44 protein-coding genes are annotated in these 48,076 nt (G+C 58.4%); 33 read left to right on the top strand and 11 right to left on the bottom strand.

Annotated elements, in window-relative coordinates:
• Positions 1-398: 398 nt before the first annotated feature.
• From tauA to tauD, 4 genes are read left to right on the top strand one after another with little or no spacing between them, the layout of a single operon-like run.
• The gene (tauA, locus tag L6R44_RS22310; RefSeq protein WP_237425449.1) at positions 399-1,361 is read left to right on the top strand and encodes a taurine ABC transporter substrate-binding protein; all 963 of its coding nucleotides are present in this window, start codon (positions 399-401) and stop codon (positions 1,359-1,361) included.
• A 10-nt stretch (positions 1,362-1,371) separates the two neighbouring features.
• Positions 1,372-2,139, top strand: coding sequence for a taurine ABC transporter ATP-binding subunit (gene tauB / locus L6R44_RS22315; protein ID WP_237425450.1), 768 nt, complete (start codon positions 1,372-1,374; stop codon positions 2,137-2,139).
• Positions 2,136-2,963 carry a taurine ABC transporter permease TauC gene (gene tauC, locus L6R44_RS22320; protein WP_237425451.1) on the top strand — a complete coding sequence of 276 codons (828 nt, stop codon included), beginning with the start codon at positions 2,136-2,138 and terminating at the stop codon, positions 2,961-2,963. Before tauB ends, tauC begins: the two co-directional genes overlap by 4 nt.
• Positions 2,960-3,811: a taurine dioxygenase gene (tauD, locus tag L6R44_RS22325; protein WP_237425452.1), complete on the top strand. Its 852-nt coding sequence runs from the start codon at positions 2,960-2,962 to the stop codon at positions 3,809-3,811. The genes tauC and tauD overlap by 4 nt, the downstream gene beginning before the upstream one ends.
• 55 nt (positions 3,812-3,866) lie before the next feature.
• On the opposite strand, the gene L6R44_RS22330 is transcribed toward tauD, so the two are convergent.
• From L6R44_RS22330 to ampH, 3 genes are all read right to left on the bottom strand, one after another.
• On the bottom strand, positions 3,867-5,582 hold the full coding sequence (locus L6R44_RS22330) for a lysophospholipid acyltransferase family protein (protein ID WP_237425453.1): 1,716 nt from the start codon (positions 5,580-5,582) through the stop codon (positions 3,867-3,869).
• A gap of 72 nt (positions 5,583-5,654) precedes the next feature.
• Positions 5,655-6,629 carry a porphobilinogen synthase gene (gene hemB / locus L6R44_RS22335; protein ID WP_021241687.1) on the bottom strand — a complete coding sequence of 325 codons (975 nt, stop codon included), beginning with the start codon at positions 6,627-6,629 and terminating at the stop codon, positions 5,655-5,657.
• A gap of 162 nt (positions 6,630-6,791) precedes the next feature.
• Positions 6,792-7,952 carry a D-alanyl-D-alanine-carboxypeptidase/endopeptidase AmpH gene (gene ampH / locus L6R44_RS22340; RefSeq protein WP_237425454.1) on the bottom strand — a complete coding sequence of 387 codons (1,161 nt, stop codon included), beginning with the start codon at positions 7,950-7,952 and terminating at the stop codon, positions 6,792-6,794.
• A gap of 382 nt (positions 7,953-8,334) precedes the next feature.
• Between ampH and sbmA the strand changes: the two genes are divergently transcribed.
• Both sbmA and L6R44_RS22350 read left to right on the top strand, forming a co-directional pair.
• Positions 8,335-9,555, top strand: a complete 1,221-nt coding sequence (gene sbmA / locus L6R44_RS22345; RefSeq protein WP_237425455.1) for a peptide antibiotic transporter SbmA — start codon at positions 8,335-8,337, stop codon at positions 9,553-9,555.
• A 14-nt stretch (positions 9,556-9,569) separates the two neighbouring features.
• A complete protein-coding gene (locus L6R44_RS22350; RefSeq protein WP_237425456.1) occupies positions 9,570-10,667 on the top strand; it encodes a DUF1615 domain-containing protein in 1,098 nt (365 codons plus the stop codon).
• Here L6R44_RS22350 and L6R44_RS22355 read toward each other — a convergent pair.
• The gene (locus L6R44_RS22355) at positions 10,664-10,963 is read right to left on the bottom strand and encodes a DUF2755 family protein (protein ID WP_032638402.1); all 300 of its coding nucleotides are present in this window, start codon (positions 10,961-10,963) and stop codon (positions 10,664-10,666) included. The genes L6R44_RS22350 and L6R44_RS22355 overlap by 4 nt on opposite strands.
• 248 nt (positions 10,964-11,211) lie before the next feature.
• Between L6R44_RS22355 and L6R44_RS22360 the strand changes: the two genes are divergently transcribed.
• The gene (locus tag L6R44_RS22360) at positions 11,212-11,448 is read left to right on the top strand and encodes a DUF2754 domain-containing protein (RefSeq protein ID WP_032638404.1); all 237 of its coding nucleotides are present in this window, start codon (positions 11,212-11,214) and stop codon (positions 11,446-11,448) included.
• Here L6R44_RS22360 and ddlA read toward each other — a convergent pair.
• Positions 11,445-12,545: a D-alanine--D-alanine ligase gene (ddlA, locus tag L6R44_RS22365; protein WP_237425457.1), complete on the bottom strand. Its 1,101-nt coding sequence runs from the start codon at positions 12,543-12,545 to the stop codon at positions 11,445-11,447. The two genes, L6R44_RS22360 and ddlA, sit on opposite strands and share 4 nt — an antisense overlap.
• Positions 12,546-12,648: 103 nt before the next feature.
• On the opposite strand from ddlA, the gene L6R44_RS22370 reads away from it, so the two are divergent.
• The 6 genes from L6R44_RS22370 to adrA all read left to right on the top strand — a co-directional run bounded on the left by L6R44_RS22370 (position 12,649) and on the right by adrA (position 18,317).
• Entirely contained in the window at positions 12,649-13,332 is a 684-nt protein-coding gene (locus L6R44_RS22370; RefSeq protein WP_237425458.1) for an extensin-like domain-containing protein, read from the top strand.
• A 168-nt stretch (positions 13,333-13,500) separates the two neighbouring features.
• Positions 13,501-14,715, top strand: coding sequence for a multidrug efflux MFS transporter (locus L6R44_RS22375; protein WP_237425459.1), 1,215 nt, complete (start codon positions 13,501-13,503; stop codon positions 14,713-14,715).
• A gap of 210 nt (positions 14,716-14,925) precedes the next feature.
• Complete coding sequence (gene iraP, locus L6R44_RS22380) at positions 14,926-15,186, top strand: anti-adapter protein IraP (protein ID WP_032638411.1); 261 nt, start codon at positions 14,926-14,928, stop codon at positions 15,184-15,186.
• Between the two features lie 99 nt (positions 15,187-15,285).
• The gene (gene phoA / locus L6R44_RS22385; protein ID WP_032638413.1) at positions 15,286-16,701 is read left to right on the top strand and encodes an alkaline phosphatase; all 1,416 of its coding nucleotides are present in this window, start codon (positions 15,286-15,288) and stop codon (positions 16,699-16,701) included.
• Between the two features lie 89 nt (positions 16,702-16,790).
• Positions 16,791-17,111: a phosphate starvation-inducible protein PsiF gene (psiF, locus tag L6R44_RS22390; protein WP_032638416.1), complete on the top strand. Its 321-nt coding sequence runs from the start codon at positions 16,791-16,793 to the stop codon at positions 17,109-17,111.
• 102 nt (positions 17,112-17,213) lie between these two features.
• The gene (gene adrA, locus L6R44_RS22395; protein ID WP_237425460.1) at positions 17,214-18,317 is read left to right on the top strand and encodes a diguanylate cyclase AdrA; all 1,104 of its coding nucleotides are present in this window, start codon (positions 17,214-17,216) and stop codon (positions 18,315-18,317) included.
• A gap of 14 nt (positions 18,318-18,331) precedes the next feature.
• Here the strand turns inward: adrA and proC are convergent, their stop codons facing one another.
• Positions 18,332-19,141 (bottom strand): pyrroline-5-carboxylate reductase, encoded by an 810-nt coding sequence (gene proC, locus L6R44_RS22400; protein WP_032638420.1) that lies wholly within the window; start codon positions 19,139-19,141, stop codon positions 18,332-18,334.
• A gap of 97 nt (positions 19,142-19,238) precedes the next feature.
• Between proC and L6R44_RS22405 the strand changes: the two genes are divergently transcribed.
• The 5 genes from L6R44_RS22405 to ppnP all read left to right on the top strand — a co-directional run bounded on the left by L6R44_RS22405 (position 19,239) and on the right by ppnP (position 21,876).
• Complete coding sequence (locus L6R44_RS22405) at positions 19,239-19,697, top strand: YaiI/YqxD family protein (RefSeq protein WP_010428006.1); 459 nt, start codon at positions 19,239-19,241, stop codon at positions 19,695-19,697.
• Between the two features lie 144 nt (positions 19,698-19,841).
• Positions 19,842-20,366 carry a shikimate kinase AroL gene (gene aroL / locus L6R44_RS22410; protein ID WP_045328297.1) on the top strand — a complete coding sequence of 175 codons (525 nt, stop codon included), beginning with the start codon at positions 19,842-19,844 and terminating at the stop codon, positions 20,364-20,366.
• Between the two features lie 44 nt (positions 20,367-20,410).
• On the top strand, positions 20,411-20,602 hold the full coding sequence (gene yaiA / locus L6R44_RS22415) for a protein YaiA (protein ID WP_032638425.1): 192 nt from the start codon (positions 20,411-20,413) through the stop codon (positions 20,600-20,602).
• Positions 20,603-20,839: 237 nt separating this feature from the next.
• Complete coding sequence (locus tag L6R44_RS22420; RefSeq protein WP_237425461.1) at positions 20,840-21,517, top strand: AroM family protein; 678 nt, start codon at positions 20,840-20,842, stop codon at positions 21,515-21,517.
• Between the two features lie 71 nt (positions 21,518-21,588).
• On the top strand, positions 21,589-21,876 hold the full coding sequence (ppnP, locus tag L6R44_RS22425; protein ID WP_025756214.1) for a pyrimidine/purine nucleoside phosphorylase: 288 nt from the start codon (positions 21,589-21,591) through the stop codon (positions 21,874-21,876).
• 48 nt (positions 21,877-21,924) lie between these two features.
• Here the strand turns inward: ppnP and rdgC are convergent, their stop codons facing one another.
• Positions 21,925-22,839 carry a recombination-associated protein RdgC gene (gene rdgC, locus L6R44_RS22430; protein WP_237425462.1) on the bottom strand — a complete coding sequence of 305 codons (915 nt, stop codon included), beginning with the start codon at positions 22,837-22,839 and terminating at the stop codon, positions 21,925-21,927.
• 123 nt (positions 22,840-22,962) lie between these two features.
• Here rdgC and mak point away from each other — a divergent pair, with 123 nt between their 5' ends.
• Positions 22,963-23,868, top strand: coding sequence for a fructokinase (gene mak, locus L6R44_RS22435; RefSeq protein ID WP_237425463.1), 906 nt, complete (start codon positions 22,963-22,965; stop codon positions 23,866-23,868).
• A 155-nt stretch (positions 23,869-24,023) separates the two neighbouring features.
• Here the strand turns inward: mak and sbcC are convergent, their stop codons facing one another.
• A complete protein-coding gene (sbcC, locus tag L6R44_RS22440) occupies positions 24,024-27,155 on the bottom strand; it encodes an exonuclease subunit SbcC (protein ID WP_237425464.1) in 3,132 nt (1,043 codons plus the stop codon).
• Positions 27,152-28,357 (bottom strand): exonuclease subunit SbcD, encoded by a 1,206-nt coding sequence (gene sbcD / locus L6R44_RS22445; protein WP_237425465.1) that lies wholly within the window; start codon positions 28,355-28,357, stop codon positions 27,152-27,154. The genes sbcC and sbcD overlap by 4 nt, the downstream gene beginning before the upstream one ends.
• A gap of 187 nt (positions 28,358-28,544) precedes the next feature.
• Here sbcD and phoB point away from each other — a divergent pair, with 187 nt between their 5' ends.
• The 7 genes from phoB to L6R44_RS22480 all read left to right on the top strand — a co-directional run bounded on the left by phoB (position 28,545) and on the right by L6R44_RS22480 (position 39,800).
• Positions 28,545-29,234: a phosphate response regulator transcription factor PhoB gene (gene phoB / locus L6R44_RS22450; RefSeq protein ID WP_008503265.1), complete on the top strand. Its 690-nt coding sequence runs from the start codon at positions 28,545-28,547 to the stop codon at positions 29,232-29,234.
• Between the two features lie 21 nt (positions 29,235-29,255).
• Positions 29,256-30,551, top strand: a complete 1,296-nt coding sequence (gene phoR, locus L6R44_RS22455; protein WP_237425466.1) for a phosphate regulon sensor histidine kinase PhoR — start codon at positions 29,256-29,258, stop codon at positions 30,549-30,551.
• A 409-nt stretch (positions 30,552-30,960) separates the two neighbouring features.
• Entirely contained in the window at positions 30,961-32,280 is a 1,320-nt protein-coding gene (gene brnQ / locus L6R44_RS22460; RefSeq protein WP_198886355.1) for a branched-chain amino acid transporter carrier protein BrnQ, read from the top strand.
• An 81-nt stretch (positions 32,281-32,361) separates the two neighbouring features.
• The gene (gene proY / locus L6R44_RS22465; RefSeq protein ID WP_045328313.1) at positions 32,362-33,735 is read left to right on the top strand and encodes a proline-specific permease ProY; all 1,374 of its coding nucleotides are present in this window, start codon (positions 32,362-32,364) and stop codon (positions 33,733-33,735) included.
• Positions 33,736-33,898: 163 nt separating this feature from the next.
• Entirely contained in the window at positions 33,899-35,716 is a 1,818-nt protein-coding gene (gene malZ, locus L6R44_RS22470) for a maltodextrin glucosidase (protein WP_237425467.1), read from the top strand.
• Between the two features lie 86 nt (positions 35,717-35,802).
• Complete coding sequence (locus tag L6R44_RS22475; protein WP_237425468.1) at positions 35,803-38,418, top strand: DUF2339 domain-containing protein; 2,616 nt, start codon at positions 35,803-35,805, stop codon at positions 38,416-38,418.
• On the top strand, positions 38,415-39,800 hold the full coding sequence (locus L6R44_RS22480; protein WP_237425469.1) for a DUF3999 domain-containing protein: 1,386 nt from the start codon (positions 38,415-38,417) through the stop codon (positions 39,798-39,800). The genes L6R44_RS22475 and L6R44_RS22480 overlap by 4 nt, the downstream gene beginning before the upstream one ends.
• Before the next feature lie 43 nt (positions 39,801-39,843).
• Here L6R44_RS22480 and L6R44_RS22485 read toward each other — a convergent pair whose 3' ends face one another.
• Positions 39,844-40,446, bottom strand: coding sequence for a peroxiredoxin (locus L6R44_RS22485; RefSeq protein ID WP_013095829.1), 603 nt, complete (start codon positions 40,444-40,446; stop codon positions 39,844-39,846).
• A 127-nt stretch (positions 40,447-40,573) separates the two neighbouring features.
• Positions 40,574-41,155, bottom strand: coding sequence for an ACP phosphodiesterase (gene acpH, locus L6R44_RS22490; RefSeq protein WP_045269309.1), 582 nt, complete (start codon positions 41,153-41,155; stop codon positions 40,574-40,576).
• Positions 41,156-41,247: 92 nt separating this feature from the next.
• On the opposite strand from acpH, the gene queA reads away from it, so the two are divergent.
• The 7 genes from queA (at position 41,248) to L6R44_RS22525 (ending at position 47,914) form a co-directional block, all read left to right on the top strand.
• The gene (gene queA, locus L6R44_RS22495) at positions 41,248-42,318 is read left to right on the top strand and encodes a tRNA preQ1(34) S-adenosylmethionine ribosyltransferase-isomerase QueA (RefSeq protein ID WP_032638450.1); all 1,071 of its coding nucleotides are present in this window, start codon (positions 41,248-41,250) and stop codon (positions 42,316-42,318) included.
• A 53-nt stretch (positions 42,319-42,371) separates the two neighbouring features.
• The gene (gene tgt, locus L6R44_RS22500; protein ID WP_003859110.1) at positions 42,372-43,499 is read left to right on the top strand and encodes a tRNA guanosine(34) transglycosylase Tgt; all 1,128 of its coding nucleotides are present in this window, start codon (positions 42,372-42,374) and stop codon (positions 43,497-43,499) included.
• Between the two features lie 22 nt (positions 43,500-43,521).
• On the top strand, positions 43,522-43,854 hold the full coding sequence (gene yajC, locus L6R44_RS22505; RefSeq protein ID WP_003859109.1) for a preprotein translocase subunit YajC: 333 nt from the start codon (positions 43,522-43,524) through the stop codon (positions 43,852-43,854).
• Positions 43,855-43,881: 27 nt separating this feature from the next.
• Complete coding sequence (gene secD / locus L6R44_RS22510) at positions 43,882-45,729, top strand: protein translocase subunit SecD (RefSeq protein WP_072001190.1); 1,848 nt, start codon at positions 43,882-43,884, stop codon at positions 45,727-45,729.
• 10 nt (positions 45,730-45,739) lie between these two features.
• Positions 45,740-46,711, top strand: a complete 972-nt coding sequence (gene secF, locus L6R44_RS22515; RefSeq protein WP_024906803.1) for a protein translocase subunit SecF — start codon at positions 45,740-45,742, stop codon at positions 46,709-46,711.
• A gap of 142 nt (positions 46,712-46,853) precedes the next feature.
• On the top strand, positions 46,854-47,237 hold the full coding sequence (locus tag L6R44_RS22520) for a VOC family protein (protein WP_237425470.1): 384 nt from the start codon (positions 46,854-46,856) through the stop codon (positions 47,235-47,237).
• Complete coding sequence (locus tag L6R44_RS22525) at positions 47,234-47,914, top strand: helix-turn-helix transcriptional regulator (RefSeq protein ID WP_237425471.1); 681 nt, start codon at positions 47,234-47,236, stop codon at positions 47,912-47,914. The genes L6R44_RS22520 and L6R44_RS22525 overlap by 4 nt, the downstream gene beginning before the upstream one ends.
• The last annotated feature ends 162 nt before the right edge of the window (positions 47,915-48,076 follow it).

The following is a 48,076-nucleotide window of genomic DNA, read 5'->3' on the forward strand; positions in this document are numbered from 1 at the left end:
ATCACCATGGGTAAAGGATGTTAAAAAGTGTTCACCATGTCCCCGAACACCTGTCTACCATGTCCCCGGACCGTACAGAGGGAGAGGGCTGGGGTGAGGGGGAGCATACGGCTGAAGTGGTCATTTCGTTCACTTTATGTTCCTTGCTACTCTGTAAGGACATGGCCGGGCTCCCGGCGGTTAATCGCCGCTTCCTGAAGTCACATGCATCGCCTCAGGTATAAAATTACTGGGGATTCCTCACCCCACGGGGAGAGGGAAAATGAACCGCACAAAACCGACTATCCTTTCCCGCTTTTTATCTAAAAACGAATCGTTATGAGCGATGCGTTTTTATTCCTTTATCAAAATTCCCGCGTTGGAAATACTGCCCTCATAACAACAGGGGAGCAGGCACTATGGCTATTTCATCGCGAATCACACTTCTCGGCGCGCTGGCGCTGTGGGCATTTCAGGCGCAGGCGGTGGACGTCACCGTCGCGTATCAAACCTCCGCAGAACCGGCGAAAGTCGCGCAGGCGGATAACACCTTTGCCAAAGCGAGCGGCGCGAACGTCGACTGGCGCAAGTTCGACAGCGGCGCGTCCGTCGTGCGCGCGTTAGCCTCCGGCGACGTGCAGATCGGCAATATCGGATCCAGCCCGCTGGCGGTTGCGGCCAGCCAGCAGGTGCCGATTGAGGTTTTCCTGCTCGCCTCGCAGCTCGGGAACTCTGAAGCGCTGGTGGTGAAGAAAAACATCACTAAACCGGAAGATCTTATCGGCAAGCGCATCGCCGTGCCGTTTATCTCCACCACCCACTACAGCCTGCTGGCGGCGCTTAAGCACTGGGGCATCAAGCCGGGCCAGGTACAAATTATCAACCTGCAGCCGCCGGCAATTATCGCGGCCTGGCAGCGCGGCGATATTGACGGGGCTTACGTCTGGGCACCGGCGGTGAACGAGCTGGAAAAAGACGGCACCGTGCTGACCGATTCCGAAAAGGTGGGCCAGTGGGGCGCGCCAACGCTCGACGTGTGGGTGGTGCGCAAAGACTTTGCCGAGAAGCATCCTGAGGTGGTGAAAGCCTTCGCGAAAAGCGCGATTGACGCCCAGCAGCCGTACATCAGTAACCCGGATGAGTGGCTCAAGCAGCCCGCCAACCTGGAAAAACTCTCCCGCCTGAGCGGCGTGCCGGAAGCGGACGTGCCGGGGCTGGTGAAAGGCAACACCTATCTGACCCCCGCGCAGCAGGTGCAGCAGCTGACCGGGCCGGTAAACAAAGCGATTGTCGATACCGCCACCTTCCTGAAAGAGCAGGGCAAAGTGCCCGCGGTGGCGGCGGATTACAGCCAGTACGTGACCGATCGTTTTGTGAAATAAGGAGCTCGCCATGCTGAATATTACGAACCTGTACGCCGATTACGGCGGGAAACCGGCGCTGGAGGACGTCAACCTGACGCTGGACAGCGGCGAACTGCTGGTGGTGCTCGGCCCGTCCGGATGCGGAAAAACCACGCTGCTGAATCTGATCGCCGGGTTTGTTCCTTATCAGCATGGCACCATTCAGCTGGAAGGCAAAAAGGTGGAAGGTCCGGGCGCCGAGCGCGGCGTGGTTTTTCAGAACGAAGGGTTGCTTCCCTGGCGTAACGTGCAGGAGAACGTGGCGTTTGGGCTACAGCTTGCGGGCATCGGTCGCGATCAGCGGCTGGAAACGGCGCGTCAGATGCTGAAAAAAGTGGGCCTCGAAGGGGCGGAAAAACGCTTTATCTGGCAGCTTTCCGGCGGCCAGCGGCAGCGCGTCGGGATTGCCCGCGCGCTGGCCGCCAATCCGCAGCTGTTGCTGCTGGACGAGCCGTTCGGGGCGCTGGATGCCTTCACCCGCGAGCAGATGCAAACCCTGCTGCTGCGCCTGTGGCATGAGACGGGCAAGCAGGTGCTGCTGATTACCCACGATATCGAAGAGGCGGTGTTTATGGCCACCGAGCTGGTGCTGCTCTCGCCGGGGCCGGGCCGCGTGCTGGAGCGCTTGCCGCTGGATTTCGCCCGCCGCTACGTCGCGGGGGAAGCGGTGCGCAGCATCAAGTCCGATCCGCGGTTTATCGAACAGCGTGAATACGTCTTAAGCCGCGTGTTTGAACAGCGGGAGGCCTTCTCATGAGCATCGTCTTCAGTGAAAAAACGCGCCGCACGCGTCTGGCGCCGCGCTGGCCGTTCTCGCGCCAAATCACCCTGAGCGTTGGTACGCTGCTGGTGCTGCTCGCGGTGTGGTGGGCGGTTGCTGCCCAGCAGTGGATCAGCCCGCTGTTTCTGCCGCCGCCGGGGCAGGTGCTGAGCAAACTCATCACCATCGCCGGGCCGCAGGGCTTTATGGACGCCACGCTCTGGCAGCATCTCGGCGCAAGCCTGACGCGTATCCTGGTGGCGCTGCTGGCGGCGGTGATTATCGGCATTCCCGTGGGGATTGCGATGGGGCTGAGCCCGACGGTGCGCGGCATTCTCGACCCGCTGATTGAGCTTTACCGCCCGGTGCCGCCGCTGGCCTATCTGCCGCTGATGGTGATCTGGTTCGGCATCGGTGAAACGTCAAAAATCCTGCTGATCTATCTGGCGATTTTCGCCCCGGTTGCCATGTCGGCGCTGGCGGGCGTAAAGAGCGCTCAGCAGGTGCGGATCCGCGCGGCGCAGTCGCTGGGGGCAAGCCGGACGCAGGTGCTGCTGTTCGTGATTTTACCGGGCGCGCTGCCGGAGATTTTAACCGGGCTGCGCATCGGCCTCGGCGTGGGCTGGTCCACGCTGGTGGCGGCAGAGCTGATTGCGGCCACGCGCGGCCTCGGGTTTATGGTGCAGTCGGCGGGAGAGTTCCTGGCGACTGACGTGGTGCTGGCAGGGATCGCGGCGATCGCCGCGATTGCCTTTGGATTAGAGCTGGGGCTGCGCGCGTTACAGCGCCGCCTGACGCCCTGGCATGGAGAAATACAATGAGTGAACGTCTGACTATTACCCCGCTGGGGCCGCACATTGGCGCGCAGGTGTCGGGCCTGGACGTGGCCCGTCCGCTGAGCGATAACCAGTTCGAGCAGCTGTACCACGCGGTGCTGCGCCATCAGGTGGTGTTCCTGCGCGAGCAGGCGATCGCCCCGCAGCAGCAACGCGCGCTGGCCCTGCGCTTTGGCGATCTGCATATTCATCCGGTCTATCCGCACGCGGAAGGGGTAGAGGAGATTATCGTTCTGGACACCCACAACGATAACCCGCCGGATAACGATAACTGGCATACCGACGTGACCTTTATCGAGACGCCGCCCGCCGGGGCCATTCTGGCGGCGAAGCTGCTGCCGGAAACCGGCGGCGATACGCTGTGGGCCAGCGGGATTGCGGCATACGAGGCGCTTTCCGCGCCGTTCCGGACGCTGCTGAGCGGGCTACGGGCGGAGCATGACTTCAAAAAATCGTTCCAGGAATACAAGTACCGTAAGAGTGAAGAGGAACACCAGCGCTGGCAGGAGGCGGTCGCGCAGCATCCGCCGCTGCTGCACCCGGTGGTGCGGACCCATCCGGTCACGGGCAAGCAGGCGCTGTTCGTGAACGAAGGGTTTACCACGCGCATTGTGGACGTGACGGAAAAAGAGAGCGAGGCGCTGTTACGCTTCCTGTTTGCGCACATTACCAAACCGGAGTTCCAGGTGCGCTGGCGCTGGCAGGAGAACGATCTCGCGATCTGGGATAACCGCGTGACGCAGCACTATGCCAACGCGGACTATCTGCCGCAGCGCCGGATTATGCAGCGGGCGACGATTTTGGGGGATAAGCCGTTTTACCGTGCGCCTTGATCCCCTCACCCTAACCCTCTCCCCAAAGGGGCGAGGGGACTGCCCGGTGCGGTTTTCACTGGGGTGAGGGTATTAAATGTGCCTCTATATACCGCTGATAGCGGTTCGCCTTCAGGTAACACAAATCCACCAGCACCAGCCCGTCAACGCAGTTGTTGAACGCCGGGTCGCTGCCAAAATCGATAAACTGCACGCCGCCGGGTTCACATAGCTCCGAATACTGCTTGTAGAGCGGCGGAATGCCGCAGCCCAGGTTGCCGAGCAGGGATTTGAGCTTCGTCAGATCGTCCACGTAATCCACGCCGCCGAACTGCGCGAGCACGTCCGGCAGCGAGGCGGGATAGGGCTGGCGTGACGCGGCGAGCGGGTGGGTCGCGGGGAACCACAGGCGGTAAAAGGCGACCAGCAGATCCCGCGCCGCAGGCGGTAAGCCGCCGGAAATGGACACCGGGCCAAACAGGTAGCGATAGTGCGGATAACGCGCCAGATAGGCCCCAATGCCTGACCAGAGATAATCCAGACCCCGACGCCCCCAGTAGCGCGGCTGAATAAAGCTGCGCCCCAGCTCAATGCCGTGCTCCAGCACGTCCTGCATTTTGTCGTCGTAGTGGAACAGGCTGTAGCTGTATAACCCGTCCAGCCCGCAACGCTCAACCTGCTTTGCGGTGGGCATAAAGCGATACGCCCCGACGATCTCCAGATCCTCATCATCCCACAGGATCAGGTGCAGATAATCGTCATCGTAACGGTCGGTGTCCCGGCGCTTGCCGCTCCCTTCTTCGACTGCGCGAAACGCAATTTCGCGCAGGCGGCCCAGCTCGCGCAGCAGCGGAGCCTCTTCCTGACCGTTGCGCTGCCACAGGTAGATGATTTTACCGTCGCTGGTGTTGCCCAGGCATTCGGCCTGCGCCAGCGCGCGTTTCAGGGTGGCCCGGTCTTCCGGGCGGGCAATAGCGCACTGGGTTTTAAAGACGCCAGGCACTCCCTTGCCAAGACGCATCACGTGCTGACGGCACTGCTCGGCCATCTCACGCGACGAAAGGGTGGCGCTGTGCCAGTGATGCCAGGCGATCTGCTGGCCGATTTTTATCGGCAGCTGGCTGTGGCGGCGGCGGAACATCTGCTGCATGAGCAGCAGCATCGACAGCGTTGGCGACACCAGCGTGCTGGCATAAAAGAGCAGGCTGTTGTGCGCCTGAATATGCACCGGCAGCAGCGGTACGCGCAGCTTGCCGGCGAGCTTGATAAAGCCAGAGTGCCATTTTTTATCGCGAATGCCTTTGCGCGTGGGGCGGGACACTTCGCCTGCCGGGAAGAAGATCAGCACGCCCGCGTTTTGCAGGTGCTGCTCCATCTGCACCAGCGACGATTTCGCCGTCCTGCCGCCCATATTGTCCACCGGAATAAACAGCGAACTGAGGGGCTCAAGGTGGGTCAGCATCCGGTTGGTCACGACCTTCACGTCGCGACGCACGCGGGAGACGGCGTACATCAGCGCCAGCCCGTCCAGGGTGCCCGTCGGGTGGTTGGCAATAATGACCAGAGGGCCATGTTCGGGGATTTGTTCGAGATCGCGGGCGGAAACGGTGCAGAGAATATCAAGGTGTTCCAGAACTTGCTCCACCATATCCAGTCCTTTCAGGTGGCGGTGAGCTGCGGCAAACTGCTGAAATTCGTCTTCGTAGAACAGTCTTTTTAACAGACTTTTTTGCCAGGGTGCAGGCCTCGCCTGAGGCCAAAGATCGTCGAGAACGCTATCGAGGCTAAACATGGTTACTCCTCCTGCCGTCTTGCGAAGACAGTAGAAGGAGCAGATGTCGGTTGTATTGCAGTTTGGTGAAGATTAGCGGAGGATTTTTTTCTCGGCCAGATCCAGCGCGAAGTAGCTGAAGATCAGATCCGCGCCCGCGCGTTTGATCGCACCCAGGCTTTCAAGGATCACTTTCTCTTCGTCAATCGCTCCCGCCAGCGCGGCGAATTTGATCATCGCGTACTCGCCGCTCACCTGGTAAGCGCCCAGCGGCAGCTCGGTGCGCTCGCGGATGTCGCGCAGGATATCGAGATATGCCCCAGCCGGTTTCACCATCAGGCAGTCCGCGCCCTGGGCTTCATCAAGCAGGGATTCACGAATCGCTTCGCGGCGATTCAGCGGGTTCATCTGATAGGTTTTGCGATCGCCTTTCAGCGCCGTACCGGCCGCTTCACGGAACGGACCGTAGAACGAAGAGGCAAATTTGGTGGAGTAGGACATGATGGCGGTGTCGGTAAAGCCTGCCGCATCCAGCGCCTGGCGAATCGCCTGAACCTGCCCGTCCATCGCCGCAGAAGGGGCGATGAAATCAGCGCCTGCAGCGGCCGCGACAACGGCCTGCTTGCCAAGGTTCAGCAGGGTGGCATCGTTATCCACGCCGTGGTCGCACAGCACGCCGCAGTGGCCGTGAGAGGTGTATTCGCAGAAGCAGGTGTCTGACATGACGACCATTTCCGGCACGGTCTCTTTGCAGATGCGGGACATGCGGGCGACGAGGCCATCTTCTTTCCACGCGTCGCTGCCGGTGGCGTCGGTATGGTGGGAGATGCCAAAGGTCATCACCGAGCGGATCCCCGCGTTGGCGATGCGTTCAATTTCGCGCGCCAGATATTTCTCCGGAATGCGCATGACGCCCGGCATGGCTTCGATGGCTTTATAGTCATCGATCTCTTCTTCAACAAAAATCGGCAACACCAGATCGTTTAAGGTCAGGGTTGTCTCTTCAAACATAGCGCGCAGTGCGGGTGACTTGCGCAGGCGGCGGGGACGTGCAATTAAATCGGTCATAGTATGCCTGATGTTTGTGGAACAAAGAGGGCTAGTTTACCCGAAAGCGTCGCGAGGTGTTTATTAAAGAGGGCGGTTTAGGGGACGATAGCAGGCCTGCGACGATGCCCAGATGCGGGGCAAACGGTTTTGCGTCAACCGCTTGCCCACGGAATGCTGAGATCAGTTTGAGGCGGTGAGAACCTGGGCTTTATTGGCGCTCAGTTCAGCCACCAGGTTATTAATGCCGTCACTCATATTAACAAAACGCGTATGCGGGGAGCGGGTGACCACCACAAACGCGCCCACGTTTGACTGCGGGATCATGGCCATATAGGTGATGAACCCGCCCCCGCCGCCGGTTTTCTGAATAATACCCGGACGGCCATTTTTTGGTGCCATATAGACCCAGCCCATACCGAGCGCATCGGCTTTACCCGGTACGTCCATCCCGATGACCCGATGCAGCTGAGTACGCTGATAAATCAGGGTCTGCATACGATCGGCCTGGCTGCTGCGCGAGTAGAAATCCGAGGAAAGGAACTGCTGCATCCAGCGCATCATGTCGCCAGGCGTGGAGTAAACGCCGCCGCTGCCCACGGCCGCCAGCGTGTTATTACAGGGACTGGCGCCTTTTTCCGCCACCATCAGGCGACGGCACTGGTCCGGGGACGGGGTAAACGTGGTGTCTTTCATGCCGAGCGGACGGGTGATCTGCTCTTCAAACAGCTGCGTGTACGGTTTGCCAGCCGCCGTTGAGAGGGCATCCGCCAGCAGGTCGAACGCCAGGTTTGAATAAGAGGCCTGCGAGCCCGGGGCCGCCTTCAGCGTGGCGGTACTCAGATAGCTCCAGCGCTGGTCGCGCGTTGGCCAGACAAACACGTCACGATGCGCCGCTCCGCCTGGCTGCTCACGCGGCAGGGCGCTGGTGTGGGTAGCAAGGTTCACAAGCCGGATCGGGGTCCCCTGATACGTGGGTACGCGGGCACCTGGCGGCGCGTATTTGCTGAGCGGATCGTCGAGCTTCACCACGCCCTGATCGAGCAGTTTCACCAGCATTTCGCTGGTCATGAGCTTGGTTAAGGATGCGATGCGGATGACGGAATCCAGCTGCGGGTGAACGTTATTCCCCGGGCGCGTTTCGCCAAAGCTGCGGAACACGCGCTGGTTACCGTCGATGACGACCATCGCCATCCCGGTCGCGCCGCTGCCGTAATAGATAAGATTCGCGTAGCGATCGGCAATGTCTGAAGCTAAAACGGGTGCCGTCAGCGGTTGGGCTGCCTGGGCGGTAGAGAAGCTCACCGCACACAGCGCGGCAAAAGAGAGCAGACAACGTTTCAACGAAAAGCATCCATGAAGTGAATGAAGAAAGTAATGGGTATTTATACTACTAATCGGTACCGTGCAATGCCCCGAATTGCATAACGATAGCGAGAAAAACGTAACCATGGGTAAATATGAACAATTTACCTGCGAGCCATCTCCCATTTTGTGACATCGGGCTTATGATAGGCACCGGTGTCACTCAATCTTACGGAGAACGGTCTGTCTGAGAGGCCTGCGGTGAAACGCACCGAAACAATTCTTGAAAACTGGAAAGCGAACTAATAATTAACGATCGGGTCTGACTTTTTTGCCTGAGCCGGGAGGCTGGCTCAGGCGCGTTTTTCGTGTGGTAACGTGGTGTGCACAGCAACCACCATAACAACAAGAAGGAAGCATTATGTTTAAGTCTTTTTTCCCAAAGCCGGGGCCTTTTTTCCTGTCGGCATTTATTTGGGCACTGATCGCCGTCATTTTCTGGCAGGCGGGCGGCGGGGCCTGGCTGACCCGCATCACGGGCGCGACAGGTGAGGTGCCGATTAGCGCGGCGCGCTTCTGGTCGCTCAGCTACCTGCTGTTTTATGCCTACTACACGGTGTGCGTGGGGGTGTTTGCATTGTTCTGGTTTGTCTATTCTCCGCACCGCTGGCAGTACTGGTCGATCCTCGGCACGTCGCTGATTGTCTTTGTCACCTGGTTCCTCGTGGAGGTGGGCGTGGCGGTTAACGCCTGGTATGCGCCGTTCTACGATCTGATCCAGACCGCGCTGAGCTCGCCGCACAAGGTGACCATCAACCAGTTTTACCATGAGGTCGGGATCTTCCTCGGTATCGCCCTGATTGCGGTAGTCATCGGCGTGATGAACAACTTCTTCGTCAGCCACTACGTTTTCCGCTGGCGTACCGCAATGAACGAACATTACATGGCGCACTGGCAGCACCTGCGCCATATCGAAGGCGCCGCGCAGCGTGTGCAGGAAGACACCATGCGTTTTGCCTCCACGCTTGAGGACATGGGCGTAAGCTTTATCAACGCCATTATGACGTTGATTGCCTTCCTGCCCGTGCTGGTCACGCTCTCGGCGCACGTGCCGGATCTGCCGATTGTTGGCCATCTGCCGTATGGCCTGGTAATTGCCGCGATCGTCTGGTCGCTGATGGGGACGGGCCTGCTGGCGGTGGTGGGGATCAAACTGCCGGGTCTGGAGTTTAAAAACCAGCGCGTCGAAGCCGCTTACCGTAAGGAGCTGGTTTACGGTGAGGATGATGCCAGCCGCGCCTCGCCGCCGACCGTCCGCGAGCTGTTTGGCGCCGTGCGTCGTAACTACTTCCGACTCTATTTCCACTATATGTACTTCAACATTGCCCGTATTTTGTATCTGCAGGTGGATAATGTTTTCGGTTTGTTCCTGCTGTTCCCGTCGATTGTTGCGGGTACGATTACGCTCGGTCTGATGACGCAGATCACCAACGTTTTCGGTCAGGTTCGCGGATCGTTCCAGTACCTGATCAGCTCCTGGACCACGCTGGTGGAGCTGATGTCCATCTACAAACGTCTGCGCAGTTTTGAACGTGAGCTGGACGATCGTGACCTGCAGGAAGTGACCAACACATTCAGCTAATACAGGGAGTTGCTATGCCTTTTGCCGTACCGCGCGCGTTACCGTTGTCCCTGCTGGCCGCTCTTGTGCTGGCAGGCTGTGCCGAAAAAGGGGCTGCTCCGCTCAAAAAGGGGGAGAAGCCCGTTGACGTGGCGAGCGTTGTGCGGCAGAAAATGCCCGCCAGCGTGAAGGATCGCAATGCGTGGGCAGACGCGCTGGCAAAAACCTTTGAAAGCCAGAAGATTGCCCCGACCGAGGAGAATATCTGCTCGGTGCTGGCGGTGGCGCAGCAGGAGTCGATGTACCAGTCGGACCCGGCCGTGCCGGGTCTGAACAAAATCGCGTGGAAAGAGATCGACCGCCGCGCGGAATCCATGCATATCCCGGTGTTCCTGGTACACACCGCGCTTAAAATCACCTCGCCGAACGGCAAAAGCTACAGCGAAAGGCTGGATACGGTGAAAACCGAAAAACAGCTCAGCGCCATCTTTGATGATTTCATCAGCATGGTCCCCATGGGGCAGAAGCTGTTTGGCTCCCTGAACCCGGTCCACACCGGTGGCCCGATGCAGGTGAGCATCGCTTTCGCAGAGAAGCATACCGACGGCTATCCGTGGAAAATCGACGGTACGGTGCGCCAGGAGGTCTTCTCCCTGCGCGGCGGGCTGTGGTTCGGCACGTATCATCTGCTGAACTATCCGGCTAACTACAGTGAGCCGCTGTACCGCTTTGCCGACTTTAACGCCGGCTGGTATGCCAGCCGTAATGCGGCATTCCAGAGTGCGGTTAGCCGCGCAAGCGGCGTTAAGCTCGCGCTGGACGGCGATCTCATTGCTTACGGCAGCAGCGAGGCGGGAAGCACCGAGCTGGCCGTACGGAAATTATCGACAGCGCTTGATATGAGCAACAGCGATATCCGCCGTCAGCTTGAAAAAGGCGACAGCCTGGCATTCGAGAAAACGGAACTGTACAAAAAGGTGTTTGCGCTGGCGGAGCAGAAAAGCGGAAAAGCGTTACCGCGGGCTATCCTGCCGGGCATTCAGCTGGAAAGCCCGAAGATCACGCGTAACCTGACCACCGCCTGGTTCGCAAAGCGCGTGGACGATCGCCGGGCGCGCTGTATGGGGCTTTAGCGGCGACGGCGTAAGCGCAGCACTAATGCCACCACGCCCAGAACCATACATCCCGCGAGGAAGGGAATCAGGCCGAAGAGGGTACTGACGCCAAATCCAATCTCCACTCGCGGGCGTCCGTTATCCTGCACTTGCATCAGGTGTTCATAAACGCCCGGGGCGTGGACCAGCATATTCAGCAGCTGTGAGCCGGCCCAGAAGCAGAACAGGACAAACAGGGCATAAGCGATATTACCCGCCGTGGAGGTTTTTGGTTTGCCGCCAAAAATCGGTTTCGACAATGTAAAGTCAGCCATATGACCTCCCGAAATATCACTCTGTTTCAATACGCGTCTTACAGGGTGAGTTTGACAGGTCATCGCATTTGTCAATATCAGAATCGTGGTAATTTACCCGCCGGAATCCTCCTGGATTGTCGATTTCTGCAGCACATCACAATTTCGTCACTTAAGTGAAATTACGTCGCGTTTCAGAATTTCCGTATCTGCCACAGACCTGGCCATAAAACTGTGAGAGGATGTCTTTTTTTCCTGCCGGAGTTGTTATGAAGCTCACGTCCAAACTACGCCGTGACTGGCACTACTACGCCTTTGCCATCGGGCTGATCTTTATTCTTAACGGTGTCGTGGGCCTGCTGGGGTTTGAAGCAAAAGGGTGGCAAACGTATGCCGTCGGGCTGGTGACCTGGGTAATCAGCTTCTGGCTGGCGGGGTTGATTATCCGCCGTCGCCCTGAAGAGACGACAGCGGATGAGGCGGAGTCGGCGAATCGCGCCGATTAACCGTTTACGGAACTTTTAAGCGCGCTGTCGGCGGCGTGACGCTCCAGCGCCAGTTCGATCAGGCGGGTGATCAGCTCCGGGTAGCTCAGCCCGCTCGCCTGCCACAGCTTCGGATACATGCTGATGTTGGTGAATCCCGGCAGCGTGTTGATTTCGTTGATCACCACCTCGTTTTCCGGGGTCAGGAACACGTCCACGCGCGCCATGCCGCAGCAGCCGAGCGTCTGATAGGCGTGAACGGCGATCGCGCGGATCTTATCGTTAACCGCCGGATCGAGATCCGCAGGAACGACAACCTGCGCGCCCTGGTCATCAATGTATTTGGTATCGTAGGAGTAGAAGTCGCTGTTTAACACCACTTCGCCGCAGGTGCTCGCCTGTGGAAAATCGTTGCCCAGCACGGCGCACTCAATTTCACGGCCCTTGATCCCCTGCTCAACCACCACTTTATGGTCGAATTCGAACGCCAGGCGGACGGCCTGGGTGAACTCTGCTTCGCTGGTCACTTTGCTGACGCCCACGGAGGAGCCCTGGTTGGCAGGCTTCACAAACAGCGGCAGCCCCAGTTGACCGCTAACCTGCGCGAAGCTGTGCGTGTCGCGGTTGGCGCGGGTGAGCGTTACGAACGGGGCAATATTCAGCCCGGCGTCGCGCAGCAGGCGTTTGGTGACGTCTTTATCCATGCACGCGGCAGAGCCGAGGACGTCCGAGCCGACGAACGGCAGGTTGGCCATGCGCAGCATCCCCTGCAGGGAACCATCTTCCCCCAGCGTGCCGTGAACGATGGGGAAGACAACGTCGATCTGAGCGAGAGCCTGCGCATTGCCGGCGTCGATGAGTTGCCCCTTCACGACGCCGGGAACGGTCGCGACGCTCACTTCTGAAGGATTCAGGGCGATGTGTGCCGGGTCGTGCGCGTTAAGCAGATACTGGCTGGCGTCGTTGACGTGCCACTGGCCCTGTTTATCAATGCCCAGCAGCACCACGTCAAAACGGCTTTTATCGATCGCATCAACGATATTTTTGGCCGATTGCAATGATACTTCGTGCTCCGCTGATTTTCCCCCAAAGACAATACCTACGCGCTGCTTAGCCATCTCACTCTCTTCCAGTCTGACGAAAAGCCAATAACATACCACGATGCCCGGCGGGTTTCGCGGCCTTCTGCCATACTATTTTGGGGAATGCTAAGGGGGGAGAGTGAAAGGAAAAACGCTGCTGACCGTATTTATCATTGTGGCCGCTGCAGCGGCGGGCTACCGCTGGTTGCCGTCCTATTACAACCCTTTCACACCGCTGGCACTGGACGATCCGCCAGGCCGCATCACCCTGTATAAGCTTCGGCGCTTAACGCCTGAGGCGTGCGCAAGCCTGCTTGCGCAGGCTAATCAACGCAATCTTATCCGCACCCAGCCGATCGCTGACACCGCCGGTGAATGCCCGCTGAGCAACGTGGTGCGCGTGCGCGACTTCGGCCCGGTCGGGCTGAACAGCAGCTTTCTTGCCAGCTGTCCGCTGGCGCTAAGCTCAGCCCTCTTTATCAGCCAGCAGGCGCGACCGCTGACAAAACGCTATACCGGCAGCGACCTCGTGCGTATCGACCACCTCGGCAGCTTTGCCTGCCGCAATATTTACCACCGCCCTGACGCGCGCCGCAGCGAACATGCCACGGCCGAGGCGCTGGATATCGCCGCTTTTCGTCTGAAAGATGGGGAGCGCGTGACGGTGCTGAACGGCTGGAAGGCGGCAAACACCCGGCCCTGGCTGAAGGCCATGCTGGCGGCAAGCTGTGGCTACTACGGAAACGGCCTGGGGCCGGAGTATAACGCGGCGCACGCTAACCATTTCCATTTGGGCATGCGCGGCTTCGGGCTTTGCCGCTGAAGCATAATATTCCGCCAGAAAATGGATAAATTGTGACTTGTTTCACAAATATGATGACTGGGAAGATAAAACACCAAAGTCAGTCAGGGCGCATCTCTGGTGCGACGTCAAAACGCGTAACTTGCTAATCTGTCGGCGAATTCGCCTAAAAATGAAGACTATTTCTTTATGGAATCCTGGAAAGTTAATCTCATCTCGGTCTGGTTCGGCTGTTTCTTCACCGGGCTGGCCATCAGCCAGATCCTGCCGTTCCTGCCGCTGTACGTCTCGCAGCTGGGGGTCACCTCGCACGAAGCGCTCTCCATGTGGTCCGGCCTGACGTTTAGCGTCACGTTTCTGGTCTCCGCCATTGTGTCACCCATGTGGGGCAGCCTGGCGGATCGGAAAGGCCGTAAGCTGATGCTGCTGCGCGCCTCGCTCGGGATGGCGATAGCCATTTTGCTGCAGGCCTTCGCCACCAACGTCTGGCAGCTGTTTTTCCTGCGTGCGGTGATGGGGCTGACGTCCGGGTATATTCCGAATGCCATGGCGCTGATCGCCTCTCAGGTGCCGCGCGAGCGCAGCGGCTGGGCGCTGAGTACGCTCTCAACGGCGCAGATCGGCGGCGTCATCGGCGGGCCGCTGCTGGGGGGCTTTCTGGCGGACCACGTCGGGCTGCGCGCGGTATTCATCATCACCGCGATCCTGCTGGTGGTCAGTTTTCTGGTGACGCTCTTTCTGATCAAAGAGGGAGGCCGCCCGGTTATCAGCAAAGCTGAGCGCCTGAGCGGCAGGGCCGTCTTCGCCTCGCTGCCTTATCCGGGGCTGATGATTAGCCTGTTTGTGACCACCATGGTGATCCAGCTCTGTAACGGATCGGTCGGTCCGATTCTGGCGCTGTTTATCAAGTCGATGGAGCCGGAGAGCACGAATATCGCTTTTCTGAGCGGCATGATTGCCGCCGTGCCGGGCGTATCCGCCCTGATTTCCGCGCCGCGTCTGGGAAAACTGGGGGACAGGATCGGCACGGCGCGCATCCTGATGGCGACGCTGATCGTTGCGGTCGTCCTCTTCTTCGCGATGTCGTTCGTCACGTCTCCGCTTCAGCTTGGCGTACTGCGATTTCTGCTCGGCTTTGCTGACGGCGCCATGTTGCCTGCGGTTCAGACCCTGCTGGTTAAATATTCCAGCGACCAGGTAACGGGGCGCATTTTTGGGTATAACCAGTCATTTATGTATCTGGGGAATGTTGCCGGCCCGCTTATTGGCGCATCCGTTTCCGCAATGGCCGGCTTTCGCTGGGTATTTGCGGCCACGGCCATTGTCGTGTTAATCAATATTATCCAGCTGGCTATTGCGCTGCGTCGCCGCAGACAAATGGCGGAGGCCGGGTCGGCGAGATAATTGTTGGGATGATGCATTATATATTCTTATGGTAGCCGCATTTTTATATAACAAAATGCGGCGTTTTTATATAGAAAAACGTTTCGCTGAAAATGCCAGCGCCCTAATTTGGCGGCGATCTCACTTTTGCATAAGATAATAATTTTCTCCGCTTTGCATATTGCATTCCTGGTGTTAATTTCAGGGAAAACCCCATAAGGAAATAGCACGATGAAGAATCTCATTGCTGAGTTGCTGGTTAAGCTTGCACAAAAGGAAGAAGAGTCAAAAGAGCTGGTCGCCCAGGTCGAAGCGCTGGAGATTGTTGTTACCGCGCTGTTACGTCGGATGGATACCTCTGACCAGCAGGCGCTGATTGACAGTATTGAAGGCGCCCTTGATAAAGCGCGGCCTGATACCCAGGTCCCCCCCGAGGATGCCGATCTGCTTCAGCAATATGTAAAGAAGCTGTTAAGGCATCCGCGCAGCTAAACCGTCACAGTACGTAACGACGTGTCATAGAATTGTCATGCAGGATGCCTATAGTCGCTCTGTTTTTATTTTTATGTATTTGTACATGGAGAAAATAAATTGAAACAGAGCGCACTTTTCATCGCATTACTTCCCCTGTTAATTACCCCTGCCATTTATGCTGACACCACGCAAACCAGCGTGCTGGACAATCGTGCGGCAAAAGGGGATATCACCCAGCCCGGCGGCGCGCGCCGTTTATCAGAAGATCAAACGGCCGCTATTCGCGCTTCGCTAAATGATAAGCCGGCGAAAAATATTATTCTGCTGATTGGCGATGGAATGGGCGATTCCGAAATCACGGCGGCGCGAAATTACGCCGAGGGGGCGGGCGGCTTTTTTAAAGGTATCGATGCATTACCGCTGACCGGACAATATACCCATTACGCGCTGGATAAAAAAACCGGTAAACCCGATTACGTAACGGACTCCGCGGCCTCTGCCACGGCGTGGTCCACGGGCGTGAAAACCTATAATGGCGCGCTGGGCGTGGATATTCACGAAAAAGATCATCAAACCCTTCTCGAGATGGCAAAGGCGGCGGGCCTGGCGACCGGCAACGTCTCCACCGCTGAGCTTCAGGATGCGACGCCCGCGGCGCTGGTGGCGCACGTGACCTCGCGTAAATGCTACGGTCCGTCAGTGACCAGCGAAAAATGCCCAACCAACGCGCTGGAAAAAGGCGGCAAAGGGTCGATTACGGAACAGCTGCTCAATGCGCGTCCTGACGTGACCCTGGGCGGCGGGGCGAAAACCTTTGCAGAAACCGCGACGGCGGGCGAGTGGCAGGGCAAAACGCTGCGCGAGCAGGCGCAGGCGCGCGGCTATCAGCTGGTGAGTGACGCCAGTTCTCTTGCCGCCATCACCGATGCGAACCAGGACAAGCCGCTGCTGGGGCTCTTCTCTGAGGGCAACATGCCCGTGCGCTGGGAAGGTCCAAAAGCCTCGTATCACGGCAATATCGATAAGCCTGCGGTGACCTGTACGCCAAACCCGAAACGCACGGACAGCGTGCCGACGCTGGCGGCGATGACCGATAAAGCGATCTCTCTGCTGAGCAAGAGCGAAAAAGGGTTCTTCCTGCAGGTAGAAGGCGCGTCAATCGACAAGCAGGATCATGCGGCGAATCCGTGCGGCCAGATTGGTGAAACCGTCGATCTGGACGAAGCGGTGCAGAAGGCGCTGGAGTTCGCGAAAAAAGACGGCAACACCCTGGTGATCGTCACCGCCGACCACGCGCACGCCAGCCAGATTATTCCGCCAGATACCAAAGCCCCGGGCCTGACGCAGGCGCTGAACACCAAAGACGGCGCCGTTATGGTGTTGAGCTACGGCAACTCTGAAGAGGAGTCCATGGAGCATACCGGCACCCAGCTGCGCATTGCCGCCTACGGGCCGCATGCGGCAAACGTGGTCGGCCTGACCGACCAAACGGATCTGTTCTATACCATGAAGGCCGCGCTGGGGCTTAAGTGATAAAACCCCGGCGGAAATCACATCTGCCGGGTGGTTTTTTTCCTGTCACGAGCCAGACTTACAGGGAATGTTCACAAAAGGATGGTGCAATGAAAACAACATTACTGGTTACTCTGCTCTCCGGCCTGTTCCTCATCTCCTCGGCGAATGCTGAAGAGAAAACCTTAACGCCGCAACAACAGCGTATGACCACCTGTAATCAACAGGCGACGTCTCAGAGCCTGAAGGGCGACGCCCGCAAGACCTACATGAGCGACTGCCTCAAAAACGGCGCCTCGAAGCCAGCTGAAAAAAGCCTGACGCCGCAGCAGCAAAAGATGCGCGAGTGTAACGCGAAGGCCACCGAACAGTCCCTGAAAGGGGACGATCGCAGCAAGTTCATGAGTGCCTGCCTGAAGAAAAAAGTGTAGTTCTAACGGGTGAGCGGCTTCGGCAGCTCACCCGAAATTTCATACTTTCCCCGCAGACCCCCTCTCTATAATTTGGGAAAATGTTTCAGAATATTCCCAAAAATGATGAATGATGAAACCTATTACAACAAAAAGCGCATTCGGGAAGAGTGGAATTTAACCCTTTCTCAGGATGACCCTCACCGCGCCGGCATTCAGTTTGCCCGGCGAGTTCGGCTGGCGCGCGCCGTCGGGCTGGCGGCGATGTTTTTCCCGATCGCGGGGATGCTGGTCACCCATTTTTTAGCCGGAGGCTGGTGGCTTTTGCTGGTGGGCTGGGCCTTCGTCTGGCCCCACTTTGCCTGGCAGCTATCCTACCGGGCCGCGTCACCGCATCAGCAGGAAATTTTCAATCTTAAAATCGATGCCATTATCGCCGGGCTCTGGATTGGCGTGATGGGGATGAGCGCGTTACCCACGGCAGCGCTGTTGATGATGGTAGGGATGAATATGATGGGCTCCGGCGGCTGTCGTCTGTTTATCCCGGGGATCGCGTTGACCCTGCTTTCCGCGCTGGTGATGCTGCCGCTGTTTGGTCGCCTGGCCGTCTTCAACCCCGACCTCCTGGAGTGGGGCTTAACCCTTCCCGTGCTCGTGCTCTATCCCATGCTGTTTGCCTGGCTCAGCCACCGTACTGCCGTCAGGCTTGCCGAGCATAAGCAGCGGCTGGAAATGATGAGCACTCGCGACGGCATGACCGGGGTCTTTAATCGCCGACACTGGGAAATGCTGCTGCGAAATGAATTTGAGCATTGTCGGCGCAGCCACTGCACCGCCACGATTTTGCTGATTGATATCGACCACTTTAAAAATATCAACGATACCTGGGGGCACGATGTGGGCGACGAAGCGATCGTCGCCATTACGCGTCAGCTCCAGCTGTCGGTGCGCTCAGGCGATGCGATTGGCCGGTTTGGTGGGGACGAGTTTGCGGTGATCATGTCGCAGACCGCGGCGGAAAGCGCCATCGCCGTCATGTCCCGGGTGCATGAGCGGCTGGAAAACCTGTCGTTACCGTGCGCGCCAAAGGAGGCGCTGCGCATCAGCGTGGGCGTTGCCCCCTGGGGACCGCAGTTTGGGCATTATCGTGAATGGCTCAAGGCGGCTGACGTGGCGCTGTACAGGGCGAAAAATGCCGGGCGCAGCCGCACCGAAGTGGCCGCCTGACGCCCGACTTCCCATCAGGATTTACTCAGCTTCTCTGATTTTTCCATGCATTTTGCCATCGCTTCAATGACGGCCGAGCGGAACCCGCGTTCTTCGAGCACCCGCACCGCTTCAATGGTGGTACCGCCCGGGGAGCAGACCATATCTTTCAGTTCACCCGGGTGTTTGCCGGTTTCCAGCACCATTTTGGCGGAGCCCATCACGGCCTGCGCGGCGAACTTATACGCCTGCGCACGCGGCATCCCGCCAAGCACGGCGGCATCGGCCATCGCTTCTAAAAACATGAAGACATACGCAGGGGCAGAACCGCTGACGCCGACCACCGGATGGATCATCGCTTCGGCAATCACTTCAGCTTCACCGAAGCAGCGGAAAATGTTCAGTACATCAGCCACTTCTTCAGTCGTCACCAGCGCGTTAGGCGTGACGGAGGTCATACCGGCGTTGACCAGTGAAGGGGTGTTGGGCATTGCGCGGACGATTTTACGGTCGTGACCCAGCGCGCGCGCCAGCTGATCGAGCGTGACGCCCGCGGCAATCGACACCACCAGCGTCTCTTTATTCAGGCTGGAGGTGATATCACTCAGCACTTTGATCATGATGTTCGGCTTGACGGCGCCAAAGACGATATCGGCAACCTGGGCCACTTCCTGCGCGCTTTCGGCGGCGTTGATCCCGTATTCATCGCGCAGCGCGGCGACCTTGTCCGGTGACGGGGTATAGACCCAAATCTGACCCGGCAGCACCTGCCCGCTGGCGATCAGGCCGCCCAGGATGGCTTTGCCCATGTTACCGCAGCCGATAAACCCGATTTTCTTGTCCATCACGATTCTCCGTCATTATGCGTTGTTTTCTCTGATAGATAGCTTAACAACGAAATGCAGGCGACAATAGTCGGCAGAGTCATTATGGGGAGACAACATGGCGATTTGGGTTGATGCGGACGCGTGTCCGAATGTGATTAAAGAGATTTTATTTCGCGCCGCCGAGCGCGTTCAGATGCCGCTGACGCTGGTGGCGAATCAGAATATACGCGTACCGCCTTCGCGCTTCATTCGCTCACTGCGCGTGCCGGCGGGGTTTGACGTCGCGGATAACGAAATTGTTCGCCTGTGCAGCGCGGAGGATCTGGTGATCACGGCGGATATCCCGCTGGCGGCAGAGGTGCTGGAAAAAGGGGCGGCGGCGCTCAACCCGCGCGGTGAGCGATATTCGCCTTCTACCATTCGGGAAAAACTCACTATGCGCGACTTTATGGATACGATGCGGGCCAGCGGCGTGCAGACCGGCGGGCCGGACAGCCTGTCCCAGCGCGATCGCCAGCAGTTTGCGGCTGAACTGGATAAATGGCTGCTGGAAGTGAAGCGCCGCACAGCGTAATGATAATTATTGTCAATGTGTGGTACAGTTTGGCCTCCACAGGGTTGTCATCCCGTACCGCTTTGCAGTAAAGTAATCGACACATCTTCTGCAATAATTTCTTTACACTCTTCAGCCATCCGGCATCAAGGGGAACACCTGGCTATGACCCAACCCATCTTTTTAGTTGGCCCTCGCGGCTGTGGGAAAACCACCGTTGGCCTCGAGCTGGCACGCGTGTGTCATCGCCAGTTTGTGGATACCGACCACTGGCTGCAAACCGAGGCCGGAAAAACCATCGCTGAGATTGTTGAGCAAGAGGGATGGGAAAGCTTTCGCGCTCGCGAAACCGCCGCGCTGAAAGCGGTCACCACGCCTGCAGCCGTGATTGCGACCGGCGGCGGCATTGTTCTCGCCGAGTGTAATCGTCATTTTATGCGCGAAAAGGGGATTGTGATTTATCTCAGCGCGCCGGTATCCGCTCTGGTGGGGCGTCTGGAAGCCTTCCCGGAAGAGGGGCAACGCCCTGCGCTGACCTCCAGACCGCTCAGCGAAGAGGTGAGCGAAGTGCTGGCCGAGCGCGATGCGTTATACCGCGAGGCGGCTCACCACGTGGTGGATGCGTCCGCCTCTCCCGAAGACGTTGTAATTCAGATTATTACCGCCCTGCGTTTGGCTTGTGCCAGCTAACCGGCGTCTATACTGATAGCTCAGACAGAAAAAAAGGATGAGCTATGCCAACCAGACCTCCCTATCCGCGTGAAGCGCGCATTGTTACCGTTGAAAAAGGCCAGACGGGTCATACCGTGACCTGGTATCAACTGCGTGCCGACCACCCTAAGCCGGACTCGCTGATCAGCGAACATGAGACTGAACAGGAAGCGCTGGATGCGAAGCGGCGCTACGAAGATCCCGATAAAACCTGAATGTTTTCCTAAACGCTCCAGGATCGTGCCTGAATCACACTTTTTACTCACCGGAAAAGTTAAGCAGGAGTTAATATTTAGTTATTACAAGTCACTCCGGTATCGGCAGGCGATCTTTACATTTTGATGTCGCGATCGCCTGCTACGCTTGGTGCTGTTTTGTTGAAAAAATGAACTGTGCAGCGTAGTGAGCCTGTACCTGTGTGCACGATGTTGGAGTAATGGAAGGCGAAAAAGATGAAGGCAACGTTGGCGATCCTCACCATTGGTGTGGTCCCTGTAAGCGAAGTGTTACCGCTCTTAACCGAGCATGTATCTGAACAACAGATAACGCATCTGAGCCTGCTGGGGAAGATGAGTCGGGAAGAGGTCATGGAAGACTACGCTGTCGAGGCGGGGGAGGAACCCCTGGCGACGTTATTAAGTGACGGTAAACTGGCGCACGTTTCCCGCCAGAAGATCGAGCGCGCGCTGCAGGGCGTGATAGAAGTGCTCGATAATCAAGGCTATGACGTTATTTTGCTGATGAGCACCGCACCCATTAAGGGCCTCACGGCACGTAATGCGATTTTGCTGGAGCCGATGCGGATCATTCCGCCGCTGGTGGCCTCTATCGTTGATGGTCATCAGGTGGGGGTGATTGTCCCTATCGAGGAGCTCATGGATAACCAGGAGGCAAAATGGCACGTGCTGGAAAAAGTCCCTTTGTATGCACTGGCCAATCCGTTCTGGGACAGTGAGGCAAAGCTGATTGCTGCCGGTAAGGAGCTGCTGGAGAGAGGGGCCGATGTCCTGATCCTGGACTGCCTGGGTTTCCATCAGCATCACCGTGATTTGCTGCAAAAAGCGCTGGACGTGCCCGTGCTGTTATCCAACGTTCTGATGGCGCGTCTGGCCTCGGAACTGCTCACGTAATGATTTTGCGTGACAGGCGATGAGCATGGCCCCTATAGTGAATTTTTATCTAAAAATATAAGGGCCAGTTCATGCTTCAAAGTAACGAATACTTTTCCGGTAAAGTGAAATCCATTGGTTTTACCAGCAGCAGCACTGGCCGCGCCAGTGTCGGCGTTATGGCGGAAGGGGAATACACCTTTGGCACCGCGGAAGCGGAAGAAATGACGGTCGTCAGCGGCGCGCTGAACGTGTTACTGCCGGGCGAAACGGAGTGGAAAGTGTATGCTGCCGGTCAAGCTTTCAACGTGCCTGGCCACAGCGAATTTCATTTGCAGGTTGCTGAACCGACCTCTTATCTGTGCCGCTACCTGAAATAAAAAATTAGCCGGGTGGCGCTAACGCTTACCCGGCCTGCGTTTTGCCCGTTATCTTTGCGCTTCGCCGCCGAGACCTTCCACCAGATTCTGAATCAGCGCGGCCAGCTCGCCGGTCATCAGGATGAAGTCCGCGTCAAAACGCTGGGCGTAATCTTCCCTGTCGATATCTTCGTTCCGATCGCGCAGCTCATCGCAGAACTTCAGACGCTTCACGGAGCCGTCGTCGCACATCACGAACTGAATACGCTGCTGCCAGTCGAGCGCCAGTTTGGTGACCACTTTACCCGCCTCGATGTGTACGGCGATCTCGTCGCTCACCAGATCCTGCTTCTTCGCGCGGATCACGCCACCGTCTTCCAGCAGGGCTTTCAGCTCGGCTTCATCAAGGATCTGGAAACCCTGTGCCGCAGCACCGCTGCGTACCCATTCGGTCAGGGTCAGCTCAATCGGCGTTTCCAGCGCCAGCGGAACGACCGGTAAAGATCCGAGGCTTTTGCGCAGCAGGGCCAGCGTGTCTTCTGCTTTTTTGGCGCTGGCGCAGTCGACCATGATCAGCCCGTTAACGGTGTCGATCCACATCATCGTCTGGCTGAAGCGGCTGAAGGCGCGCGGCAGCAGGGAGTGCAGAACTTCATCTTTCAGCGAATCTTTTTCGGTCTTTTTCAGCTTGCGGCCCTGTTCGGCTTCCAGCTTGAAAATTTTCGCCTCAAGCGCCTGCTTCACCACCGGCGTCGGCAGGATTTTCTCTTCTTTACGGGCGCAGACGATGATTTGACCCGTGCTGCTGGCGTGGGTCAGTGCATCGCTTTGTGAACCCATTGGCGGTACCCAACCGGTTTTTGCCATGTCCTGGCTACCGCAAGGGGAAAAGGTATAAGCGGCTAACTGTTTTTCCATCTCTTCTGCACGCAGCGAAACGTCGCGGCTGAGACGGTAAACCATCAAATTTTTGAACCACAGCATGATAATTTCCACGGCCTTGTCGTTAAATCAGCGGGCATGATAACGAATTGTCGCATCGCTTGCATTGCTAATCGGGAAGCGTGCTTCTACTCTGTTGATAATCAAAATAATGAGGAGAGTCTTGTGCGTATTGGGATTGATTTGGGCGGCACCAAAACAGAAGTTATCGCGCTGAGCGAGCGGGGGGAGCAGCTGTTCCGCCATCGTCTGCCGACGCCGCGCGATGATTATCACCAGACTATCGAGACGATTGCTCAGCTGGTCGAGATGGCCGAGCAGGCAACGGGGCAAACCGGCAGCGTCGGGATGGGGATCCCGGGGTCGATCTCGCCGTATACCGGGGTGGTTAAAAACGCCAACTCCACCTGGCTCAACGGTCAGCCGTTTGATAAGGATTTAAGCGCGCGCCTGAAGCGGGAAGTGCGTCTGGCCAACGACGCCAACTGCCTGGCGGTCTCTGAGGCCATCGACGGCGCGGCGGCCGGTGCCCAGACCGTGTTTGCCGTCATCATCGGTACCGGCTGCGGCGCGGGCGTCGCGTTCGGCGGGCGCGCCCATATCGGCGGTAACGGTACCGCCGGCGAGTGGGGGCACAACCCGCTGCCGTGGATGGATGACGATGAGCTTAAATACCGCGCTGAAGTGCCGTGCTACTGCGGTAAACAAGGCTGTATTGAGACGTTTATCTCCGGCACCGGTTTTGCGACCGACTACCACCGTCTGAGCGGCCAGCCGCTCAAGGGGAACGAGATTATGCGTCTGGTCGAAGAGCAGGATCCGGTGGCCGAACTGGCCCTGAGCCGCTACGAAATGCGGCTGGCGAAATCCCTGGCGCACGTGGTGAATATTCTCGATCCGGACGTCATTGTGCTCGGCGGCGGCATGAGCAACGTCGACCGGCTGTACGCCACGGTACCGAACCTGGTGAAGCAGTGGGTCTTCGGCGGCGAGTGTGAAACCCCGATCCGCAAAGCCGTCCACGGTGACTCCAGCGGCGTGCGCGGAGCGGCGTGGCTGTGGCCGGAATAAAAGCAAATCGTGTTTATTCCCTCTCCCTGTGGGAGAGGGTCAGGGTGAGGCAAGGTAAAAGCAAAACAGCAACGCAAGTTGCTGTTTTTGGTGTTTGTACCCTCTCCCTGTGGGAGAGGGCCAGGGTGAGGGCACCAGACCGCTCCGACCCCCATTTATTCCACCGCAAATTCCCTATCCAGCCTGCTATACCCCAGCCCGTTAATCTTCTTCACTTTGATCTGCACCGGAATGCGCTCTTTCATCGCCTCTACGTGGCTGATCACGCCGATGGTTTTCCCGGTGGCGTTCAGCGCGTCGAGCGCATCCAGCGCGGTATCCAGCGTTTCGCTGTCGAGCGTGCCGAAACCTTCATCCAGGAACAGGGAATCGATCCGCGTTTTATGGCTCACCAGGTCAGAAAGGGCCAGCGCCAGCGCCAGGCTGACGAGGAAGCTCTCGCCGCCAGAGAGGGTCCGGGTATCACGAACCGCATCCGCCTGCCAGGTATCGACCACTTCCAGCTCCAGCGCGTCGCTGGCCTTGCGCTGCAATAAATAACGCCCGTGCAGACGGTTAAGCTGCTGGTTAGCAAGCCAGACAAGATTGTCCAGGGTCAGTCCCTGGGCGAACTTACGGAACTTGTCGCCGGTGCTGGAGCCGATAAGCGCATTCAGATAACCCCAGTCGTCGGCCTGGCGCGCGGCCTCTTCAATTTGCTGCATCAGCGCCAGCCGATGCTGACGGTTATCGCTGTCCTGCTTAAGCTGCTGGCGGATCTCACCCTGATGCGTCGTGTTCTCGCGAAGCCGCTGCGCCAGCTGCTGCAGCCGGCTTTGCAGCCTCGGTGCATCGGCGTCGAGCCCTTCCGGCCGCAGGGCCAGATGCGCCTGCAGCTGCTGGTTAGCCTGGCCGCACAGCGCCGCGGCCTGCTGGGTCTGGTTTTCCAGCGACTGCTTCATCTGTTCGAGGTGGCGAATGGCGCCGTCATCCAGCAGGGCGGCAAGGAACGCGTCCCGATCGGCAAAGCAGCTCGCCGCGAGCGCCGCGGTGAACTGCGTCTGTGACTGCTGCAGGCGCTCTTGCTCCAGCTTTTCCTGCTGCTGCTGCGCGGCGAGCTGGCTTTGCAGCGACACGCATTCGTCGTGGACGTCGCGCCAGCCGTCAGGAATGGCCGGTTCGGCTTCTTCGCCGTTCGTTGCCGGAAGCGTGTCGAGCAGCGGCTTCAGGGCGCCGATACGTTCCTGCAGCACGCCGTGCTGGGTTTGCTTCTCCTGCCACTGCGCGAATTCCGCTTCGCGGGCGTGCAGCCAGGCGGCTTCGCTCCCCGCTTCGGGAGCGCTAAGCGACAGCGCGAGCAGGGTGTTCTCCAGCGCCTGGCGCGTGGCCGCCAGCTGCTGCTGGTGCTGCCGCTCCTGCATCTCCTGCTCGTGCAGCTGGTTTTGCAGGGTGAGACGCTGGCTAAGCTGATAAAGCTGACGTTCGTAGCGTTCCTGTTCGTTCATCCATGGCGCAATATCTTCCTGAATATTAAGCGCTATATTCAGAGAGGCGCAGGCCGCCATCCATTCTTTAGTGAGCGCTTGCTCTTCCTTAGAGAGCGTCTGCGCGTCGTCTGTCTCGCGCTGAATTTGCTGGGTCAGGGCATTAACCTGTCCCAGCACCAGCAGGCCTTCCTCTTTAAGCGCGGCCACCTCTTTTTCCAGGGCATCACGCCGACGCTGGTTATCCGTCAGCTCAAGCGACTGATACTGCTCAACGGCGGGATGCTCGCTGGAGCCGCACAGCGGACAGGGTTTGCCTGCCTCAAGCCGGGAACGATAGCTTTCCAGATCTTTAATCGTCGCTTCACGTTCGCACAGGGCCTTCAGGTCCAGATAGTGCTGGTGTTTCTCTTTGTACTGCTGGCGGCGTAGCGTCAGCGTTTCATTAAGCGTGTTCTGCTCCGCCTGAGCTTTCTGCACGCTTTCACCGCTCTGGCGCAGGCGCTTTTGCAGCGGCTGATAGCGGGCATGCAGCGACGTTAGCCGCTGGCGCAGCGGGCGTGTTTCGGCCTGCTGCTCCATGGCCGCGCTGACCTCATCCGTCGTCAGGGTCAGCGTATTTTCCGGCATCTCTGCCAGCTTGTGACGTAATTCATTCATCCGCGCAGCAAGCGAGGCCAGCTGCGCGTTATCGCGGTTCAGCTGCGAGAACTGGGCGCGCCAGCCGGCAATCTCCTGGCCCAGCAGGCGATAGCGTTCGTGATCCGCCAGCCACTGCGCGAGCGCCGTCAGTTCGGCCTGAAGCTGCTCGTGGTCACGCAGGGCGGTATTGCGGATACGCGAACGCAGTGCGGTTTTGGCCTGTAAGCGAGTATTTACTTCAACAATTCGCTGCCGTGTTTGCGCCAGGCGCGCGGTTTGCTCCTGCTGATGTTCCCAGAGTGGACGAAGCTGGGCGGCGGGCAGCGCAAGCTGGAGCTTTGCCAGCTCTGGCGCCGCGTTCGTCAGCGCCTGCTGCGCCTGCTGCTGCATCGCGGTAACGCGCTGTTGCTCCAGCACGAGCTCATCATGACGCGTAAGCCACTGAAAATGTTTCTGTTGGCTTTGCTGCTGTTCCAGCAGGGTTTTCTCTTCGTCAGTAAGTGCCTGCAAACTTTGCTGTAACTGCTGCTGCTGTTCTTCGCTGAGCAGCACGACGCCCGCCGCCTGCGCCTCGCACTTTTCCAGCACGCTGCGGGCCGCTTTGTGTTTTTCAAACACCATGGCGGAAATCTGGCCGTAGATTTCGGTGCCGGTTAGCTCTTCCAGCAGCTCGGCACGATCGCTCGGTTTGGCGTTGAGGAAGGCGGCAAACTGCCCCTGGGAGAGCAGCATCGAGCGGGTAAAGCGGCCATAGTCCAGCCCGGTGAGCGCGGCGGTTTGCTCCAGTTTATCCGTCACCTTATCGGCAAGAATTTTGCCGTCTTCGCAGCGCGCCAGCTCCACGCGCGGCGCCTGCAGGTTCCCGTCCGGCTGGTTGCGCGCCCGGTTCTGGCTCCAGAAGGCGCGATAGGCGATGCCTTTAACCTCGAACTCCACCTCTGCCAGGCACTCGGCGGTGTCGCGCGTCATCAGGTCGTTTTGCGCCTGAGAGACCTTCTGCAGCCGCGGCGTTTCGTGATAAAGCGCCAGGCAGATGGCGTCGAGCAGGGTGGTTTTGCCTGCCCCCGTCGCGCCGGTGATGGCAAACAGACCGTTACTGGCAAACGGCTCGGCGGTGAAGTCAATTTTCCACTCGCCCTTGAGGGAATTGAGATTTTTCAGGCGCAGGCTCAGAATTTTCACGCGTTGTCTTCCTCATCATTGAGCGCATGCAGGGTATGGTTGAACAGTTCGCTAAGCCTTGCGCGCTTCGCGTCGTCAATTTCCTCCTGCGAGAGCCTGCGTTCAAATACCTCTTCCACCCGCAGTTCGCTGAGCGTTTCCCGCTGGGCGCTTAACAGAATTTTCTCGCGCTGCTCGCGGCTGCGGCGCACCAGTAACACCTCTACCGGCAGGTCTTCGGTCAGGGCCTGGATTTTTCGCTGCATATCGTGCAGGTAGTCGTCGGTGGTGATTTCGATATCCAGCCAGACGGGCGGGTTAAGCGATGCCCCGCGCCACTGCTCAAGCTGGGCGGTAATGGCGTCGAGATCGCCTTTCAGCACCGCCAGCGGCTGGGTAACGGGTACCTCCAGCGTCTCGACGGCGGCGAGTTTGCCCTCGCTGAAGCTCACCAGATGGACGGATTTTGCTTTGCCCGTCTCGTCAAAGCTGAGCGAAATAGGGGATCCGCAGTAGCGAATGTGCTCGCTGCCGCCGATAGCCTGGGCGCGGTGAATATGCCCCAGCGCAATGTAGTCCGCTGGCGGAAAGTTTTGCGCCGGAAAGGCGTCCAGCGTGCCGATATAGATGTCACGCACGGCGTCACTTTTACTGGCCCCTACGGTGGTGAGGTGCCCGGTCGCAATCACCGGAATTGGCCGATCGCCCCGCAGGGCGCAGGCATCGGCGTGCTGCTGGCGATAATAGTCGGTGATGGCCTCTAATAAATGCTGCTGCTTTTCCGCGCCCGACAGCCCCGCCTGGCTTTGCACGATATCGCGCGGACGTAAAAACGGAATGGGACACAGCACCGCCCCCGGCGACCCGTCGCGTTTTTTCAGGATCTGCGGGGCGTGCCCGGCGCTGGCGACCACGGTGGTATTGAGAAACGCCAGGATATCGCGGGACTCGTTGAGCGTCGCAACGGAATCGTGGTTGCCCGCGACAATCACCAGATGACAGCCGGTTTGCTGCAAATTCACCACGAAGCGGTTATACAGTTCCCGCGCATAGCTGGGGGGAGAGCCGGTATCAAAGATGTCACCCGCCACGATAATCGCGTCCACCTCGCGCGTCTGTGCCGTTTCCAGCAGCCAGTTCAGGAACGCTTCATGTTCAGCCGCACGGCTTTTGCTGTAAAAATTTTGGCCCAGATGCCAGTCCGAGGTGTGAAGTATACGCATAGCGGTTCCGTGGCAAAAAAGAGAAAGCAGGATTATAAACGTTCAGAGAAGGGAAAATAACCGCTGTAATAAAACAACGGTTTGCCCGCTAACGTGGTACTGTTTTTCATAAATCTGTCATAAATCTGACGCATAATGGCGCCGAATTACAAACTTGTAACGTAAATAAGATAAGACAGGGCAAAGTATGGCGAGACGTATTCTGGTCGTAGAAGATGAAGCTCCAATTCGTGAAATGGTGTGCTTCGTGCTCGAGCAAAACGGCTTCCAGCCGGTTGAAGCGGAAGATTATGACAGCGCAGTGAACCAGCTGAATGAACCCTGGCCCGATCTGATTCTGCTGGACTGGATGTTGCCCGGCGGCTCCGGACTGCAGTTTATCAAACACCTCAAGCGTGAAGCGCTGACCCGTGACATTCCGGTTGTGATGCTTACGGCGCGCGGAGAAGAAGAGGATCGCGTGCGCGGTCTGGAGACCGGCGCGGACGATTACATTACCAAACCGTTCTCCCCAAAAGAGCTGGTGGCCCGCATTAAAGCCGTGATGCGCCGCATTTCGCCGATGGCGGTGGAGGAGGTGATTGAGATGCAGGGACTCAGCCTTGACCCCACGTCACACCGCGTGATGACCGGCGAAAATCCCCTCGACATGGGGCCTACCGAATTTAAGCTCCTGCACTTCTTTATGACCCACCCGGAGCGCGTGTACAGCCGCGAACAGTTGCTGAATAACGTCTGGGGAACTAACGTGTATGTCGAAGACCGTACGGTTGACGTCCACATCCGCCGCCTGCGAAAAGCGCTGGAACTGAGCGGCCACGATCGCATGGTGCAGACGGTCCGCGGCACGGGTTATCGTTTTTCGACCCGTTTCTGAACAATGACAGGAGTGTGACGCGTGCTGGAACGTCTGTCATGGAAAAGGCTCGTCTTTGAACTGATCTTATGCTGTATTCCCGCCCTCATTCTGGGGGCTTTTCTTGGGCACCTGCCGTGGTTTCTGCTGGCGTCGGTCACCGGGCTGCTGATCTGGCATTTCTGGAACCTGCTGCGCCTCTCGTGGTGGCTATGGGTTGACCGAAGCATGACGCCGCCGCCGGGAAGCGGCAGCTGGGAGCCGCTGCTGTACGGCCTGCACCAGATGCAGATGCGTAATAAAAAGCGCCGCCGCGAGCTGGGTAGCCTGATTAAACGCTTTCGCAGCGGGGCGGAGTCACTGCCGGATGCGGTGATCCTGACCACCGAAGAGGGGACGATCTTCTGGTGTAACGGCCTGGCGCAGCAGCTGCTGGGCCTGCGCTGGCCGGACGACAATGGTCAGAACATCCTCAACCTTCTGCGCTATCCCGAGTTCACGCTGTATCTGAAAAAGCGTGATTTTAGCCGCCCGCATAACCTCAAGCTCAATAACGGTCGTCATCTGGAAATCCGCGTGATGCCCTACAGCGATAAGCAGTGGCTGATGGTGGCGCGCGATGTCACCCAGATGCACCAGCTTGAAGGCGCGCGTCGCAACTTCTTCGCCAACGTCAGCCACGAGCTGCGTACCCCGCTGACCGTGCTTCAGGGCTACCTGGAGATGATGCAGGAGCAAACGCTGGAAGGCGCGCCGCGTGAAAAAGCGCTGCACACCATGCGCGAGCAAACGCACCGGATGGAAGGGCTGGTCAAGCAGCTGCTGACGCTCTCGAAGATTGAGGCGGCGCCTACGCTTGCGCTGAATGACACGATAGACGTGCCGATGATGCTGCGGGTCGTGGAGCGTGAAGCGCAGACGTTAAGCCACAAAAAGCATCACCTGACCTTTGAGGTCGACAGCACGCTAAAGGTGCTGGGCAGCGAAGATGAACTGCGCAGCGCCATTTCTAACCTGGTGTATAACGCGGTGAATCATACCCCGGAGGGGACGGAGATCGTGGTGCGCTGGCGCCATATCCCAGCGGGAGCCGAGTTTAGCGTGGAAGACAACGGGCCGGGGATTGCCCCTGAGCATATTCCGCGCCTGACCGAGCGTTTCTACCGCGTGGATAAAGCGCGATCGCGGCAGACGGGCGGAAGCGGCCTGGGGCTGGCGATTGTGAAACACGCGGTGAATCACCACGAAAGCCGTCTCGATATTCAGAGTACGCTGGGGAAAGGAACCCGCTTCAGCTTCGTTATCCCGGAACGTTTAATTGCCAAAAAGATCGCCTGACGGCAGGCGTGTCATTTTACCTTTCCACGGGTCAGCCATCGCTGGCCCGTTTGCTTTGCAGTCAAGCGAAACGCGAATGAATTTTATACGGCTGACCGTTTTTTGTTCGCATGATTAGCCATGGGTTTTTCTTATAAATAGCGTATTGTTCTGGTGCGTATTTTCATGCTGGCATATTGTTCTGGTTTTGCGATCCCACCTTGCCTTTAAACGTTATAAGCGTTTAAATTGCGCCCCAGATACTGTCAGACCGACTGTATTTGCGTGGTAAATCGAAAAACTATTCTTCTCCACGCCAGGACGGGAGCATATCCCGCTGAAATTGAGCAAATTTTCGGCTGTATCGTCCCGTCAGGGATAGCGAAAATCTCAATGTTTTCAACACCACATCCACAGGCAGTAAGGTTTTATGACCCATCACTTAAAATCGCGTGACATCATCGCGCTGGGCTTTATGACATTTGCGCTGTTCGTTGGCGCAGGCAACATCATTTTCCCTCCAATGGTTGGCTTACAGGCGGGTGAACACGTCTGGACCGCCGCGTTTGGTTTCCTGATTACTGCCGTGGGTCTGCCTGTGCTGACCGTCATCGCGCTGGCGAAGGTCGGCGGCGGCGTGGATAGCCTCAGCACCCCGATTGGCAAAGTGGCTGGCGTTCTGCTGGCAACCGTCTGCTATCTGGCCGTAGGCCCGCTGTTTGCCACCCCGCGTACCGCGACCGTCTCCTTCGAAGTGGGTATTGCTCCCCTGACCGGTGACGGCGCGATGCCGCTGTTTATTTACAGCCTGATCTACTTCGCGATCGTGATTCTGGTTTCCCTCTATCCGGGCAAGCTGCTGGATACCGTGGGTAACTTCCTGGCCCCGCTGAAAATTGTCGCGCTGATTGTTCTGGCGGTAGCGGCCATCGTCTGGCCAGCAGGCCCGATCAGCGACGCGATGGACGCCTATAAAAACGCCGCGTTTTCTAACGGCTTTGTGAACGGCTACCTGACGATGGATACGCTGGGCGCCATGGTGTTTGGTATCGTTATTGTTAACGCCGCGCGTTCCCGCGGTGTGACCGAAGCGCGCCTGCTGACCCGCTATACCATCTGGGCTGGCCTGATGGCCGGCGTGGGCCTGACGCTGCTGTATCTGGCGCTGTTCCGTCTGGGGTCCGATAGCGCCATGCTGGTCGATCAGAACGCCAACGGTGCGGCTATCCTGCACGCCTACGTCCAGCACACCTTCGGCGGTGCGGGCAGTATGCTGCTGGCGGCACTCATCTTCCTGGCCTGTCTGGTCACCGCGGTTGGCCTGACCTGCGCCTGTGCAGAGTTCTTTGCACAGTATCTGCCGCTCTCTTACCGCACCCTGGTGTTTATCCTCGGTATCTTCTCTATGGCGGTGTCCAACCTCGGTCTGAGCCACCTGATTCAGGTCTCTATTCCGGTGCTGACGGCGATTTATCCGCCGTGCATCGTGCTGGTGGTGTTGAGCTTTACTCGCCCGTGGTGGAACAACTCTTCACGAATTATTGCGCCAGCCATGTTTATCAGCCTGATTTTTGGTATCCTTGACGGGATTAAAGCATCAGCTTTCGCGCACATACTGCCGGCATGGACACAGCGTCTGCCGCTGTCCGAGCAGGGCCTGGCCTGGCTGATGCCTACCGTTGTTGCGCTGGTTCTGGCGATTATCTGGGACCGTGCTGCAGGGCGTCAGGTTGCATCGAACGCCCATTAATCAACGGCAACAAACTGTTTAACCACGGGGCTTAAGGCCCCGTGGTTTTTTGTTTTTTTCGTGTTGAATGGCAAGATTTAAATGGAAAGCACTAACAAACTTAAACGTGGATTGAGCACGCGCCACATCCGCTTTATGGCGCTGGGCTCTGCTATCGGCACCGGTCTTTTTTATGGTTCGGCAGATGCCATTAAAATGGCCGGTCCCAGCGTGCTGCTGGCGTACATCATCGGCGGCGTGGCGGCGTATATCATCATGCGCGCGCTCGGCGAAATGTCGGTTCACAACCCGTCCGCCAGCTCATTCTCCCGCTATGCGCAGGAAAACCTCGGCCCGCTGGCCGGATTTATCACCGGCTGGACCTACTGCTTCGAAATCCTGATTGTCGCCATTGCCGACGTCACGGCGTTTGGCATCTATATGGGCGTCTGGTTCCCGGCGGTGCCGCACTGGATATGGGTGCTGAGCGTGGTGCTGATCATCTGTGCCGTCAACCTGATGAGCGTGAAGGTGTTTGGCGAGCTGGAGTTCTGGTTCTCCTTCTTCAAGGTCGCCACCATCATCATCATGATTGTGGCCGGTTTTGGCATCATCATTTGGGGTATCGGCAACGGCGGGCAGCCGACCGGTATTCACAACCTCTGGAGCAACGGGGGCTTCTTCAGCAACGGCTGGCTCGGGATGGTCATGTCGCTGCAGATGGTGATGTTCGCCTACGGCGGTATTGAGATTATCGGCATCACCGCCGGGGAAGCGAAAGACCCGGAGAAATCCATTCCGCGCGCCATCAACTCGGTGCCGATGCGTATTCTGGTGTTCTACGTGGGTACGCTGTTCGTGATCATGTCCATCTACCCGTGGAACCAGGTCGGCACCAACGGTAGCCCGTTTGTTCTGACCTTCCAGCATATGGGCATCGCTTTTGCGGCCAGCATTCTGAACTTTGTGGTGCTGACCGCGTCGCTCTCCGCGATTAATAGCGACGTCTTTGGCGTGGGCCGCATGCTGCACGGCATGGCGGAGCAGGGCAGCGCGCCGAAGGTGTTCGCCAAAACCTCGCGCCGCGGCACGCCGTGGGTGACCGTTGTGGTGATGACCGTGGCGCTGCTGTTCTCGGTTTACCTGAACTACATCATGCCGGAGAACGTCTTCCTGGTGATTGCGTCGCTAGCGACCTTCGCGACGGTGTGGGTGTGGATCATGATCCTGCTGTCGCAGATTGCCTTCCGCCGCCGCCTGTCGCCGGATGAGGCGAAAGCGCTGAAGTTCAAGGTCCCGGGCGGGGTGGCAACCACCGTCGTCGGGCTGATCTTCCTGGTGTTCATCATCGGCCTGATTGGCTACCATCCGGACACCCGCATTTCGCTGTACGTGGGCTGCGCGTGGATCGTGCTGCTGCTGGTGGGATGGGTGTTTAAATGCCGCCGCGACCGCCAGCTGGCGGAAGTGCAGTAAATTTTTTTATTCCCTCTCCCCGTGGGAGAGGGTTAGGGTGAGGGCATCAGGCCGCACTGATCCCTCATCCCCCGTCCTCCTCCCCCAATAAATCCCTTCATGGTGAGCTATCCTTAACCACCCTGTGGCAAGGTGACGTCAATTTCATCAAAGGGGATTCGTGATGTTAAACGCCTGGCACCTTCCGGTTGCCCCATTTGTTAAGCAAAACAAAGACAACCTTGTGATTACGCTCTGGCTGGCGGGTGAAAACCAGCCTGAACGCGTGACGCTCCGCGCCGAAATCGATAACGAAGAGACCGGGCTGAAAATGCACAAGCTGCGCAGCCAGCCGCAGCCGGGGATCACGGCGTGGCGAGCGAATATCGACCTGAATAGCGGACAGCCGCGCCGCCGCTATAGCTTCAAACTGCTGTGGAATAACCGCCAGCTGTGGTTTACCCCGCAGGGGTTTAGCCGTTTCCCGCCTCCCCGGCTGGAGCAGTTCGCGGTTGATTACCCGGACAACGGCCCGCAGTGGGTTAACGATCAGGTCTTTTACCAGATTTTCCCGGACCGTTTTGCGCGCAGCGAAAAGCGTACTGCCGATCAGGATAAGGTCTATTACCACCATGCGGCAGGTCATGACATCATTCTGAAGGCGTGGGATGAGCCGCTGACCGCCCAGGCGGGGGGATCGACCTTCTACGGCGGCGACATCGACGGCATCAGCGAAAAGCTGCCGTACCTGAAAAAACTCGGCGTGACGGCCCTGTATCTCAACCCGGTGTTTAAAGCCCCGAGCGTGCACAAATACGATACCGAAGATTATCGCCACGTTGACGCGCAGTTTGGCGGCGACGAGGCGCTGCTTCGCCTGCGTAAGAATACGCAAAACGAAGGCATACGCCTGATTCTGGACGGCGTATTTAACCACAGCGGAGATTCGCACGCCTGGTTTGACCGGCATAACCAGTCGATGGGCGGGGCGTGCCATAACCCAGACTCGCCGCAGCGCGACTGGTACAGCTTTAACGAGGAGGGACGCGCGCTGGACTGGCTGGGCTACCCGAGCCTGCCGAAGCTGGATTTCCAGTCGTCAACGCTGGTGAATGAGGTTTACGGCGGCGAGGACAGCATCGTCCGCCACTGGCTCAAAGAACCGTGGAATATGGACGGCTGGCGTCTGGACGTGGTGCATATGCTCGGCGAGGCGGGCGGGGCGCGCAATAATTTTCAGCACGTCGCCGGGATCGCGCGCGCGGCGAAGGCGGCCCGGCCGGAGGCGTTCGTCTTTGGCGAGCACTTTGGCGACGCGCGCCAGTGGCTGCAGAATGATGCGGAAGATGCGGCGATGAACTATCGCGGCTTTACCTTCCCGCTGTGGGGGTTCCTCGCCAACACCGATATCTCCTACGATCCGAATCACATCGATGCGGAAACCTGCATGGCGTGGATGGAGAACTATCGCGCCGGCCTGTCCCATCAGCAGCAGCTGCGGATGTTTAACCAGCTCGATAGCCATGATACCGCGCGCTTTAAGTCCCTGCTCGGCAAGGACGCGGCCCGCCTGCCGCTGGCGGTGACCTGGCTCTTCACCTGGCCGGGCGTGCCGTGCATCTATTACGGCGACGAAGTGGGGCTGGACGGCAACAACGATCCGTTCTGCCGCAAAACCTTCCCGTGGGAACCCGAGAAACAGGACAAGGTGCTGTTCAGCCTGTATCAGCGGCTGGCGAAGCTGCGTAAGCAGAGTCTCGCTCTGCGCTACGGCGGCTGTCAGGTGGTGTACGCCCACGATAACGTGGTGGTGTTTGCCCGCGTCTATAACCAGCAGCGCGTGCTGGTGGCGATTAACCGGGGCGAGGCCTGCGAAGTGGTGCTGGATGATTCCCCGCTGCTGAAGGTGGCTGGGTGGAGGAATAAGGAGGGCAAGGCGACGATACAGGACGGCGTGCTGGCGCTGCCTGCGATATCCGCGACGATCTGGCTCGGCAGCTAACCCGCGAATGTTTCCACCTTTTAAGATGGCGCAAATGCAACCATTTGTGTCAATCTTAACGGATCGTTTACGGTGAAGGTGGAAACATGGACGAGCTTTACATCCTTGGCTGTTTATTCCTGGTTTTTGCGCTGCTGGTTGCGCCCGTGCTTGCGGTTATCGGGTTTAACCGAAGTACGGCAGCGCGGCAGGAGATTGCCCGGCTGCGCCAGCGCATAGAGGCGCTTGAGCAGCGCGGCGCGGCTAATAACCCGCCGGAACCGGTGCAGCCCGCCGCCTCGAATAGCGTGACCGCGCCGGTGGTCGAGGATGCGCCCGCGCCTGTCGACCCCTGGCGCCCCGATACTCCCGCTGCGGTGGCAGAACCGGCCCCGGCCCCGGTGCCTGCGGCAAAACAGCCTTCTGCCTTTGGCGGCATCCTGACGTCGCTGGCGCGCTGGTTCATGCAGGGGAATCCGCTGGCGAAGCTTGGGATCCTGCTGCTCTTCCTCGGCCTCTCCTTCCTGCTGCGCTATACCGTCGAACATTCCCTGTTCCCGCTTGAGCTGCGCCTCGTGGCAGCGGCGCTGTTTGCCGTTGTTCTGCTGGCGGTCGGGTGGCGGCTGCGGCACAGGCAGCGAGTCTATGCGCTGATCCTGCAGGGCGGGGCGACCGGCGTGCTCTACCTGACGGTGTTTGGCGCGTTTCGGCTCTGGCAAATGCTGCCGATGACGCTCGCCTTTGCGCTGCTGGTAGTGATTTGCGCAGCGAGCGTCGGGCTGGCGGTGCTGCAGAAGGCGCTGAGCCTTGCCATGCTGGCGAGCCTTGGCGGGTATCTTGCGCCGCTGCTCTTATCTACCGGGGGCGGCAGCTTTGTGGCGCTGTTCTCTTTCTATCTCCTGCTGTCCATCGGCATTCTCGCTATCAGCATCTGGCAGCACTGGCGCGAGCTGAATCTCCTCGGGCTGCTGTTCACCTTCGGCGTGGGCGGCCTGTGGGGGCTGAATGACTACCAGCCGGAAGACTATGGGGTCTGCCAGCTGTTCCTGATTACCAATACGCTGATCTTCGGCGTGCTGAGCGTGGCGCTGTCGCTGCGGGCGCAGGAGAAAGGGAAGCAGATCGTTGACGGCGTGCTGCTGTTTGCCCCGCCGCTGATCGGCTTCGGGATGCAGTACGGCATGACGCAGCACTGGGTCTACGGCCCGGCGCTGAGCGCGTTGGGTTACGGCGCATTTTATCTCACCCTCGCGTTCCTTGCGCTGCGGCGCTATCCCTCCCTCGGAAGGCCGCTGGTCATGGCGGCGCTGGCGATCGGCGGCGGATTCGCGACCCTCGCCATTCCGCTGGCGCTGTCGGCGCGCTGGACGGCGATGGCCTGGGCGCTGGAAGGGCTGGGTATCCTCTGGCTGGGCGTGCAGCAGCACCAGCGCCGCATGCAATACAGCGGGACGGCGCTGCTGGTGCTGGCGCTCGGCAGCGCGCTGTGGGCGCAAACGAGCGGCGTGACGTCGCTGAGCCTGCTCCTTATCTTCGCCATCCTCAGCCTTTGCTGGCTGGCCGCAGCCTGGCTGTGGCGGGCTCTCTTCCTGCCGGCCAGCCGGGCGCTGCTGGCGGGCGGGCTGCTTTTCTGGCTCGTGGCACTCCTGGGCGCGTCGCAGCTGGCGCTGACGAAAGAATTACCGGTTCTGGCGGGCGTGCTGGCGCTGACGGCGGCGTCGGTCTGGGGCTGGCGGCAGGTGGCCGCGCGTCTGGCGTGGCGAGAGCTGGATGCCAGCAAATGGCTGCTCTGGCCGGTTATGCTGCTGATGGTGGGGTATCAGCTATGGCATCAGCAGATCGTTGCCGCCGGCTGGTCAAACCTGGCCTGGTGCGTTGCGCTTCCCGCCGCGCTGATGTTGCTGCGGCGCGACGGTGAAAGATGCCTGCCGCGCATCGCGATGGGGCTGCATCTGTCGCTGTTCTGGATGATTTTACTGGCGCTGGCCGCCGAGCTTTACTGGTTTGACCGGTCTCTGCCGTGGGGCATGGCGGCCTGGGGCAGCGGATTAGCGCTGGCCGCAGGCGGCGGGGTAATTATGGCGCTTTCTGCTGCGGTACGGCGTCGCGTGTGGCCGTTCCGGGAGTGGCCTGCGCTCTACGCCTGCCTGGCACCGATCCCCGTGGTCGTGGCGCTGCTGGTACTGCTGGTTTTGACCAATTTCCAGGACGGCGTGATCTATCGCCAGACCTGGCTGCCGCTGGTGAATCCGCTTGAGGAAGGTGCCGCGTTCGCGTTGCTGGGGCTGGTGGTCTTTTATCTCGCGGTGAAGCGCTACTACCCGACATTGCTTGCGCAAGCGCGCCCGTGGCCTGCCGTCGTGCTCATGGCGTTTGGCTTCTGGTGGCTAAACGGCGCGCTGATGCGCGCCCTGGCCTGGTACGGCGACGTGGCCTGGAATATGGCATCGCTATGGGATTCGCGGCTTATCCAGACCAGCTTTGCTCTGTTCTGGATGCTGAGCGCGCTGGTGGTGATGATCCATGCCACCCGCCGGGCTTCCCGGCAGGAGTGGCTCTGCGGTGCCGCGCTGCTGGGCGTGGTGATGGTTAAGCTGATGCTGGTGGACAGCGCGGGCGGAGGCGGTCTGTCGCGCGCGGTGGCGTTTATCGGCGTGGCGATACTGGTATTGATCGTGGGCTATTTCTCGCCGCTACCGCCAAAAACAGGAGATGAAAAATGAAATGGATGAAAGCGATAGCGTGTACCGCGCTGCTGGCGCTTTCCGGCCCGGCGCTCAGCGACGAGGGACAAACGGAATCGCCCCGGGACTATGCCTTTGGGCGTTCACTGGATACGTCTGCTCCTTCCCAGTGGTATCGGGTGATGCTGCCGCTCGCCGTCTATGCGCAAAGCACGTCACCGGACCTGCATGACGTTCGCGTCTTTAACCAGTCGGGCGAGCCGGTTCCCTTTAGCCTGATCGCCGCGACGCGCCCGCAGGCGTCAGTGCAATCCACGGCGCTTCGCCTCTTTCCGCTGGACGCCTCGCCGCTTGCGCCTGCGTCAGACGCCGGTGACAGCGATAAGATCCTGCTTCGTTCCCGAAACGGCGTGGAGATTGTGCTGGAGGGGCAAAAAGCCGCGGCAGCCGGGCAACATTATCTGCTGACCTTGCCGGAGCAGGCGTCGGGCGAGCTGGCTGTATCCCAGCTGCAGCTGCTATGGGATACCCCTCAGTCGTCGTGGCAGGGAACGGCGTCGGTCTATTACAGCGAGGATCTTAAGCGCTGGTATACCCTGTGCGAGGATATGCCGCTGCTGGACGTCGCCAGCGGGCAGGATCGCCTTAAGCTCGATCGGATCGATACCGATACGGTTTTATCTCCCGAGGCGAATCGCTACCTCATGGTAGTGCTGAATGCGCAGAGCCAGGGGGTAACCCTGACCGGCGTGAACGCCATCGGCGCCCCTGCGCAGGCGGCCCCGGAAGAGATCGACCTTGAGGGGGAAGGGGAGCCGCTGTCGGCAAGCGAAGCGATGTGGCGCTGGGCGCGTCCCCAGCCGCTGCGTGCGGTCAGCATCTCGCTGAACGGCGACGGTGTCCTTCCCGTGGAGATCGCGTGGCGGAGTTCGGAAAAAGACGCATGGCACCCCCTGAAAAAAGAGGTTATTTACCGTCTGGAGGGGAAAACGTCCGGACCGGTTTCGCTGGGCGAGGGCCTGGTGCAGGCCGTGAAAATCACGACGCTGAATGCGCGGCTGCCAGAATACTTGCCGAGCGTTACGGGACATCGCGATCGCTACGACCTGGTGTTCAACGCGCAGGGGAAAGCGCCGTTCGTGCTCGCCTGGGGCAACGGCGCTGCAAAGCCAGCAAACGTCGAGCCCGATATGCTGATCCCCGCCGAGCTGCGCAAAACCTATGATATGGCGAACCTGCCGCAGGCCGACGTTGTGGATGATGTCGCGTTAGGCGGCGAGGCGCGCCTGACCGCCACCTCTGCGGCCGATCGGGAGAGCAGGATGAACACCCTGCTGGTGTGGGGCGTGCTGATTGCGGGCGTGATTCTGCTGGCGGGCATGGCCTGGCGCATCTGGCGAGAGGTGCAGCGTAAGGCATAAAAAAAGGCCCGCATGTGCGGGCCTTTCTCGTAAACCGTGCCGATTACAGGCTGGATACGTTCTCAGACAGGTATTTCGCCACGCCATCTGGGGACGCAGACATACCTTCTTTACCTTTTTCCCACTGAGCCGGGCACACTTCGCCGTGCTCTTCGTGGAACTGCAGCGCGTCAACCATGCGCAGCATTTCGTCGATGTTACGACCCAGCGGCAGATCGTTCACAACCTGGTGACGAACGATGCCGTTTGCGTCGATCAGGAAGGAACCGCGCAGGGCAACGCCAGCGTCCGGATGTTCGATACCGTAAGCCTGCTGGATTTCGCGTTTGATGTCCGCAACCATTGCGTATTTCACCGCACCGATGCCGCCTTTGTCGACAGGGGTGTTACGCCATGCGTTGTGTACAAACTCAGAGTCGAAGGAGACGCCAACCACTTCCACGCCACGCTTCTGGAATTCTTCATAACGTTTGTCGAACGCGATCAGCTCAGACGGGCAAACGAAGGTGAAGTCCATTGGCCAGAAGAACAGAACGGTCGCTTTACCGTTGGTGTGCTGTTTGAAGTTGAAGTTTTCAACGATTTCACCGTTGCCCAGAACTGCTGCAGCCGTAAAATCCGGAGCCGGACGAGTTACCAGAACCATATGATTCTCCTGTAGATACTAAGGTTATTTGGAACGCAACGCGAGCCAGTATAGAGAGTGTTCATGGATAAGACAAAGAGGTGGCGACAATCGTTCCGCCAGCTTTTACCTATCAATGTGAATTCTGTTACAGCTGTTTGTTTTTCGCCTGCGCCATCATGCGCGGATAGAACTGCCAGAATTGCGTCTCCAGCGCGTCATAGTGTGCGTCCAGGTCATACCAGGAGTCGCGCAGCGCATCCAGACGCGGTCGGCGGCTGGCCATGCCGTTCAGGACGTTCTGGATAAAATCCATCTCGCCATAGCGCTCCAGCCAGCGTTCTGACCACAAATAGTTGTTCAGATTCACAAAGCGCGGCGGCGAGTCGGGCAAAATTACCGACACCTGCGCATGGGCGTAGCGCACAAACTCTGGCAGCGGTAGCGACGGCGAGAGCTGTTCCCAATGGCGCGACAGAAAGTGGTCCCACATCACGTCGAGCGTAATCGGCGCAACGCGGCGCGTCTCAGGGCGGAACCACGCTTTGGCTTCCGTGACCTCGGGCAGGTTATCGGTGATGACATCAATGCGGCGGTGCATAAAGATGCCGTCGACAACCTCAGGAGAATAGTCTTCTGCAGGGTTGCCGCGCACGAAATCGGCCAGCAAATTGCCGGAAAGGGAGCTGTCGGCGAGGTGAGCGAGATGCAGGTGAGCGAGAAAATTCATGCGTTTTATTTGTCCGGGGGCGGCTAGTTGTTGCAGCAAAAGGGTGTGAGCACTAGACTATGCCGCCTGTTTTTAAGTCACGAGTATACGTCATGCGCGTCGCCGATTTCTCCTTTGAACTACCTGAATCCCTGATTGCTCACTATCCCATGCCTGAGCGCAGCAGCTGTCGCTTACTGTCGCTGGATGGGCCAACGGGCGAGCTGACGCACGGTACTTTCACCGATTTACTCGACAAGCTCAACCCTGGCGATCTGCTGGTCTTTAACAATACCCGCGTGATCCCGGCGCGCCTGTTTGGCCGCAAGGCCAGCGGCGGCAAGATTGAAGTGCTGGTCGAACGTATGCTCGATGATAAACGTATTCTGGCACATATTCGCGCATCCAAGGCGCCTAAGCCGGGCGCTGAGCTGCTGCTGGGCGATGATGAGAGCATCAAGGCGACCATGACCGCGCGCCACGACGCGCTGTTCGAAGTGGAATTCAACGACGAACGCACGGTGCTGGATATCCTGAACGCCATTGGCCACATGCCGCTGCCGCCGTATATCGAGCGCCCGGACGAAGAGGCCGACCGCGAGCTGTATCAGACCGTCTACAGCCAGAAGCCTGGCGCGGTCGCTGCCCCAACGGCAGGCCTGCACTTTGATGAGCCGCTGCTGGAAAAACTGCGTGCGAAGGGCGTGGAGATGGCGTTCGTGACGCTGCACGTCGGCGCGGGCACCTTCCAGCCGGTGCGCGTGGACAGCATTGAAGATCACATCATGCACTCTGAGTATGCCGAAGTGCCTCAGGACGTCGTGGACGCGGTGCTGGCGGCGAAAGCGCGCGGCAGCCGCGTCGTGGCGGTCGGTACGACCTCGGTGCGTTCACTGGAGAGCGCCGCGCAGGCCGCGAAAAACGATCTTATCGAGCCGTTCTTTGGCGATACGCAGATCTTTATCTACCCGGGCTACCAGTACAAAGTCATTGATGCGCTGGTGACCAACTTCCATCTGCCTGAATCGACGCTGATTATGCTGGTCTCCGCATTCGCGGGTTATCAGCATACGATGAATGCCTACAAGTCTGCGGTAGAACAAAAATATCGCTTTTTTAGCTACGGGGACGCGATGTTTATCACGTACAATCCGCTGGCTTTGAATGAGCGTGTCGGGGAATAAGTCCGCGGCACCGTTTTACAACGTTGGACTGTTTTTCTGACGTCGGAGAAAAAATGAAATTTGAACTCGATACCACCGACGGCCGCGCGCGTCGCGGTCGCCTGGTTTTTGATCGCGGCGTGGTGGAAACCCCCGCGTTTATGCCTGTGGGCACCTACGGCACCGTAAAAGGGATGACGCCGGAAGAAGTGGAAGCCACGGGCGCACAGATTATCCTCGGCAACACCTTCCACCTGTGGCTGCGTCCGGGCCAGGAGATCATGAAGCTCCACGGCGACCTGCACGACTTTATGCAGTGGAAAGGCCCGATCCTGACCGACTCCGGCGGCTTCCAGGTCTTCAGCCTGGGCGATATCCGCAAGATCACCGAGCAGGGCGTACACTTCCGTAACCCGATCAACGGCGATCCGATTTTCCTCGACCCCGAAAAATCGATGGAGATTCAGTACGATCTCGGTTCCGACATCGTGATGATCTTCGATGAATGCACGCCGTATCCGGCAGACTGGGACTACGCCAAGCGTTCTATGGAAATGTCCCTGCGCTGGGCGAAGCGTAGCCGCGACCGTTTTGACTCCCTGCAGAACAAAAATGCGCTGTTCGGCATTATTCAGGGCAGCGTTTACGAAGATTTACGCGATATCTCGGTTAAAGGTCTGGTAGAGATAGGTTTTGATGGCTACGCTGTCGGCGGTTTGGCTGTGGGTGAGCCGAAGGAAGACATGCACCGCATTCTGGAGCACGTCTGCCCGCAAATCCCGGCGGATAAACCACGATACCTGATGGGCGTGGGTAAACCAGAAGATCTGGTTGAAGGCGTACGCCGCGGCATTGATATGTTCGACTGCGTCATGCCAACCCGCAACGCGCGTAACGGCCATTTGTTCGTTACCGATGGCGTGGTGAAAATCCGTAACGCGAAGCATAAGAGTGACACCAGCCCGCTCGATTCCGAGTGCGATTGCTATACCTGTCGCAATTATTCTCGCGCGTATCTGCATCATCTCGATCGTTGCAACGAGATTTTGGGCGCGCGTCTCAATACCATTCATAATCTTCGTTATTATCAGCGCTTAATGGCTGGTTTACGTAAGGCTATCGAAGAGGGTAAATTAGAGAGCTTCGTGACCGATTTCTACCAACGTCAGGGGCGGGATGTTCCACCGTTGAACGTTGATTAATTTTAATAATGAGGGAATTTGAATGAGCTTTTTTATTTCTGATGCGGTAGCGGCAACAGGTGCTCCAGCGCAGGGCAGCCCGATGTCTCTGATTCTGATGCTGGTTGTGTTCGGTCTGATCTTCTACTTCATGATCCTGCGTCCACAGCAGAAGCGCACCAAAGAGCACAAAAACCTGATGAACTCCATTGCGAAAGGCGATGAAGTGCTGACTAACGGTGGTCTGGTCGGTCGCGTAACCAAAGTGGCTGAGAACGGCTACATTGCGATCGCCCTGAACGACACCACTGAAGTGGTCATCAAACGTGACTTCGTAGCTGCCGTTCTGCCGAAAGGCACCATGAAGGCGCTGTAATCCCAACTTTTCCCAAAGGGAACTGCCGTGTTAAACCGTTATCCTTTGTGGAAGTACATCATGCTGGTCGTCGTGATTCTCGTCGGCCTGCTGTACGCGCTTCCCAACCTGTATGGTGAGGATCCGGCTGTTCAAATCACTGGCGCGCGCGGTGTCGCCGCCAGTGAGCAAACGCTGATCCAGGTCCAGAAAACGTTACAAGAAGAAAAAATTACCGCTAAGTCTGTGGCTCTGGAAGAGGGTGCAATTCTTGCTCGCTTCGACACCACCGACACGCAGCTCCGCGCTCGCGAAGCGCTGATGGGCGTGCTGGGTGATAAATACGTCGTGGCGCTTAACCTTGCGCCTGCAACCCCGCGCTGGCTGGCTGCGATGAACGCAGAGCCGATGAAGCTGGGTCTTGACCTGCGTGGTGGCGTTCACTTCCTGATGGAAGTGGATATGGATACCGCGCTCGGCAAGCTGCAGGAACAGAATATCGACAGCCTGCGCAGCGATCTGCGTGAAAAAGGCATCGCTTACACCACCGTGCGTAAAGAAGATAACTACGGCATGAGCATCACGTTCCGCGACAGCGCGGCGCGCGATCAGGCTGTAGATTACCTGACCCAACGTCACCGTGATCTGGTGATCACCTCTCAGGGCAGCAACCAGCTGCGCGCGGTGATGACCGATGCGCGCCTGAAGGAAGCGCGTGAATATGCCGTTCAGCAGAACATCAACATTCTGCGTAACCGTGTAAACCAGCTGGGCGTGGCTGAGCCGCTGGTACAGCGTCAGGGTGCTGACCGTATCGTGGTGGAACTGCCGGGTATCCAGGATACCGCACGTGCGAAAGAGATTCTGGGTGCGACCGCCACGCTGGAATTCCGTCTGGTCAATTCCAACGTCGATCAGTCCGCTGCCGCAGCAGGCCGTATTCCGGGTGACTCCGAAGTGAAACAGACCCGCGAAGGTCAGCCCGTTGTGCTGTACAAACGCGTGATTCTGACCGGTGACCACATCACCGACTCCACGTCGAGCCAGGACGAATACAACCAGCCGCAGGTTAACATCTCGCTCGATAGCGCGGGTGGCAACATCATGTCTAACTTCACCAAGGACAACATCGGCAAGCCGATGGCGACCCTGTTCGTGGAGTACAAAGACAGCGGTAAGAAAGATGCAAACGGTCGTGCGGTGCTGGTGAAAGAGGAAGAGGTGATTAACATCGCCAACATCCAGTCTCGTCTGGGTAACAGCTTCCGTATTACCGGTATTAGCAACCCGAACGAAGCGCGTCAGCTCTCTCTGCTGCTGCGTGCCGGTGCACTGATTGCGCCGATTCAGATTGTTGAAGAACGTACCATTGGTCCAACGCTGGGGATGCAGAACATCCAGCAGGGTCTGGAAGCGTGTCTGGCCGGTCTGGTGGTCTCTATCCTCTTCATGATCTTCTTCTATAAGAAGTTTGGTCTGATTGCGACCTCCGCGCTGATTGCCAACCTGGTGCTGATCATCGGCATTATGTCCCTGCTGCCGGGGGCGACGCTGACCATGCCGGGGATTGCGGGTATCGTTCTGACCCTTGCGGTGGCGGTCGACGCCAACGTACTGATTAACGAACGTATCAAAGAAGAGTTGAGCAACGGTCGCTCTGTCCAGCAGGCGATTGACGAAGGCTATAAAGGCGCGTTCAGCTCCATCTTCGATGCGAACGTAACAACACTGATTAAGGTTCTTATCCTGTATGCAGTGGGTACTGGCGCGATCAAAGGCTTTGCGATTACAACCGGTATCGGTGTCGCAACGTCAATGTTTACCGCTATTGTCGGCACCCGTGCCATCGTGAACCTGCTGTACGGCGGCAAGCGCGTCAAAAAGCTGTCTATCTGAGGAGTGCGTTGTGGCACAGGAATATACTGTTGAACAATTGAACCACGGCCGTAAAGTCTGGGACTTTATGCGCTGGGACTACTGGGCCTTCGGCATTTCAGGTTTTCTGCTGATTCTGTCCATCGTCATTATGGGCGTGAAGGGCTTTAACTGGGGTCTCGATTTCACCGGTGGTACGGTTATCGAGATCTCCCTGGAAAAACCGGTCGATATGGACCAGATGCGTCTGTCTCTGCAGAAAGCGGGCTTTGAAGAGCCGCTGCTGCAGAACTTCGGCAGCAGCCGCGACATCATGGTGCGTATGCCGCCGGTGCACGATGCCAACGGCAGCCAGGAGCTGGGCAGCAAGGTTGTGAGCGTGATTAACGAAACAACCAGCCAGAACGCGGCGGTTAAGCGTATTGAGTTCGTCGGCCCAAGCGTGGGTGCTGACCTGGCGCAGACCGGTGCGATGGCGCTGCTGGTGGCGCTGATCTCCATCCTGGTGTACGTCGGTTTCCGCTTTGAGTGGCGACTGGCGGCCGGCGTGGTTATCGCTCTGGCGCACGACGTGGTGATCACCATGGGCATACTGTCGCTGTTCCACATTGAGATTGACCTGACGATTGTGGCATCCCTGATGTCCGTTATCGGTTACTCACTGAACGACAGCATCGTGGTATCTGACCGTATTCGTGAAAACTTCCGTAAGATCCGTCGCGGTACGCCGTACGAAATCTTTAACGTGTCGTTGACCCAGACGCTGCACCGTACCTTGATCACATCCGGTACCACCCTGATGGTGATCCTGATGCTGTTCCTCTTCGGTGGTCCGGTACTGGAAGGCTTCTCGCTGACCATGCTGATCGGTGTCACCATCGGTACGGCATCGTCTATCTACGTTGCGTCCGCGCTGGCGCTGAAACTCGGCATGAAGCGCGAGCACCTGCTCCAGCAGAAAGTCGAGAAAGAAGGGGCGGATCAGCCGTCCATTCTGCCGTAAGGCGACGTTTAGCGCGTTATCGAAATCCCGGTCGGTTGACCGGGATTTTTTTTATCTGCTCCTGACAAACACTCCTGACAGTATGCTGTCAGGAGCCCTGTCGTAGACTCCTTCTGAACCCAAACAACAGGCAGGAGGATGTATGAAAAGCGTCATTAACTGGTTTGAAATTCCGGTCTCGGACATGGATCGCGCCATCAATTTTTATGAGCCGGTGATGCAGCTCGCGCTGCGCCGCGAGAAAATGGACTGCGCGGAGCTGGCGGTTTTCCCGCATGAGGATCCGGCCACCGGCGGCGCGCTGGCAAAATTTGACGGCGTTACACCGTCTTTGCAGGGCGCTATTATTTACCTGCATACTGACAATCTGGCGGCAACGCTCGATCGCATTGCCTCTACGGGCGGCGAGTGCGTGTTTGGCCCGCTGGAACTGCCGCAGGGCATTGGCACTATCGCATTGTTTACCGACAGCGAGGGCAACCGCGTCGGCCTCCATCAACCTGCCCGAGAGCGGAGTAAAAGATGACCCGACGCGCTGACCGTTTGTTTCAGATTGTGCAGATCCTGCGGGGCAGGCATCTGACAACGGCAGCGCATCTGGCGGAGCGGCTTGTCGTGTCCGAGCGCACGGTCTACCGCGATATCCGCGACCTGTCGCTTTCCGGCGTGCCGGTGGAAGGTGAGGCGGGAAGCGGATACCGGCTGATGTCGGGTTTTGATCTGCCGCCTTTGATGCTGACAAATAAGGAGTCAGAGGCGCTGATCGTCGCCATTCGCCTGCTCAAAACCTGGGGAGGGGAATCGCTGTCGCGCGAGCTCGAATCGGCCCAGGAGAAGGTGCTGGCTATTCTGCCCGACGAGAGTCGTCGAAAGGCGGAGCAGGCGCGGATCTACGCCCCGGATTTCTGCATGCAAAGCCACTCCCGCAGCGATTTTGACAGGATTCACCAGGCAATTTCCGCCCAGCGGGTGCTGGCGCTACATTACCGTGACGAAGCCGGACAGCTCTCTAAGCGTGAGGTTCAGCCGCTGGGGCTGTTCTTCTGGGGAGAGCGCTGGCTGCTGGCGGCGTGGTGTGAGCGGCGCGATGACTATCGCTGTTTCCGGCTCGACCGGTGCCTCAATATTGCGCAGACGGAGAGAAGGTTCAGCGAGAGTGCGGACAGGTCGTTGGCCGATTTTTTGCGCAAGGTGAGGCAGTAAAAAGCCGGGCGGCGAGGTAAAAGCAAAACGGCAACGTGCGTTGCCGTTTTTAGTGTTTGTTCCCTCTCCCTGTGGGAGAGGGTCAGGGTGAGCAGCTGTGTTTAAAGTCAACAGCTGACGACTAATCTGCCGCCCATTTTTTATTGTCCCGCACCATCGCAT

Source organism: Enterobacter cloacae complex sp. ECC445, assembly GCF_021892025.1.
Lineage (GTDB): Bacteria > Pseudomonadota > Gammaproteobacteria > Enterobacterales > Enterobacteriaceae > Enterobacter > Enterobacter chengduensis.

Coding starts and splice junctions, on each gene's coding strand:
- tauA (WP_237425449.1), top strand. CDS start 399: ATGGCTATTTCATCGCGAATCACACTTCTCGGCGCGCTGGCGCTGTGG.
- tauB (WP_237425450.1), top strand. CDS start 1,372: ATGCTGAATATTACGAACCTGTACGCCGATTACGGCGGGAAACCGGCG.
- tauC (WP_237425451.1), top strand. CDS start 2,136: ATGAGCATCGTCTTCAGTGAAAAAACGCGCCGCACGCGTCTGGCGCCG.
- tauD (WP_237425452.1), top strand. CDS start 2,960: ATGAGTGAACGTCTGACTATTACCCCGCTGGGGCCGCACATTGGCGCG.
- L6R44_RS22330 (WP_237425453.1), bottom strand. CDS start 5,582: ATGTTTAGCCTCGATAGCGTTCTCGACGATCTTTGGCCTCAGGCGAGG.
- hemB (WP_021241687.1), bottom strand. CDS start 6,629: ATGACCGATTTAATTGCACGTCCCCGCCGCCTGCGCAAGTCACCCGCA.
- sbmA (WP_237425455.1), top strand. CDS start 8,335: ATGTTTAAGTCTTTTTTCCCAAAGCCGGGGCCTTTTTTCCTGTCGGCA.
- L6R44_RS22350 (WP_237425456.1), top strand. CDS start 9,570: ATGCCTTTTGCCGTACCGCGCGCGTTACCGTTGTCCCTGCTGGCCGCT.
- L6R44_RS22355 (WP_032638402.1), bottom strand. CDS start 10,963: ATGGCTGACTTTACATTGTCGAAACCGATTTTTGGCGGCAAACCAAAA.
- L6R44_RS22360 (WP_032638404.1), top strand. CDS start 11,212: ATGAAGCTCACGTCCAAACTACGCCGTGACTGGCACTACTACGCCTTT.
- ddlA (WP_237425457.1), bottom strand. CDS start 12,545: ATGGCTAAGCAGCGCGTAGGTATTGTCTTTGGGGGAAAATCAGCGGAG.
- L6R44_RS22375 (WP_237425459.1), top strand. CDS start 13,501: ATGGAATCCTGGAAAGTTAATCTCATCTCGGTCTGGTTCGGCTGTTTC.
- iraP (WP_032638411.1), top strand. CDS start 14,926: ATGAAGAATCTCATTGCTGAGTTGCTGGTTAAGCTTGCACAAAAGGAA.
- psiF (WP_032638416.1), top strand. CDS start 16,791: ATGAAAACAACATTACTGGTTACTCTGCTCTCCGGCCTGTTCCTCATC.
- adrA (WP_237425460.1), top strand. CDS start 17,214: ATGATGAATGATGAAACCTATTACAACAAAAAGCGCATTCGGGAAGAG.
- proC (WP_032638420.1), bottom strand. CDS start 19,141: ATGGACAAGAAAATCGGGTTTATCGGCTGCGGTAACATGGGCAAAGCC.
- L6R44_RS22405 (WP_010428006.1), top strand. CDS start 19,239: ATGGCGATTTGGGTTGATGCGGACGCGTGTCCGAATGTGATTAAAGAG.
- aroL (WP_045328297.1), top strand. CDS start 19,842: ATGACCCAACCCATCTTTTTAGTTGGCCCTCGCGGCTGTGGGAAAACC.
- yaiA (WP_032638425.1), top strand. CDS start 20,411: ATGCCAACCAGACCTCCCTATCCGCGTGAAGCGCGCATTGTTACCGTT.
- L6R44_RS22420 (WP_237425461.1), top strand. CDS start 20,840: ATGAAGGCAACGTTGGCGATCCTCACCATTGGTGTGGTCCCTGTAAGC.
- ppnP (WP_025756214.1), top strand. CDS start 21,589: ATGCTTCAAAGTAACGAATACTTTTCCGGTAAAGTGAAATCCATTGGT.
- rdgC (WP_237425462.1), bottom strand. CDS start 22,839: ATGCTGTGGTTCAAAAATTTGATGGTTTACCGTCTCAGCCGCGACGTT.
- sbcD (WP_237425465.1), bottom strand. CDS start 28,357: ATGCGTATACTTCACACCTCGGACTGGCATCTGGGCCAAAATTTTTAC.
- phoB (WP_008503265.1), top strand. CDS start 28,545: ATGGCGAGACGTATTCTGGTCGTAGAAGATGAAGCTCCAATTCGTGAA.
- brnQ (WP_198886355.1), top strand. CDS start 30,961: ATGACCCATCACTTAAAATCGCGTGACATCATCGCGCTGGGCTTTATG.
- proY (WP_045328313.1), top strand. CDS start 32,362: ATGGAAAGCACTAACAAACTTAAACGTGGATTGAGCACGCGCCACATC.
- malZ (WP_237425467.1), top strand. CDS start 33,899: ATGTTAAACGCCTGGCACCTTCCGGTTGCCCCATTTGTTAAGCAAAAC.
- L6R44_RS22475 (WP_237425468.1), top strand. CDS start 35,803: ATGGACGAGCTTTACATCCTTGGCTGTTTATTCCTGGTTTTTGCGCTG.
- L6R44_RS22480 (WP_237425469.1), top strand. CDS start 38,415: ATGAAATGGATGAAAGCGATAGCGTGTACCGCGCTGCTGGCGCTTTCC.
- L6R44_RS22485 (WP_013095829.1), bottom strand. CDS start 40,446: ATGGTTCTGGTAACTCGTCCGGCTCCGGATTTTACGGCTGCAGCAGTT.
- acpH (WP_045269309.1), bottom strand. CDS start 41,155: ATGAATTTTCTCGCTCACCTGCATCTCGCTCACCTCGCCGACAGCTCC.
- queA (WP_032638450.1), top strand. CDS start 41,248: ATGCGCGTCGCCGATTTCTCCTTTGAACTACCTGAATCCCTGATTGCT.
- tgt (WP_003859110.1), top strand. CDS start 42,372: ATGAAATTTGAACTCGATACCACCGACGGCCGCGCGCGTCGCGGTCGC.
- yajC (WP_003859109.1), top strand. CDS start 43,522: ATGAGCTTTTTTATTTCTGATGCGGTAGCGGCAACAGGTGCTCCAGCG.
- L6R44_RS22520 (WP_237425470.1), top strand. CDS start 46,854: ATGAAAAGCGTCATTAACTGGTTTGAAATTCCGGTCTCGGACATGGAT.
- L6R44_RS22525 (WP_237425471.1), top strand. CDS start 47,234: ATGACCCGACGCGCTGACCGTTTGTTTCAGATTGTGCAGATCCTGCGG.